Annotated in this window: 57 protein-coding genes and 1 tRNA gene (2 of these 58 cut by a window edge); 22 read left to right on the forward strand and 36 right to left on the reverse strand. The window is 59.8% G+C overall.

Annotated features, from left to right (window positions below; all coding sequences use genetic code 11):
- The 3 genes from GRI43_RS09360 to GRI43_RS09370 all read right to left on the reverse strand — a co-directional run.
- Window positions 1–1,866, reverse strand: partial view of a DUF3604 domain-containing protein gene (locus GRI43_RS09360; protein WP_160730870.1) — the 5' portion only. Its footprint begins 75 nt before the window's first position; 1,866 of the gene's 1,941 nt are visible here — the first part of the coding sequence; the start codon lies at window positions 1,864–1,866; the stop codon falls past the left edge of the window.
- Between the two features lie 82 nt (window positions 1,867–1,948).
- A complete protein-coding gene (locus GRI43_RS09365) occupies window positions 1,949–2,548 on the reverse strand; it encodes an exopolysaccharide biosynthesis protein (RefSeq protein WP_160730871.1) in 600 nt (199 codons plus the stop codon).
- Window positions 2,549–2,624: 76 nt separating this feature from the next.
- Window positions 2,625–3,074 carry a MaoC family dehydratase gene (locus tag GRI43_RS09370; RefSeq protein ID WP_160730872.1) on the reverse strand — a complete coding sequence of 150 codons (450 nt, stop codon included), beginning with the start codon at window positions 3,072–3,074 and terminating at the stop codon, window positions 2,625–2,627.
- 123 nt (window positions 3,075–3,197) lie between these two features.
- Between GRI43_RS09370 and putA the strand changes: the two genes are divergently transcribed.
- The 4 genes from putA to GRI43_RS09390 all read left to right on the forward strand — a co-directional run bounded on the left by putA (window position 3,198) and on the right by GRI43_RS09390 (window position 8,819).
- On the forward strand, window positions 3,198–6,341 hold the full coding sequence (gene putA, locus GRI43_RS09375; RefSeq protein ID WP_160730873.1) for a bifunctional proline dehydrogenase/L-glutamate gamma-semialdehyde dehydrogenase PutA: 3,144 nt from the start codon (window positions 3,198–3,200) through the stop codon (window positions 6,339–6,341).
- Between the two features lie 42 nt (window positions 6,342–6,383).
- Window positions 6,384–6,914 (forward strand): hypothetical protein, encoded by a 531-nt coding sequence (locus tag GRI43_RS09380; RefSeq protein ID WP_160730874.1) that lies wholly within the window; start codon window positions 6,384–6,386, stop codon window positions 6,912–6,914.
- Between the two features lie 68 nt (window positions 6,915–6,982).
- Window positions 6,983–7,537 (forward strand): dCTP deaminase, encoded by a 555-nt coding sequence (gene dcd / locus GRI43_RS09385; RefSeq protein WP_160730875.1) that lies wholly within the window; start codon window positions 6,983–6,985, stop codon window positions 7,535–7,537.
- A gap of 100 nt (window positions 7,538–7,637) precedes the next feature.
- Window positions 7,638–8,819 carry a saccharopine dehydrogenase family protein gene (locus GRI43_RS09390; RefSeq protein WP_160730876.1) on the forward strand — a complete coding sequence of 394 codons (1,182 nt, stop codon included), beginning with the start codon at window positions 7,638–7,640 and terminating at the stop codon, window positions 8,817–8,819.
- A 23-nt stretch (window positions 8,820–8,842) separates the two neighbouring features.
- On the opposite strand, the gene GRI43_RS09395 is transcribed toward GRI43_RS09390, so the two are convergent.
- Both GRI43_RS09395 and GRI43_RS09400 read right to left on the reverse strand, forming a co-directional pair.
- Window positions 8,843–11,023: a TonB-dependent receptor gene (locus tag GRI43_RS09395; RefSeq protein ID WP_160730877.1), complete on the reverse strand. Its 2,181-nt coding sequence runs from the start codon at window positions 11,021–11,023 to the stop codon at window positions 8,843–8,845.
- Window positions 11,024–11,174: 151 nt separating this feature from the next.
- Window positions 11,175–11,249, reverse strand: a tRNA-Gly gene (locus GRI43_RS09400).
- A 221-nt stretch (window positions 11,250–11,470) separates the two neighbouring features.
- Here GRI43_RS09400 and GRI43_RS09405 point away from each other — a divergent pair.
- A complete protein-coding gene (locus tag GRI43_RS09405; RefSeq protein WP_160731665.1) occupies window positions 11,471–12,382 on the forward strand; it encodes a tetratricopeptide repeat protein in 912 nt (303 codons plus the stop codon).
- A gap of 4 nt (window positions 12,383–12,386) precedes the next feature.
- On the forward strand, window positions 12,387–12,998 hold the full coding sequence (locus tag GRI43_RS09410; RefSeq protein ID WP_160730878.1) for an LON peptidase substrate-binding domain-containing protein: 612 nt from the start codon (window positions 12,387–12,389) through the stop codon (window positions 12,996–12,998).
- Window positions 12,999–13,022: 24 nt separating this feature from the next.
- On the opposite strand, the gene GRI43_RS09415 is transcribed toward GRI43_RS09410, so the two are convergent.
- The 5 genes from GRI43_RS09415 to argB all read right to left on the reverse strand — a co-directional run bounded on the left by GRI43_RS09415 (window position 13,023) and on the right by argB (window position 16,678).
- Complete coding sequence (locus GRI43_RS09415; protein ID WP_160730879.1) at window positions 13,023–13,646, reverse strand: MarC family protein; 624 nt, start codon at window positions 13,644–13,646, stop codon at window positions 13,023–13,025.
- Window positions 13,647–13,662: 16 nt separating this feature from the next.
- Entirely contained in the window at window positions 13,663–14,511 is an 849-nt protein-coding gene (locus GRI43_RS09420) for a Cif family virulence factor (RefSeq protein WP_235903710.1), read from the reverse strand.
- Window positions 14,512–14,514: 3 nt separating this feature from the next.
- A complete protein-coding gene (gene folD, locus GRI43_RS09425) occupies window positions 14,515–15,408 on the reverse strand; it encodes a bifunctional methylenetetrahydrofolate dehydrogenase/methenyltetrahydrofolate cyclohydrolase FolD (RefSeq protein WP_160730880.1) in 894 nt (297 codons plus the stop codon).
- A complete protein-coding gene (locus tag GRI43_RS09430) occupies window positions 15,405–15,674 on the reverse strand; it encodes a YggT family protein (protein ID WP_235903711.1) in 270 nt (89 codons plus the stop codon). The genes folD and GRI43_RS09430 overlap by 4 nt, the downstream gene beginning before the upstream one ends.
- A gap of 104 nt (window positions 15,675–15,778) precedes the next feature.
- Window positions 15,779–16,678, reverse strand: coding sequence for an acetylglutamate kinase (argB, locus tag GRI43_RS09435; protein WP_160730882.1), 900 nt, complete (start codon window positions 16,676–16,678; stop codon window positions 15,779–15,781).
- Between the two features lie 154 nt (window positions 16,679–16,832).
- Here argB and GRI43_RS09440 point away from each other — a divergent pair, with 154 nt between their 5' ends.
- Together GRI43_RS09440 and GRI43_RS09445 are read left to right on the forward strand one after the other, a co-directional pair.
- Window positions 16,833–17,264: a thermonuclease family protein gene (locus GRI43_RS09440; RefSeq protein WP_235903712.1), complete on the forward strand. Its 432-nt coding sequence runs from the start codon at window positions 16,833–16,835 to the stop codon at window positions 17,262–17,264.
- 51 nt (window positions 17,265–17,315) lie between these two features.
- A complete protein-coding gene (locus tag GRI43_RS09445; RefSeq protein ID WP_160730883.1) occupies window positions 17,316–17,837 on the forward strand; it encodes a thermonuclease family protein in 522 nt (173 codons plus the stop codon).
- On the opposite strand, the gene GRI43_RS09450 is transcribed toward GRI43_RS09445, so the two are convergent.
- Entirely contained in the window at window positions 17,834–18,739 is a 906-nt protein-coding gene (locus tag GRI43_RS09450; protein WP_160730884.1) for a sulfotransferase domain-containing protein, read from the reverse strand. The two genes, GRI43_RS09445 and GRI43_RS09450, sit on opposite strands and share 4 nt — an antisense overlap.
- Window positions 18,740–18,838: 99 nt before the next feature.
- Here GRI43_RS09450 and GRI43_RS09455 point away from each other — a divergent pair, with 99 nt between their 5' ends.
- On the forward strand, window positions 18,839–19,483 hold the full coding sequence (locus tag GRI43_RS09455) for a hypothetical protein (protein WP_235903713.1): 645 nt from the start codon (window positions 18,839–18,841) through the stop codon (window positions 19,481–19,483).
- A 36-nt stretch (window positions 19,484–19,519) separates the two neighbouring features.
- On the opposite strand, the gene GRI43_RS09460 is transcribed toward GRI43_RS09455, so the two are convergent.
- The 3 genes from GRI43_RS09460 to GRI43_RS09470 form a co-directional block, all read right to left on the reverse strand.
- Complete coding sequence (locus tag GRI43_RS09460; RefSeq protein ID WP_160730886.1) at window positions 19,520–19,786, reverse strand: hypothetical protein; 267 nt, start codon at window positions 19,784–19,786, stop codon at window positions 19,520–19,522.
- A 103-nt stretch (window positions 19,787–19,889) separates the two neighbouring features.
- Window positions 19,890–20,384, reverse strand: coding sequence for a DUF2314 domain-containing protein (locus GRI43_RS09465; protein ID WP_160730887.1), 495 nt, complete (start codon window positions 20,382–20,384; stop codon window positions 19,890–19,892).
- A gap of 123 nt (window positions 20,385–20,507) precedes the next feature.
- Window positions 20,508–20,792: a DUF1294 domain-containing protein gene (locus GRI43_RS09470; RefSeq protein ID WP_160730888.1), complete on the reverse strand. Its 285-nt coding sequence runs from the start codon at window positions 20,790–20,792 to the stop codon at window positions 20,508–20,510.
- A 162-nt stretch (window positions 20,793–20,954) separates the two neighbouring features.
- Between GRI43_RS09470 and GRI43_RS09475 the strand changes: the two genes are divergently transcribed.
- A complete protein-coding gene (locus tag GRI43_RS09475; protein WP_160730889.1) occupies window positions 20,955–22,274 on the forward strand; it encodes a hypothetical protein in 1,320 nt (439 codons plus the stop codon).
- 87 nt (window positions 22,275–22,361) lie between these two features.
- On the opposite strand, the gene GRI43_RS09480 is transcribed toward GRI43_RS09475, so the two are convergent.
- On the reverse strand, window positions 22,362–23,423 hold the full coding sequence (locus tag GRI43_RS09480) for a ribonucleotide-diphosphate reductase subunit beta (RefSeq protein WP_160730890.1): 1,062 nt from the start codon (window positions 23,421–23,423) through the stop codon (window positions 22,362–22,364).
- 246 nt (window positions 23,424–23,669) lie between these two features.
- Here GRI43_RS09480 and GRI43_RS09485 point away from each other — a divergent pair, with 246 nt between their 5' ends.
- The gene (locus tag GRI43_RS09485; protein ID WP_160730891.1) at window positions 23,670–23,915 is read left to right on the forward strand and encodes a hypothetical protein; all 246 of its coding nucleotides are present in this window, start codon (window positions 23,670–23,672) and stop codon (window positions 23,913–23,915) included.
- A 101-nt stretch (window positions 23,916–24,016) separates the two neighbouring features.
- Here the strand turns inward: GRI43_RS09485 and GRI43_RS09490 are convergent, their stop codons facing one another.
- Window positions 24,017–24,412, reverse strand: a complete 396-nt coding sequence (locus GRI43_RS09490) for a PepSY domain-containing protein (RefSeq protein WP_160730892.1) — start codon at window positions 24,410–24,412, stop codon at window positions 24,017–24,019.
- Window positions 24,413–24,616: 204 nt separating this feature from the next.
- Here GRI43_RS09490 and GRI43_RS09495 point away from each other — a divergent pair, with 204 nt between their 5' ends.
- Window positions 24,617–24,859 carry a DUF2171 domain-containing protein gene (locus tag GRI43_RS09495; protein WP_160730893.1) on the forward strand — a complete coding sequence of 81 codons (243 nt, stop codon included), beginning with the start codon at window positions 24,617–24,619 and terminating at the stop codon, window positions 24,857–24,859.
- 116 nt (window positions 24,860–24,975) lie between these two features.
- On the opposite strand, the gene GRI43_RS09500 is transcribed toward GRI43_RS09495, so the two are convergent.
- The 3 genes from GRI43_RS09500 to GRI43_RS09510 are packed head-to-tail and all read right to left on the reverse strand — an operon-like array spanning window position 24,976 to window position 26,846.
- Window positions 24,976–25,146: a hypothetical protein gene (locus tag GRI43_RS09500; RefSeq protein ID WP_160730894.1), complete on the reverse strand. Its 171-nt coding sequence runs from the start codon at window positions 25,144–25,146 to the stop codon at window positions 24,976–24,978.
- Between the two features lie 5 nt (window positions 25,147–25,151).
- Complete coding sequence (locus GRI43_RS09505) at window positions 25,152–26,510, reverse strand: GntP family permease (RefSeq protein WP_160730895.1); 1,359 nt, start codon at window positions 26,508–26,510, stop codon at window positions 25,152–25,154.
- A gap of 54 nt (window positions 26,511–26,564) precedes the next feature.
- Window positions 26,565–26,846 carry a putative periplasmic lipoprotein gene (locus GRI43_RS09510; protein ID WP_160730896.1) on the reverse strand — a complete coding sequence of 94 codons (282 nt, stop codon included), beginning with the start codon at window positions 26,844–26,846 and terminating at the stop codon, window positions 26,565–26,567.
- Window positions 26,847–26,987: 141 nt separating this feature from the next.
- On the opposite strand from GRI43_RS09510, the gene GRI43_RS09515 reads away from it, so the two are divergent.
- Entirely contained in the window at window positions 26,988–27,542 is a 555-nt protein-coding gene (locus GRI43_RS09515; RefSeq protein ID WP_160730897.1) for a DUF4440 domain-containing protein, read from the forward strand.
- An 87-nt stretch (window positions 27,543–27,629) separates the two neighbouring features.
- On the opposite strand, the gene GRI43_RS09520 is transcribed toward GRI43_RS09515, so the two are convergent.
- From GRI43_RS09520 to GRI43_RS09530, 3 genes are all read right to left on the reverse strand, one after another.
- Window positions 27,630–29,690 carry a ribonucleoside-diphosphate reductase subunit alpha gene (locus GRI43_RS09520; protein WP_160730898.1) on the reverse strand — a complete coding sequence of 687 codons (2,061 nt, stop codon included), beginning with the start codon at window positions 29,688–29,690 and terminating at the stop codon, window positions 27,630–27,632.
- 600 nt (window positions 29,691–30,290) lie between these two features.
- Window positions 30,291–31,229 (reverse strand): alpha/beta fold hydrolase, encoded by a 939-nt coding sequence (locus GRI43_RS09525; RefSeq protein WP_235903714.1) that lies wholly within the window; start codon window positions 31,227–31,229, stop codon window positions 30,291–30,293.
- 138 nt (window positions 31,230–31,367) lie between these two features.
- Entirely contained in the window at window positions 31,368–32,024 is a 657-nt protein-coding gene (locus GRI43_RS09530; protein ID WP_160730899.1) for an energy transducer TonB family protein, read from the reverse strand.
- Between the two features lie 188 nt (window positions 32,025–32,212).
- On the opposite strand from GRI43_RS09530, the gene GRI43_RS09535 reads away from it, so the two are divergent.
- Window positions 32,213–32,776 (forward strand): RNA polymerase sigma factor, encoded by a 564-nt coding sequence (locus GRI43_RS09535; protein WP_160730900.1) that lies wholly within the window; start codon window positions 32,213–32,215, stop codon window positions 32,774–32,776.
- The gene (locus GRI43_RS09540; protein ID WP_160730901.1) at window positions 32,773–33,141 is read left to right on the forward strand and encodes a DUF6768 family protein; all 369 of its coding nucleotides are present in this window, start codon (window positions 32,773–32,775) and stop codon (window positions 33,139–33,141) included. Before GRI43_RS09535 ends, GRI43_RS09540 begins: the two co-directional genes overlap by 4 nt.
- Before the next feature lie 53 nt (window positions 33,142–33,194).
- Here the strand turns inward: GRI43_RS09540 and GRI43_RS09545 are convergent, their stop codons facing one another.
- From GRI43_RS09545 to GRI43_RS09565, 5 genes are all read right to left on the reverse strand, one after another.
- Window positions 33,195–34,076: an OmpA family protein gene (locus GRI43_RS09545; protein WP_160730902.1), complete on the reverse strand. Its 882-nt coding sequence runs from the start codon at window positions 34,074–34,076 to the stop codon at window positions 33,195–33,197.
- A 347-nt stretch (window positions 34,077–34,423) separates the two neighbouring features.
- Window positions 34,424–35,365: a TraB/GumN family protein gene (locus GRI43_RS09550; RefSeq protein ID WP_235903715.1), complete on the reverse strand. Its 942-nt coding sequence runs from the start codon at window positions 35,363–35,365 to the stop codon at window positions 34,424–34,426.
- Window positions 35,366–35,367: 2 nt separating this feature from the next.
- Window positions 35,368–36,951 (reverse strand): L-aspartate oxidase, encoded by a 1,584-nt coding sequence (gene nadB / locus GRI43_RS09555; protein WP_160731670.1) that lies wholly within the window; start codon window positions 36,949–36,951, stop codon window positions 35,368–35,370.
- 34 nt (window positions 36,952–36,985) lie between these two features.
- On the reverse strand, window positions 36,986–37,288 hold the full coding sequence (locus GRI43_RS09560; RefSeq protein WP_235903716.1) for a putative quinol monooxygenase: 303 nt from the start codon (window positions 37,286–37,288) through the stop codon (window positions 36,986–36,988).
- The gene (locus GRI43_RS09565; protein ID WP_160730903.1) at window positions 37,285–38,232 is read right to left on the reverse strand and encodes an ABC transporter ATP-binding protein; all 948 of its coding nucleotides are present in this window, start codon (window positions 38,230–38,232) and stop codon (window positions 37,285–37,287) included. Before GRI43_RS09565 ends, GRI43_RS09560 begins: the two co-directional genes overlap by 4 nt.
- A gap of 88 nt (window positions 38,233–38,320) precedes the next feature.
- Here GRI43_RS09565 and GRI43_RS09570 point away from each other — a divergent pair, with 88 nt between their 5' ends.
- From GRI43_RS09570 to GRI43_RS09590, 5 genes are all read left to right on the forward strand, one after another.
- Window positions 38,321–38,581 (forward strand): zinc-finger domain-containing protein, encoded by a 261-nt coding sequence (locus GRI43_RS09570; protein WP_160730904.1) that lies wholly within the window; start codon window positions 38,321–38,323, stop codon window positions 38,579–38,581.
- Window positions 38,581–39,084, forward strand: a complete 504-nt coding sequence (locus GRI43_RS09575; protein WP_160730905.1) for a hypothetical protein — start codon at window positions 38,581–38,583, stop codon at window positions 39,082–39,084. The genes GRI43_RS09570 and GRI43_RS09575 overlap by 1 nt, the downstream gene beginning before the upstream one ends.
- A 44-nt stretch (window positions 39,085–39,128) precedes the next feature.
- Entirely contained in the window at window positions 39,129–40,550 is a 1,422-nt protein-coding gene (tldD, locus tag GRI43_RS09580; RefSeq protein WP_160730906.1) for a metalloprotease TldD, read from the forward strand.
- Window positions 40,551–40,673: 123 nt separating this feature from the next.
- Entirely contained in the window at window positions 40,674–41,048 is a 375-nt protein-coding gene (locus GRI43_RS09585) for a hypothetical protein (protein WP_160730907.1), read from the forward strand.
- Between the two features lie 13 nt (window positions 41,049–41,061).
- Window positions 41,062–41,469, forward strand: a complete 408-nt coding sequence (locus GRI43_RS09590) for a hypothetical protein (RefSeq protein ID WP_160730908.1) — start codon at window positions 41,062–41,064, stop codon at window positions 41,467–41,469.
- Between the two features lie 55 nt (window positions 41,470–41,524).
- Here the strand turns inward: GRI43_RS09590 and GRI43_RS09595 are convergent, their stop codons facing one another.
- The 3 genes from GRI43_RS09595 to GRI43_RS09605 are packed head-to-tail and all read right to left on the reverse strand — an operon-like array spanning window position 41,525 to window position 44,068.
- Entirely contained in the window at window positions 41,525–42,499 is a 975-nt protein-coding gene (locus tag GRI43_RS09595; protein ID WP_160730909.1) for an NAD(P)H-dependent flavin oxidoreductase, read from the reverse strand.
- 55 nt (window positions 42,500–42,554) lie between these two features.
- Window positions 42,555–43,283: a sulfotransferase family protein gene (locus GRI43_RS09600; protein ID WP_160730910.1), complete on the reverse strand. Its 729-nt coding sequence runs from the start codon at window positions 43,281–43,283 to the stop codon at window positions 42,555–42,557.
- Window positions 43,280–44,068, reverse strand: a complete 789-nt coding sequence (locus GRI43_RS09605; protein ID WP_160730911.1) for an FkbM family methyltransferase — start codon at window positions 44,066–44,068, stop codon at window positions 43,280–43,282. The genes GRI43_RS09600 and GRI43_RS09605 overlap by 4 nt, the downstream gene beginning before the upstream one ends.
- Window positions 44,069–44,259: 191 nt before the next feature.
- On the opposite strand from GRI43_RS09605, the gene GRI43_RS09610 reads away from it, so the two are divergent.
- Window positions 44,260–45,222, forward strand: a complete 963-nt coding sequence (locus GRI43_RS09610) for an oxidoreductase (protein ID WP_160730912.1) — start codon at window positions 44,260–44,262, stop codon at window positions 45,220–45,222.
- On the opposite strand, the gene GRI43_RS09615 is transcribed toward GRI43_RS09610, so the two are convergent.
- The 6 genes from GRI43_RS09615 to GRI43_RS09640 form a co-directional block, all read right to left on the reverse strand.
- Entirely contained in the window at window positions 45,219–45,881 is a 663-nt protein-coding gene (locus tag GRI43_RS09615; RefSeq protein ID WP_160730913.1) for an endonuclease III domain-containing protein, read from the reverse strand. The genes GRI43_RS09610 and GRI43_RS09615 overlap by 4 nt on opposite strands.
- A 6-nt stretch (window positions 45,882–45,887) precedes the next feature.
- Window positions 45,888–46,601 (reverse strand): endonuclease III domain-containing protein, encoded by a 714-nt coding sequence (locus GRI43_RS09620; protein ID WP_160730914.1) that lies wholly within the window; start codon window positions 46,599–46,601, stop codon window positions 45,888–45,890.
- Between the two features lie 554 nt (window positions 46,602–47,155).
- Window positions 47,156–48,730, reverse strand: a complete 1,575-nt coding sequence (gene guaA / locus GRI43_RS09625) for a glutamine-hydrolyzing GMP synthase (RefSeq protein ID WP_160730915.1) — start codon at window positions 48,728–48,730, stop codon at window positions 47,156–47,158.
- 504 nt (window positions 48,731–49,234) lie between these two features.
- Complete coding sequence (locus GRI43_RS09630) at window positions 49,235–50,788, reverse strand: class I adenylate-forming enzyme family protein (protein ID WP_235903718.1); 1,554 nt, start codon at window positions 50,786–50,788, stop codon at window positions 49,235–49,237.
- A 30-nt stretch (window positions 50,789–50,818) separates the two neighbouring features.
- On the reverse strand, window positions 50,819–52,201 hold the full coding sequence (locus GRI43_RS09635; RefSeq protein WP_160731672.1) for an L-serine ammonia-lyase: 1,383 nt from the start codon (window positions 52,199–52,201) through the stop codon (window positions 50,819–50,821).
- Between the two features lie 69 nt (window positions 52,202–52,270).
- Window positions 52,271–52,972: a ZIP family metal transporter gene (locus GRI43_RS09640; RefSeq protein ID WP_160730916.1), complete on the reverse strand. Its 702-nt coding sequence runs from the start codon at window positions 52,970–52,972 to the stop codon at window positions 52,271–52,273.
- Between the two features lie 98 nt (window positions 52,973–53,070).
- Between GRI43_RS09640 and gyrB the strand changes: the two genes are divergently transcribed.
- Window positions 53,071–55,329, forward strand: the 5' portion of a protein-coding gene (gyrB, locus tag GRI43_RS09645) for a DNA topoisomerase (ATP-hydrolyzing) subunit B (RefSeq protein ID WP_202391691.1). 273 nt of this gene lie beyond the right edge of the window; 2,259 of the gene's 2,532 nt are visible here — the first part of the coding sequence; its start codon is at window positions 53,071–53,073; the stop codon falls past the right edge of the window.

Genomic DNA, 55,329 nt, shown 5'->3' on the forward strand with positions numbered 1-55,329 from the left:
CTGAGCCACGGCATCACGAAGCGCGTCTTCGCTCAGCTTGAAACCGAATTTCACTGCATCGAACAAGGTCCAGCGCGGGGTCGGAATTTCCAGCACGCGAACGTAATAGAATGCTCGCTGCCCCTTGGTGTAATCGGGGTCGGTCCACACGGTTTGCAATTCAGGCGCGCCAATGTCGTTGGTGTAGCTGGCGGTGGCCAGATCGACAGTGTTGCCAACCGCAGGGACCTTGCCGGCGACAGAGCGCCTGGTATCCTGATCCGACCACGCAACATCATAGACCTTTTCGCGCAAGGTGCCGTTACCATCGGTCCAGCCTTTGACGATTTGCACTCTGTCGAGATGCGCGCCGTCAGGGTCCTTGAGCGCCGAGACGATGAATTGCGGCGCCGTCCCGTTGTCGCTCAGTTCCCCGCCCATTGGCACACCGGCGGCATAGGCACCGGAAACCCAGTCAGACGCAAAATCGGTGCCGCTGAAATTGAACCCGCCGAAGAACCGCACGGTCATGCGCGGTCCGGTTGTCGCGTAAACCTCGCGCCGCATCATCGCGTCGAAGATCTCTGCACGGGTATTGGCCCGCGCCCAGACCGCTGCATATCCGCCAGCCAGGTAATTCCAACCGAAGCGGCCCTGACGCGTGCCGAGATTCTGCGATTCATTCGCACGCTTGGCATTCGGTTCGTTGCCTGTGTGCTTGCCGAAGAAATTGTCCTCGTCCGCAGTGGCGAGCGACGTATGGCTGTCAGTCGAGCCGATCATGCCGAACTTGTACGGGTTCGCGCCGGTCTGCTGTTCGATCGAGAGGCCGCGTTTCAGCGCCTCGCGCAGGTACTCGCCGGCGAACTGGGAATCCTCCTTCGCTGCGGTGAGAGGCAAATTGCCAAGTTCCCACCCGATATCGCCAAAACCGGCAAACTCGTCATTCGGTGAGAGGAACGGATGGCTTTCGCTGTCTCCCTTGATCTGGGTCGCTTCGACCACCGGTTCGCGCATCGCCCGGCGGCGCGCGTATTCGGCTGTCATCGGACCACCATCGGCCTGTGTCAGTTCGAACATCATGCCATTCGAAAGGTTCGAATTGTGCGGGATCGCCAGCACCCGGCCGCCGGTCGCTTTCTCGTAGGCATCCATGTAGTCGAACAAACCTTCGATATTTCCATCGATGCCCGGGAATGGCAGCGTTTTCGAGGTCTTGTCATAGCCATCGCGGTACATCACCACGCGGTGCAGATTGTTGCCGCCCGGCATCAGGGTCCATTCGTATCCGGCAATCGGGGTGAACTTGCCCGGTTGGTAATATTTGTCGAGCGTCGCAAGATGGCTCTGCCAGATATTGCGGGTGTTTTTTTCCTGTGTTTCCGGATCGCGCAACGCCTCTGGCAGGGTGCCGTCGGATGCGGCGGTGATCAGTTCGGCAATGGCCATCTGCGACTGTTCCGGCGATTCGTGCATCATGTCGTGCCAGCGCTTTAACGTCGGGTCCTGGATCAGCATTCGCGGCGCATCATACAGCCTGCGAGTGGCACCAAGACCGTCACTATGATCAGCGATAACCAGGAAATCGAGCGGGCGGGCCAGTTGCGCCTCTATTCCGGTAGTCGACATGACTTTGTCGCCGCGCGCAAATTGCAGCGCCGCTTCAGGGCCGAGACGCGTACCGAAACCGAAAGCATCAATCGAATTGTCGGTGTGGAGATGGGTGTCGCCCCATAGCACCTGCTGCGGATACTCGGCCACAGTAACAGCCGCTTCGGCCTCTGCCGCCTTTGCTGCACCGCGTTCAGGGTTTTCGCCCAGGAAGAACCACCAGACCGCAGCGCCTGCCGCGATCACCGCCAATGCGATGCCGAGTATCTTTTTCATGAATATCCTCCCCCGCCGCGGTTTTCCGCGGTCAGGCGGGGAAGATGCCAGACCTGACGCAATCGTCAAGCCGCGCGGCCTGCTATCCGCTGCCACCTGAACCCAGGCTCGTGGCGACCAGATAGACGGACCCGCTCGACAGGCACCCGGCAAGCAGGACCAGCAAGCCGTCATGGGCAATGATCGCGAGACCCAGCGCAGCGATCCCGAGCATGGGCAGCGAGCTGGCAAACGGGACTACTTCAAGCGGCGGGACCATGGCGCACAAGGCAATGATTACGCAGCCGATTACCCGCAACATCACCCCTTTCGAAAGGCTGCGCAGCCTTTCATGCAGCACCCCGTCGATATGCCCGGCAACGTTCTTCAGCTTCTCGCCCGCCCATTGGACATGCGACGCCTTGATAGAACGTTTCTCGATGAATTCTGGCAGCCAGATATGCTCTCTGGCGAACACCATCTGTAAAGCGATCAAGGCGATAATTGCCGCAATGACAGTCGGAACGGCAGGAATGCCGCCTAGCGGTGACAGCTCCAGCAGCGGCAGAAAGAACAGCAGCGGGCCAAAGCTGCGATAGCCGAATTCGTCCAGCACATCGCCAATGGAGACTTCGTCGGCCCCCTCTACAACGTCTTCAAGCCCTTCGGCCACGTCCTCTATGCTGTGCGGGTCTTCGGCCATGTATCTCCTTGCACCGAATACTACGCACCAAGGGCGCGATTGCTCCCCGCACCCCTGCCCGTACTTCTTACCCGCGCTATGAAGACCGCTTGAGCAGCGCCGAACGCAGGCAGCGGCAAACCACTTCGCCGCGCTGGTTGATTGCTTCGTGCGTGAAAGTGACGATCCCCGCATCTGGGCGCGAGCGGGACTCGCGCAGCTCGGTCACTTCGCTGCTCGCGCGCAGCGTGTCGCCGATGAATACAGGCTTTGGCATTACCAGCTTGTCATACCCCAGATTGGCCACCAGCGTACCCAGCGTGGTGTCACCAACCGACAGGCCGACCATCAGCGAAAACGTGAAGGTCCCGTTGACCAGAATCTGGCCGAACTCGCTTTGCTTCGCCGCCTCCACATCAAGGTGCAGTGGCTGCGGATTGTGGGTCATGGTGGTGAACAGCAGATTGTCGGTTTCCGTAACGGTCCGGCGAATTTCGTGATCGATCCGGTCGCCAATCGTCCACTCGTCAAAATACCGTCCGGCCATTGTAATGCTCCTGCAATTTGTCTTTCGCGCCTCATGCGGCACGCTACCCCTTGAATGCAACCGCCATGGGGTCCAGATCGACAGCCAGTATCCAAAATCAAGCAACACAGAATTGAGCCGCCTATGACCAAACCCGCTCCGCTGGACCGTTCCAACTTCCGCCATGCCTACCGGCAGGAAGAGGATGCCTGCGTGATCGAGCGGATGAAGCAGGCGGCCCCTGCTTCGAAACTGCACCAGCAATCCGCCGATCTCGCGGTCCAGCTGATCGAGGGTGCGCGCCGCCGCAAGGCGAGCGGGATCGACGCGTTCTTGCACCAGTTCGGACTCGACACCGAAGAAGGTATCGCGCTGATGTGCCTGGCAGAGGCGCTGCTGCGGGTGCCCGACAGCGCCACCGCCGACATGCTGATCCGTGACAAGATCGGCGACATCGACTGGGGCGAACATCTCGGTGAAAGCTCCTCCACCTTCGTCAACGCCGCGACATTCTCGCTGATGCTGACGGGCGAGGTTCTGGAACGGCCCGAAGACCACCAGAAGGGGATGCGCACTACCCTGAAACGTACCGTAGGCCGCCTGGGCGAGCCGGTGATCCGCAAAGCCACCTTGCAGGCGATGCGAATTCTGGGCGGGCAGTTCGTTTTCGGTCGGACGATCAAGGAAGCGCTGAAGCGTGCCGCACCTGAACGGCGCGAAGGGCTGACCCACAGTTTCGACATGCTGGGCGAAGCGGCCATGACCTATGCCGATGCGGAACGGTACCGCCTCGCATACGAGAACGCGATCGAGCGGCTGGCTGGCGAAACCGATGGGCGAATTTCCACTTCGCCGGGCATCTCCGTCAAGCTTTCAGCGCTTTATCCGAAATATTTTTACACCCATGGCGCCGAAGCCAAGGCCGCTCTGGTCCCGGTCCTGAAAGACCTCGCGATCAAGGCGCGTGAGGCGAACATGCATTTCACAATCGACGCGGAAGAAGCCGAGCGGCTTGAGCTGTCGATGGACATTATCGAGACGCTGGCCGGCGACGACGACATTTTCCGCAAGGCCGACGGCACCAGCTGGGGCGGGTTCGGCATGGCCGTGCAAGCCTATCAGAAACGCGCAGCACCGCTGTGCGACTGGATCGTGAAACTGGCCCGGCGCCACGACCGGCGCCTGATGGTTCGCCTCGTCAAAGGGGCGTATTGGGATACCGAGATCAAGGTGTCGCAGGTTGGCGGGTACAAAGACTACCCCGTTTTCACCCGCAAGGTTGCGACCGACGTTTCCTATCTCGCCTGCGCCGCAAAATTGCTTGAGGCAGGCGATGCAATCTATCCGGCCTTCGCAACCCACAACGCCTATACCGTTGGCGCGATCAAGGCGCTGGCCGGCAGCACGAGCCACGAAAGCGAATTCGAGTTCCAGCGCCTGCACGGCATGGGCGAAGATATCTACGGCGAACTGGCAAAGGCGGAAGGCAACAGGCGTACCCCGGTGCGCATCTATGCACCGGTCGGCAGTCACAAGGACCTGCTCGCCTACCTCGTTCGCCGCCTGCTTGAAAACGGTGCCAATTCGTCATTCGTGAACCGGATGGCCGATGCCGAGATTCCGGCGGCCGAACTGGCGACCGATCCGGTTTCCGACATGGCTGCGCTCGATCCCAAGCGGAATCCGGCAATCCCGCTGCCGTGCGATATTTTCCCGGATCGGATCAACAGCGCCGGCGTCGACATAACCGACCCTTTGGTTCGCGAACCCCTGATGGCACGGCTGAAACAGCTGGAATCGGTGCATTGGCATGCCCAGCCTACATTCTGTTCGGACGATCCGGATTTCCAGGCGGAAATCGCCCCGATCAACAAACCGCACGATCTGACCAGCGAGGTCGGCACGCGCCGGGACAGCCTGCCCGAAGAAATCGATGCAGCTATCGCGCAGGCCTCTGCCATCCAGCCGGGGTGGAATGCGCTGGGCGGTGAAAAACGTGCGGTCCTGCTGGAGGCGGCAGCCGATCTTTTCGAACAGCACACAGACGAATTCCTGTCGCTGTGCCAGCGCGAGGCGGGCAAATCGCTGATGGATGCCGTTCTCGAACTGCGTGAAGCAGTCGATTTCCTCCGCTATTACGCAGGCGAAGCGCGGGCGATGTTCTCCGAACCTTTCATCCTGCCCGGGCCAACCGGAGAGGAAAACCGCCTGAGCATGGCGGGACGCGGTGTCTTCGCCACGATCAGTCCGTGGAATTTCCCGCTGGCAATCTTTATCGGCCCGGCGGCTGCCGCACTGGCTGCCGGCAACACTGTGGTCGCCAAGCCTGCCGAGCAGACCCCGCTTATCGCGGCGCTGGCCGTGAAGCTGTGCCACGAGGCAGGGATTCCTGATGCGGTGTTCCAATTGCTGCCGGGCGCGGGCGATGTCGGTGAACTGATCACATCCGACCCGCGGCTTGCTGGTGTCGCTTTCACCGGATCGACCGAAACCGCCAAGGCGATCAACCGCTCTCTCGCTGCACGAGAAGGCCCGATCGCGACATTCATCGCGGAAACCGGTGGGCAGAATGCGATGATCGTCGACAGTTCCGCTCTGCCCGAACAGGTTACCCGCGATGTGGTCGCCAGCGCGTTCCAGAGCGCAGGCCAGCGCTGCTCTGCCTTGCGGATGCTGTATTTGCAGGACGATATTTACGACGAGACACTGGAAATGATCATCGGCGCATTCGAGGCGCTGGAGATTGGCGATCCCGTGCGGCTTGCAACCGATGTCGGTCCGGTAATCGATCCTGATGCGAAGGCCGCGCTAGAACGCCACATCGCCCGGCGCAAAAAGGCCGGTCGCAAGGTTTGGCGGCGCAAACTGCCCAAGGGTACCGGCGCCGGATGCTTTGTCGCGCCGACGATTATCGAACTCGATTCGATCCTGGATCTGAAGCGCGAAAACTTCGGTCCGGTGCTTCACGTTGCGCGCTTCAAGGCAGAGCATCTGGGGGACGTGGTCGAAGAGATCAACACGACCGGTTATGGCCTGACGCTGGGCCTGCACAGCCGCATCGAAGACACGCGCCGGTTTGTCGAGGCGCGCGCGCGGGTCGGCAATTTCTACGTCAATCGGAACCAGATCGGCGCGGTGGTGGAAAGCCAGCCTTTCGGCGGCGAAGGCTTGTCGGGCACCGGACCGAAAGCGGGCGGACCGCATTATGTCGCACGGTTTGCGACAGAACGCGTTGTTTGCATCGACACGACTGCAGCCGGCGGCAATGCCAGTTTGCTGGCAAGCTAAAGGACTGTTTTCATGACACTGGAAAGGGTTTAGGAAGCGCGCATGTTGCGTTTCCTGACCCTGATCCTGTCGCTCGTCGCCGCCAGTTGGTCGCTCCCCGCCTCGGCTCAAGTGAAGATGAGCTTTCACAGCTTCAACGGCTCAGTCCTGTTCGGGCGCTATCCGCACACCTTCGTCGTTCTGGAGGGAACGCTGGAGCAAAGCGGACAAAGAATCAGCGAGAATTTCGGCTTCACTGCGAAGACCGTATCGACAGCGATCCTGTCCGGCCCGGTTGAACATGACATTCTGGTCGAGACACCGAAGTACATCAAGAAAACCAACCGCCACTTCACCGTCACGCTGAGCGACAGTGAATACCGCAAGGTCAAGGCAGAGCTGGCGAAATGGCGTGATGCGCCGGGCAAATATTACGACCTCGACACGCGCAATTGCATCCATTTCGTCGGTGCACTGGCGAAGATCGCCGGACTGCGCGTCGAATTTCCCGACAAAATGCTGCGCCGCCCCAAGAAGTGGCTCAATTATATAACCGGGCTCAACCCCTCGCTTGGCGCCAAGCCGGTCGGCTGATGTTCGGTAGCGGGGAAAAAACCGCGCCATAGCTTGCCGCACGCGCCGCACTCGGGAATCACTCACTCATGGCGATTCTCAGCGATAAATGGATTCGGACGCAGGCCCAAGAAAAGGGCATGATTGAACCGTTCGTGGAAGCACAGCGGCGCGATGGCTGCATCTCGTACGGGCTAAGCTCCTACGGGTACGATGCGCGCGTCGCGCCCGAATTCAAGATATTCACCAATGTCGACAGCGCGATTGTCGATCCGAAGAACTTCGACGGGAAAAGCCTGGTCGACCGCGAGACTGATGTCTGCATCATCCCGCCCAATTCGTTCGCGCTTGCCCGCACCGTCGAATATTTCCGGGTGCCCGATGATGTGCTGGTCATTTGCCTTGGCAAGAGCACCTATGCCCGCTGCGGCATCATTGTGAACGTCACCCCGCTGGAGCCGGGCTGGGAAGGCCATGTGACGCTGGAGTTTTCGAACACCACGCCGCTGCCAGCTAAGATTTACGCCAATGAAGGTGCCTGCCAGTTCCTGTTCCTGAAGGGCAACGAGCCATGCGAGACCAGCTATGCTGACCGCGCCGGAAAATATATGGGCCAGCGCGGGGTCACCCTGCCGAAACTATAGGGCGTGATTTTCTCGCCCTATTCCGGAACCCGCAGTGACGCTGCGTCTTTGACTCTCTGAACCCGGGCGCGCATTCATGCGCCTGAAAAGGAGAGTTTGCATGAGCAAGGCTGATCGTGAATTTGATATCGTCGTCTACGGCGCAACCGGATATACCGGGCGGCTGGTCGCCGAGTATCTGGTGAATCATTACGGCGGGCGGGACGATGCCCCCAAATGGGCCATGGCAGGCCGAAACCAGTCAAAGCTGGAGGATGTTCGCGACCTGATCGGTGCGCCGAAAGACACCCCGCTGATCGTCGCTGACGCATCCGACCCCGACAGCCTGACAGACATGTGCAAACGCACGAAGGTGGTGCTGACCACCGTCGGCCCATACCAGCTTTACGGCAATGAACTGGTCGAAACATGCGCCCGCGAAGGCACCGATTATGCCGATCTGTGCGGCGAGCCGGGCTGGATGCGCGAACAGATCGACAAGAACCACGAACTCGCCAAGGCGAGCGGCGCGCGGATCTGTTTCTCGTCCGGTTTCGATTCGATCCCGTTCGATCTCGGCGTGTTCATGCTGCAGAAGGAAGCAAAGGCAAAATTCGGCAAGCCCGCACCGCGCGTCAAAGGCCGGGTGCGCGCCATGGCCGGCACGTTCAGCGGCGGAACGGCAGCAAGCCTGACAGCGACGATGAAGTCGGTCGCCAAAAACCCCAAGCTTATATCTGTTCTGCAAAGCCCGTTCGGCCTGACACCGGGGTTCGAAGGTCCCGATCAGCCGATGGGACTGATCCCGGAATATGACAAGAAGCTGGGCAAATGGGCCGCGCCATTCATCATGGCGACGATCAACACGAAGAATGTGCACCGCACGAATTTCCTGCTCGGCCACCCTTATGGGGAAGATTTCAAGTACGACGAGATGATGCTGACCAGCGCCGGTGAAATCGGTGAAAAGGCAGCGAAAGCGGCGACTGAAATGTTGAAGAATCCCTTCGGCGCAAAGCCGCCAAAGCCGGGCGAAGGCCCGACCAAGGAAGAGCGCGAAAACGGGTTCTACGATGTGCTGTTTGTCGGTGAAATGCCCGATGGCGAAACCATCGAATACGGCGTGAAAGGCAAATACGATCCCGGCTATGGCTCCACCAGCCGGATGCTGACCGAGACGGGCATTGCCCTGCTATCGTGCAGCGCGGAAGGCGGCATCGGAACACCGGGATCGTTCCTGGGCGAAGACCTGGTGAAACGTCTCGAAGACAATGCCGAAATCAGCTTCGCACTGGAAAGCTGATTTCGGCTGCGCGTGCGGGCCGGCTAGAGGCTGGCCCGCACGCTTAGTTTGAAGTTCCTGCCGGTCAGCGGCACGAAATCCTTGGTGAAGCTGGCGTGCCGCCGTCCATCGGTGTCGAAGATATTGTCCGCCTGAAGCAGCACGGTAATCCGGTTCTGCTCGCCAAACGGGCGCCATGCGATGGACGCATTGACCAGCGCGAAACTGTCGGTTGCGGTTTCAAACGGGGCAAGCCGATCCTGCTTGTCATACCACTGCACTTCGCCGCGGATGTCGAATCGATCTGTCTGCGCTTCCAATGCTCCCAGTAGGCTCAGCGGCGGGATTCGCGGCAGCGGCGTACCGTCGGACAATTCAGCGCGGATGTAATCACCGCGCAGGTCCGCGATCAGCGAAAATGGCCCACTGTCGATAATCGGATAGCTCAATTCGCCTTCGACCCCGAAATAGCGGGCGTCGCTTTGCAGGTACTGGAACACCGGCAGGTCATCTTCCTCTGCCCCGGTACCGGATAGATAGATGTAATCATCGAACCAGTTCTGGAACACGGCGATATTGACGCTGGCTTGACCAATGCGGCCCCGCACAAATGCCTCGGCCCCCCAGGCCTTTTCCGTGCTCAGTTGCGTGTCGCCGATTTCGAAAGCCTGCGTCGCGATATGCGGCCCGTTGGAGAAAAGCTCCTCTGCCGATGGCGCACGTTCGGCGCGCGATCCGGTGATGCCAAAACGCAGGCCATTTTCTGTTTCATAGGCCAGCGAGAGTGCGCCTGAAACTGCATCGAATTTCCGGTCAACTCCAACGATCTGCGACCGTACATTTGTAGTTTCGTAGCGCCCGGCACCTTCCAGCTGGAACGGCCCCAGTCCCACTTCCTGCAAGGCGAAAACGGCAAACTGATCGGTGTCATTGTCGGGCACGTACGCTTCGGCGCCCTCTGCGCGGAAATCGCGGAAATAATATTGCGCACCGATCGTGCCCTTCCAGGTGCCGCGGGTATTCTGCACAAGTTCGGCGCGCGCTTCCACGCCCGTAACATCGAACACCGTCCCTACTTCATCGCCTTCGAATTCAGTGTGTGTGTAATCGCTGAAACCGGCCCGCGTACGCAGTTCGGAAAACAGCCCGTCACCCATGTCGAGCGAGCCGCGCAAATCTGCCCGGTACTGGCGCATATCGATCGAGACGGGGACATCGCCCTCCTCCTCTTCAGCGGCACCGGCCTCGCCAGCACCTTCTTCTTCGCCGTGGTGATGACCGGCACCGGGCCGCCCGGGCACGCCGTAACTCGTGTCGTAAACCCCAAGCGCAATACCAAGGCTGCTATCGCCCTTGAAGAAAGCCGCACCGACATCCGCGCTCCAGGTTTCCGTCGCGCTGTTGGGCAAGGTGCCCTTCTGCAAAGCTGCCTCGCGAAGCTCCTCAGCCTCTTCGATTTCGCCCTCCGCCTCTTCAGCAGCTGCATCCTGAAGCAGGTCCGCGCGCAAGTCATCCGCAACCACGAAGCCCGGGATCGAGACATCATCGGTATTCCGGTACGAACCGTTTACGTGAAACACCACGCTGTCGCCCACCGGCACGTCGATCGAACCGCCTGCTTCATAAAGGTTCGCCGCCGTGTTTGCGGAAACCAGAGCGTCGATGTGGATCGGTTCGTTGACTCGGCGCTGCGGTATCCGTTTGTCGATAACATTGACTGCACCGCCAATCGCCTGGCTGCCGTAAAGCATCACGGCTGGGCCGCGCAGCACCTCGATACGTTCTGCGGTTAGCGGGTCGATCGTGACGGCATGATCGGCCGATGTGTTGGACACGTCGATCGCGCCGATACCGTCGACCAGAACCTTCACCCGCTCACCGGAAAAGCCGCGCAAGACAGGTCGCGAAGCACCCGGTGAAAAGCTGGTGGCCGAAACGCCGGGCAGTTTTTCGAGGACGTCGCCAACCTGACCGGCAAGGTTACGCTGCAATTCGACACCTTCAACAACCGATGTCCCGGCAAGCACGTCAAGCTGCGTGACACCGACTGCGCTGACCACGATTTCGCCGGCTGCGTTCAGCCGGCGGTCGTGAACATCGTCGTCCAGTTCTTCCTGCACAGCAGCAGTGTCCTGCGCCGTAGCCATCTGGGGAAAGAGGACTGCCGCAACAGGGATGAAGGCGGCGCCAGCGAGGAGCCGCGAAATATGGGAATGATACAACATATCGCGCTCCTAGCAGCGAGTTAGATCGGCGCAAGTGCTAAAACTGACGAATGTGGTTTTTCGTGCGACGAACCGCATGGCGCGTAGAATCTGCCGCACAGGACGCCGTCCGGCCCGAACGGCGCAGCATATCTTCCTGCGATTTTAGAAATGGAGCGGGCGAGGCGATTCGAACGCCCGACCCCAACCTTGGCAAGGTTGTGCTCTACCCCTGAGCTACGCCCGCTCACTAGACGCATCCGGAAAAATCCGGCCCCCGGACTGGCGAAATTCGCTCTGTCCCGGTGGGGAAGCGGGCAGTTAGCAGCGGTTTGATGTGCCAGCAAGTGTAAAATTGCAGCGAAGCGAAGGAATTTTCGCTGCGCCTGTTTCACCCTTCAAATATCCGGTAGAAAGACCACCTATGGTTCATACCAAGGCATTGAAAAGGAAATTCGCGTGGCAAGCATGGGCTTGAATATCGAGGAGCAAAAAGCAGTCGAGCGGTTCAAGACCGAAGTGGTCGAACCCTCCATGACCAAGCTGGTGATCCTCGACTTCTGGGCCGAGTGGTGCGGCCCGTGCAAGGCGCTCGCGCCGATGCTCGAGAAGGTCGCTGCAGAATACGCCGACAAGGGCGTGATTCTGGTGAAGGTGAACGTGGACGAGGAGCAATTCATTGCCAGCCAGTTCCAGGTGCAGTCGATCCCCACCGTCTATGCGATGTTCCAGGGCCAGCCTGTCGCTGACCTGACGCAGGCACGCAGCGAAAGCCAGCTCAAGCAGGTGCTCGACCAATTGATCGAGAAACTGCCGCTCGACCCAGCGGGCGGTGCTGGCGGGCAGCCGCAGCAGGATGTCGGGCAATTCATCGAAATGGCCGAGCAGGTTCTGGCCGAAGGCGATGCAGAACGGGCTGGCGGCGTTTTCATGCAGGTTGTCCAGATGGCGCCCGACAACGCAGCCGCACATGGCGGGCTGATTCGCGCGCTGGTGGCCGGCGGACGCACCGAAGAAGCACAGAGCATCGCAGACGCGCTGGAGCCGGCACTGAAAGAAGACGCCGCAATTCAGCAGGCGCTTTCCGCGCTGGAGCTGGCCTCAACAAAGGTCGATGACGGCGAATTGCAGGCGCTGCGCGCTGCCGCATCCGAAAACCCCGCCGACATGGACAAGCAGTTCGCGTTTGCCGAAGGGGCATTTGCCGCTGGCGAACGGGACGAGGCAGCCGATACCCTGCTGACCATGGTCGAGGCCGACCGCGAATGGAACGAGGGTGCCGCACGGGCCAAACTGCTGCAGATATTCGAGGCAGTCGGTCTGGAGGACCCTTGGGTTGTCACGACCCGCCGCCGTCTTTCCAAAATCCTGTTCGGGTGAGCCTATGAGCAAGCGCCTCTCCATCTTCCCGCTGACAGGCGCAATCCTGTTTCCCGGCTTGCAAATGCCCCTGCACATTTTCGAGCCGCGCTACCGCGCTCTGGTGAGCGACGCGTTGGCGCGTGACCGGCGCATTGCGATGATTCAGCCCAAGGGCCCGGCCCAGGGCGCACCGCTGTTCGATATCGGTTGTGTCGGGCGGATCGGCGATGTCGAGGCCATGGATGACGGGCGTTACAACATCGTTCTGGAAGGTGAGAGCCGGTTCCGGATCGTTCGCGAGCTCGACGTCACCACCATGTTCCGTCAGGTCGAGGCAGAATTGATCGACGAGCCGGAAGAAGAGTTCTTAAGCAGCATCGAGCGTGCAAGCTTTGAACGCGAAGCCAAGCGATTTGCCGATGCACAGGGCTACAGCGTGGACTGGGAATCGGTAACCCGGCTCGATGATATTTCACTGATCGACGGCGTATCGCAGATCGCCCCGTTCGATCCGGCATCCAAACAGGCCCTGCTGGAGGCACCCGACCTCAGGTCCCGTTGTGAAACCCTGATTCAGCTGATGCAGTTCTATGGCCGCCGCGACGGCGATGACGAGATCATCACGCTGCAATAGGCTGTCTGGCCCGAGGGCCATGGCCTAGAACCCGAAGCTGCCCTTCAAGCCGTCAATCACATATTGCGCGGCAAGCGCGGCCAGCAATACGCCCAGCAAGCGGGTAATCACCGCCTCCACCCGGTCGCCCAGCAGCCGGATAAGCGGGCCCGCAGCGATCAGCGCAAGCATGGTCAGCAGCAATACCGCGCCCAGCGCGCCCAGCACGACCAGCGTTTCCGCGTCTCCTTCCGCCTCGTTGGTGAGCAGCATGATCGCGGCAATCGCGCCGGGTCCGGCCAGCATGGGCATAGCCATCGGGAACACCGAAACGTCTTCCACCTCCGGCGTCGCGGCAACCTTGTCAGCCCGTTCCTCGCGCCGCTGGGTGCGTTTCTCAAACACCATCTCGAACGCGATCCAGAACAGCATGAAACCGCCTGCAATGCGGAAACTGTCCAGTTCGATATGCAGCGCGGCCAGCAATTGTTCGCCGAACAGCGCAAAAATCAGCAGAATAATCGCCGCGATAACGCAGGCCCGGATCGCCATCGACCGCGCCTGGGCCGGGGTCGCGCCTTTTGTCAGCCCGGCATAGATCGGCGCACAGCCGGGCGGGTCGATAACCACGAACAGCGTGATGAAGGCAGAGATGAATAGCTCGGTCATATCTCTCGTTCGCTCTTTATTCGGAAGCCTGCTGCGGTGAAGCCCCGCCCAATTCCTGCGTCAAGGCGACTTCCCAGCTTCCGCCGGAAAGGTAATCGGCAATCACCCGGCGCGATTTGCCCGGTTCGTGTTCCCAGCGCCAGCGCAGAGTACCATCCTTGGCCAGCGTTGCCGCGCTTTGCACATCGAGAGCAACGGCATAGTCCGGCGCTGAAGGCACGGCTTCACCGCGTTTCGGGCAGTCAGCAACAAAGCCTTCGACCGCGTCGAATGCGCTGACAACGATATCGTCTTCACCCGCCGGCTCCAGCACGGCGCGCGCCGGTGGCTGCGGATCGTCCAGCACGCCCGCATCATAGGTCCAGCGGTATTCGCCGTCCTTCTGGCGTTCCCACACAGTGACGAAATTGCCGACCTTGTTCTCAGCATCGCGGAAGCGGCCCTGGCTCACGGCGAGCAACCCGTCGCAGCTCATCCACACAGCACGGGGGTTCCACCGCACGGCAATTTCCGGGTCTGCCCGGCCAGCCAGCCAAGCTTGCGCGGCGGCGGGTCCGTCGGGCAGGTGAATCACTGCATCAGGGGCGGCGAATTCGCGGAAAGCAGTCCACTGCCCGTTTTCTTTTGCGGCGCGGGCAAAGGCGAGTTCAGCCGCGACCACCCTGCTGGGCTGGGCAGCGCCCGGCGCACCGGCGACAGCGCGCTGGAAATGATCGCGCGCCATAGGGCGCGGACCGGACGGGGCGCACGCAGACAGCGTGACTGCGGCCGCTGTGACTGTGAGGATTTGCAGGTTCCTGAGCATGGATGGCCCATAGCCATTCAGCGCCAGCTTGTCGAAGGAATGAATGAGCCTGCCGCCCAAGGGTCAAAGCCCCTCCGGCGGCTCCATTCCTTCATTGCGATGCGCGGCAACCAGCGTGTTGCGCAGCAGCACGGCAATGGTCATCGGTCCGACACCGCCGGGTACAGGTGTGATTGCCCCGGCAACTTCACTGGCCTCGCCAAAATCGACATCGCCGACCAGCCTGCCCTTGTCGCTGCCGGGTTCCGGCGGCAGGCGGTTGATACCCACATCGATTACCGTGGCACCGTCTTTCAGCCAATCCTTCTTGACCATTTCGGGCCGGCCGACTGCGGCAACAACGATGTCGGCGCGGCGAACCACAGCTGGCAAATCCTTGGTCCGGCTGTGCGCAATCGTCACGGTCGCATTCGCATCCAGCAGCAATTGCGCCATCGGCTTGCCCACAATGTTCGAGCGACCGATAACGACCGCCTCAAGACCGGAAAGATCGCCCAAGCGGTCGGTCAGCAGCATGATGCAGCCAAGCGGTGTGCACGGCACAAAGCCGGTTTGGCCGACGGACAAGCGGCCTGCATTGATCACGTGAAACCCGTCGACATCCTTGTCCGGGCTGATAGCCGAGATGATCGCCTGCTCATCGAGATGTGCAGGCAGGGGCAGCTGGACCAGTATTCCATCGACTGCCGGATCGTTGTTGAGCTGTTCGACCAGCGCCAACAAATCAGCCTCGGTCGTATCCGCGGGCAGGCGGTGTTCGAAACTTTCCATGTTGGCGGCCAGGGTCGCCTTGCCCTTGGAGCGGACATAGACGTTGCTGGCCGGATCCTCGCCGACCAGCACCACGGCCAGTCCCGCCTTACGTCCTGCCTGCGATTCGAAATCGGCAGCGATCGCGCCTACGCGTTCGCGCAGATTGGCAGCAAACGCCTTCCCGTCGATCCGTGTCGCGGTCATGAATAGGCAACGTTCGAAAGCACGATCATCAGCGCGTTGAGCAGCAGGATCAGCACCAGCGGGGAGAAATCGATCGTGCCGGTTTGCGGCAGGATCCGCCGTATCGGCGACAGAACCGGTTCCAGCAGAGAATTGATCGAATTGTAAATCTGCACCACGAACTGGTTGCTGTGATTGATCACGTTGAACGCGAACAGCAGGCCGATGACGAACTGGACGATGACGAGCATCACCAGCACGTTGATCAGCATTCCAAGGATTTGCATGAAGGCGATCATATTGGGTCTTTCAAGCGAGAGGCGGTTGCAGACGCCTTACGCGATCCGAAGGGGGTGTATCAACACCCTAAGACGCGGCTTTCGACGAGCATCTAACCTGCGCTGATCAGCGTACCCGCACCGCGGCTGGTGAAGAATTCCAGCAGCATTGCGTGGGGCACGCGGCCATCCAGCACGACCGCCGCATCGCACCCGGACTCCACCGCCTGAACGCAGGTTTCCAGTTTGGGAATCATCCCGCCGCTGATTGTCCCGTCTTCGCGAAGGCGAGCGATATCGGCAGGTTTGAGATCGGTCAGCAGCCGCTTCTCCTTGTCCAGAACCCCGGCAACATCGGTCAGCAGGAACAGGCGCGCTGCGCCAAGTGCCGCCGCGATTGCGCCAGCCATGGTGTCCGCGTTGATATTGTAGGTGTGACCATCTTCGCCTGCGCCGATGGGGGCAATGATCGGGATCATCCCCGCCGCCACCGCCGTGTCGATAATCGTCGTGTCGACTTCAGAAGGTTCACCGACGAAACCGAGGTCGATGACCCGCTCGATATTGCTTTCCGGGTCGCGTGCGGTCCGTTGCACCTTGCGGGCAGTTACCAAGCCGCCATCCTTGCCGGAAATGCCGATCGCCTTGCCGCCGGCCTTGGCGATCCAGCCGACCAGTTCTTTATTGATCGCGCCAGACAGAACCATTTCAGCAATCTCTGCAGTGGCCTTGTCGGTCACCCGCAGCCCGTCGATAAATTCGCTTTCGACGCCCAGCTTCTTCAGCATGGCCCCGATCTGCGGCCCGCCGCCATGCACGACCACAGGGTTGATCCCGACCGCTTTAAGCAACACGATATCATCGGCAAATTCCCGCGCGGCCTTGGGATCGCCCATCGCATGGCCGCCATATTTGACCACGAAAGTACGCCCGGCATAGCGCTGGAAATAGGGTAGCGCCTCGATCAGCGTTTCCGCCTTGCTCAGGGTAATGGTGTTCTCGCTCGCGCTCATCGCACAATCCTTGCCGCAGGCCGCCACCGGCCGTTCCCCGCTGCGCTTAGCGGTTGACCGGCCCAAGGGAAAGAACCTGCCGCGCGGCCAGGCCCACGTATTTCTGCTTAGGCATTAAGCCTGAATTGGCTGCCACGCCTGTGAAGCGCACACAATGGCCATGCTTCGGATCCTGTTCTTCGCGCTATTGATGGCGGCCCCGGCCGAGGCAAATTGCCAGATCAAGGGCGGCGATGCGGTGGAGGCGACGTTTGAGAAATGCGGCAGTGCGAAGCGCGTAACCTGCATCGTCGATGGCGATACGTTCTGGCATAACGGAACGAAGGTTCGGATCGCGGATGTGAACACGCCGGAAACTTCCCGCCCGTCATGCCCCCGCGAACGGGAGCTGGGGAACCGGGCAACGGCAAGGATGCAGACGCTCCTGAACGACGGGCCGTTCCAGCTGGTCCGCGCGGACCGCGATGAAGATCGCTATGGCCGCAAGCTGCGCGTTGCCATGCGCGGCGGGAAGTCGCTGGGCGGTATTCTGGTCAGAGAAGGGCTGGCAGAAAGCTGGACCGGGCGCCGCAAGAACTGGTGTTGATCACCGCCCGTTTGCCCTTCCAGCCTGACGAACAATCTGGAACAAGGCCGCATGGCCAAGCCCCTCCGATTTGATACAGGCCGCACAAGGCCCAAACGCAGGCAGACGCATGCACGGTTTTGGCGGCGGATACCGGCATGGCTGGTCATCGCGATCGCTGCCGGGGCAATTGGCTGGTTCGTGCGCCAGCCGGGTAACGGTGAAATCTGGGTCCAGCAGAATACCGCGTTCACGCTGTGCGAAAACCGCTCGTCATCCGCCTGCGTGATCGACGGCGACACCATCATGATCGGCAAGCGCAAAATCCGGATGAGCGGGTACAACGCACCCGAACTTGCCGGAGAATGCAGCGCGGAAAAAACACTGGCTCTCAAATCTCGCGCGGCGCTTTTACAGTGGCTTAACGCCGGTCCGTTCCTGATGGGTGGCGGCGATGAGCCGCCGTATGACAAATACGGCCGGGAATTGCGGGAATTCCGGCGCGGCAATGATTGGCTTGCCGATTGGATGATCCGCCGGGACCTTGCCCAGCAAAGCGGCTGGGGCTTTGCGCGCGGCGGTTGGTGCAGTTAACCGGTCAGATCGGCGGCCATTTCAGCGTAGTTCGCGTGCCCGGTCACCGGTGTAACCAGCCTTGCCCACTCGGCATCCAGTTGTTCTGAAATTATTTGCGGGAGCGCCCGGCGCTCTGCATCCTCCGCCCGGACCTTGGCGGAATCGCTGTTCGCTGGCAGGCCCGCTTTTTCCTCGCTCATTTCGCGCATCATCGGATCCGCAAACGGTCCGGCATTGGCAACCATAAACTCGCGCGATGTCCGGGCCTCGACCAGGTCCACCGCTGCCTCGTCTGCATCAATGCTGCAATGTTCAGCCAGCCTGCCGATCGCCCCGCGCTTGTCTGCGATCACGCTGCGGTAGTCCATGATCAGCGTGTCCTCCTCATCCCGCCGCGGCCACCAGCTGAGCAGATGTCTGAAGTAATTCAACCCGCTCGGCCCGCCCATCAGCCATACCGGCATGAATTCCTCCAGCTCAATCGTGCCAGGCTCGAAAAACCACCCGCTGAAGAAATGGTACATCGACACGAAAGCCTCCTTTGGATCGCGCAGCGTCACGACATAGCGCGCGCCCTCCGGAAGACTTTCATAGTCGAGGTGACTCTTGAAACCGCGCGGCTCCGCAACCTGTTCTGCGTTGACATCGATGCCGAGCGCCGGTGCCGTTTCGATCCATGGCACGACGCGGCTGATATCGTCGAAATCCATATCCCCGCCAAGTCTTGCCGTTCGCAGCTGATGGAACATTTGCTGCATCATCGTGGTGCCGCATTTGCCGTACGGCGTGATGATCACGTCGCTGGGGCGAACAGCGAGCGGTACAGATGAGGCGAGCAATTGCTCGCTGGGTGCGAGATTACCCATGACCTGCGCCAGTTCCTCGATCGAATGCGCCCGGCGCGGTGTGCCTGTGTCCATTGCCCGTATCTCCCTCAGCAGGAAGGTGACGCAAGCCGGGCAGCGGCGCAAGCGGTCAAACTGTTTGCCTTCTGCCGGGGCGCCTGCAACACCATGCCCATGAACAAACGATCACTGCTGTCCGCTCTGCCCCTTTTCATTTTGTCGGCCTGCAATTCATCTGCCGATCCGGCCCCTGCACCCGGGGAAGATTTCTGGGCTGCGCTGTCTTCGCATTGCGGCAACGCCTATCAGGGCGGCCTCGTTAGCGATGACGCGGCCGATGCCGACATGCAGGGCGCAGCCATGATTATGCACGTGCGCGAATGCAGCGAAGACCGGATCGCGGTGCCGTTTCATATCCAGGGTGCCGACGGTAAATGGGACCGGTCGCGCACCTGGGTTTTTACCCGCACGGACAATGGTTACCGTCTGAAGCACGACCACCGGCACGAAGACGGCGAGCCTGATGCTGTGACCATTTATGGCGGCGAGACCGCGGCCGCCGTAGAGGGCGTTGCGCAGGCTTTCCCGGTCGATCAGGAAAGCATCGAGCTGTTCAAACGCGAAGGGCTCGACGTATCGGTCACCAATGTCTGGCGGGTGCGGGTCGATCCGGCCGGCCAAGATGATGCGATCTATGCTTACAAGCTGACTCGCCGGGCTGCGAAAGGCGCGCCGGCTGATCGCGATTTCATGGTCGAATTCGACCTGACCCAGCCAGTCCCCGCGCCGCCGGCACCGTGGGGCTTCGAGGACAGCTGAGTACTGCTGGCAGCTGCCAGCCGGTTTGCCTGCGGGTTAGCCTGCCGGCGGAACTTCGGCTTCTGGCGCTTCGCTTTCCTGCGCTTTAACCTCGCCGCCGGGGACCATGGTCATTTCGGTTTCCGGAATGTCCACCTCGACCGCAGCCGGATCCTGTTCCGTGACGATCAGTTCGCCTCCGCTCAGATCTTCCGCATCGGCCTCATAGGTTTTTTCTTCCTGCTCGGCGCAAGCCGCAAGCGCCATCGCGGCAAGTGCGGGAATGGCAGCTTTGGCAAGGCGGGAAAATGTGACGGTGTTCATGTGTGTTCTCCTGTCAGAAACGGCTTGGCTTGTGTTTGCGGCCGAGTGTTGCACTGCATATCGGCAGCGGCAAGTGCGGCAATCCCCTACTCTCTCTTGGCCCTTACTGGCCCCAGCCAAGGCTGCTCTTGATACTAGCGACGGTCTCAGCGTCCATCTGCCCGAACAGCGCCGCGGTCGTGCGGTGCCCATGGGCAATTCCGCGATCATCATAATAGGCCCAGTCGCTAACATCGGAGAGGTTCACCCGCACCGTATCGCCCAGCGCGAACTTCTCGTTATAGGGATTGTTCGACAGCGTACCGACCAGCACATCGCCTTCGCGGCGGACATTCTCGACCCAGATATGCTCCCACCCTTCGAGCGGGAATTTGAACACGATATACTCATAACCGGCGGGCGGATTTTCCAGCACGGCGAGCCATTCGGGCAAGGTCGCCTGCGCCTCCGCAATCGCGGCGTTCATCACCGGATCGCTTTCCTCCACCATTTCCATCGGATCGGCGTCTTCGTTTTGCGCCAATGCCGGGGACAGTGGCAGCGCCATGGAAAGGGCGAGCGCCGGCACAAGCGCGGCAATTTTGCTGAGGCTTTTCATGACGCGAAGACTAGCAGCGCCAAACCGGTTGGCAAGATGGCGGAGCAGAGTGCGGACGAACATAGCGGCGGCGTGCCCTGATGCCTGAAGGCCGGTGCCTGAAGGCCAATAGCTGAATACAATTCAGTAAGTCAGCACGGCGATGAACACACCAACGCAAAGCTGCACCGCCGCGGCCATGTGAAGCTGATGGCTGAACGGCTGTTTTCGTGTCTTGTGCCGGAACAGCGCACGCGCAGCATAAGCGGCTGGCGTGCCGCCCATCCCGGCTAGGATAAGCAATTCCGCCTCCGGTGTCCGCCGCCACCCATGTTCAGCGCGCATCTTGTCGAAACCGAAAACCAGAAAGGTGATGAGGTTGATGAGAATAAGGTAGTAGATGACGATTTCGGCGATAATCAGGGTCATGGTGTCATTTTTCAGTGCAGCGTCGCTCGCTGGGAATATTGCAAACAGAATAAGCGAATATTCTGGGCACCGTAAGAACTAAACGATTGGTAAAATCGGTTTCGTTATTGCACTTGGATTGTTTGATCGTATTGTCGCTACCGATCAAAGAGGGAACACTGGATGAGCGAACTGCCGCAGAGCGTAACGAGCGGGGATCGTGCGCGATTATTTCCCATACTTTCGGATCGGTCGATCGAAGGGAGGACGCTTTCGATTTTTCTTGCCACGCTAACTTCGGTTCGTCCGTTTGCAGAACGATTGCTCGGTCAAATTGGTCGCCGGGTCGGCGTAAATGCGAAAATACACGCGTTTACCGAAGTGCGATTCAAGAACCTCGATGAAGGTTCGCACGATCGGCCGGATGGACTTCTGATTCTCAATACCGGTCGCAAACAATGGACCGCTTTGGTGGAGGCGAAGGTTCGCAAAAATCATATCGAAAGTGATCAACTCAATCGGTATCTCAAGATCGCAAAAGCGAACAAGATCGACGCTGTAATCACCATTTCAAACCAGTTTTCGCTGGCACCACATCACCATCCCGTTTCGATATCCACGCCGAAAAATGTCGAACTCTTTCATATGTCGTGGATGCGTGTGCTGACCGAGGCATTCCTACTATTGAACGAGGGAGTAGAAGACGAGGAGCAAGCGTTCATTCTGAACGAATTCAAGCGCTTCATCTCCCATGACAGTGCTGGCGTAGAGAGCTTTACGCAGATGCCGCCATCGTGGTCGAACGTTGCCGATACGATCCAAGCTAATGGAAACGTACTTGCTGGCCCTGCGAAAGAAGTTGTGCAAGCTTGGCATCAAGAGAGCCAAGACTTGAGCCTGATTTTTTCAAGGCAAATTGATGCAGGCGTAATCCAGAAGCTAAGCCGTGCTCAGATCAATAATCCGAGTGCCAGAGTGGCTGATGATGTCGAAGAGTTACGGACTCTGAACACCCTCTCTCTTGAATTGATTGTTCCCGATTCTGCTGCGCCGGTCAAAGTGTGTGCTGATTTCGGACGTCGAACCATTTCAATCAGTATGACTTTGGCAGCACCTGGAGACAAAAAGCGGAATGCGGCCAGAGTAAATTGGCTGCTACGTCAATTGCCAAAGGAGGACAGCGCCGGGCTCCATGTCAGGGTGCAATGGCCTGCTACTTCGCCGTGGACACAGATGCCTTTGTCTGAAGCCGCGGAGAACAGCGAACCTTTATATGCTGAGAAGGGGAACATGGTTGCGGTGGGCTTCGAAATCGTGCGGTTGATTGATATGGGAAACCGATTTGGACAGCGCCAAACGTTCATCAAAGAGCTGGAGGATGCTGTTCCCGATTTTTGGGTGCGTGTAGGACAAAACCTTCAACCGTGGATCAAGCCTGCACCACGGATTCGGGAAGAAAGGTCGGAGCCAGAAGCAGTTAGCCCGTCTGCCTTGTCAGATTGAAAAACTTAAAGCGTAGATGCTTGTCATATCTGTAGCTTGCGGTTTGCCGGGGCCAACCGCAAGCTCCCAGTTAAGAACCAGCCCAGTTTACTCCGCCGCGACAGTCCCTTCACCATTATCTTCGAACAGGCCCGGGCCGTTGTCTTCGGCTTCTTCCTCGTTCGCGGCCTTGGCTTTTTTGCGGTTGTCGAAGCTGGACCAGACATCCTGCCAATTGCCCTTTGTCGCGCCCTTTGAGTATTCGGTTGCGCGGGTTTCGAAGAAGTTAGCGTGCTCCACACCGTTGAGCAGCGGGGCGAGCCATGGCAGCGGGTGGTCTTCCACCATGTAGATCGGCTGGAAGCCCAGCTGGCCCAGTCGCCAGTCCGCGATGTAGCGGATGTACTTCTTGATTTCTTTCGGCGTCATGCCCGGAACCGGACCGTCTTCAAAAGCAAGGTCGATGAATGCGTCTTCCAGGCGAACGGTTTTCTGGCAGGCATCGATGATGTCTTCCTTCACCGCCTTCGTCAGGCAATCGCGTTCGTTGCAGAATGCGTGGAATAGGCGGGTGATACCTTCGCAGTGCAAGCTTTCATCGCGAACCGACCAGCTGACGATCTGCCCCATGCCCTTCATCTTGTTGAAGCGCGGGAAGTTCATCAGCATGGCGAACGACGCGAACAGCTGCAGCCCTTCGGTAAAGCCGCCGAACATCGCCAGCGTGCGGGCGATATCCTCGTCGCTGTCGACGCCGAATTCCTGCAGGTAATCGTGCTTGTTCTTCATTTCCTCGTATTCGAGGAACATGCCGTATTCGCTTTCCGGCATCCCGATGGTGTCGAGCAGGTGCGAATAGGCAGCGATGTGGACCGTTTCCATGTTGGAAAACGCGGCCAGCATCATCTTGACTTCGGTAGGCTTGAACACACGGCCATATTTTTCGTGGTAGCAATCCTGCACCTCGACGTCGGCCTGGGTGAAGAAACGGAAGATCTGCGTCAGCAGGTTCCGTTCGTGATTGCTCAGGTTCTGCGCCCAGTCACGGCAGTCTTCACCCAGAGGAACCTCTTCCGGCATCCAGTGGATTTGCTGCTGGCGTTTCCAGAAATCATAGGCCCACGGATACTCGAACGGCTTGTAGGTCTTTCTGGCTTCGGTCAACGACATCTTGTGGCTCCATCGGGCTGTGAACAGCTACCTGTTGTAGGTTGATTGTGTTGTACAGAATCAGAAACGGGAATCGAGAGCAAGTGCAAAGATTGCACGTGGATAAATTACCCGAAATTCTGCTTGCACCATGGCTATGCGGCGCAAGTCCATGAGTCGCCCGCCTGCATTGTGTTCCAACAAAAATTTCGGAACCGCGCGGCGGCTTTCTCCATTGATTATGTAACGATCAAACGGAGACATTCAATGGCAAGTGCCGACAGCAACACCGCACCCCGAAACCGCAACGATGAAGGTGGCACGGGCGCAGACACTCAGATGGGCTATGGCAATTCGCGCAATCAGGACGGCCAGATGGAACAGGACATCGCGCTGTCGCAAGTCCCCCCGATGCAGGGTGACCAGCATATTGTGGGCGAAACATCTGATCGGCCCGACCTTAGCGTGAAGGCAGCGGCGAACAGACCACTATACGAGGGCGATCGCGGCTGAGGCCGTTTTCCCCTTTCGCGGGCTCAGTTCCGCACCCTGGGCGCCTCCTCCCTTACGGGACGGAGGCGCTTTTTGTTTTCGGGTCGGCCTGGCCGGGCGGATTACTTCCAGAACCAGCGGTTCTTCGCGCCGCGCCGCTTCCGGTCGCTCCACATGCGGATATACATCCACAGGCCCGAGACGGTGAAGAACATCAGCGCCAGACCGGATAGCATGACGATAATCTCGCCCCAGATACCCCCTTCGCTGCCCGAGTGCAGATGGTGGAAAAGCCCGAGATAGGGGCGCAGCGGGTTGTCAGTTTCCACGCTCGGCGGGCGGCAGCGCCATCCCTCCGGACATTCGAAGCCGGGTGGCGGCGCAGCAGCGGCCACCGCCTCTGCAGTGGGTTCGCCCGATGGCCACCAGACCGCAGCGTAATGAAGCAGGCCGGTGACCGCGACCCAGATCATGATCACGCCAAAAAAGACCGACAACCAGCGATGCCACTTGCGCATAGAAACTCCCGAATCCCTGTTGGTTAAATGCAATTGGTTCGCATTAACAACAACGGTTGAGGGCGCAAGCGCAAAACTGTCGCGAAATGTCACGTGTTTCGGCGATCCGGCGAATGAGGCGTTCTGTGGCTGCGGTGAGCCGAGGAACGAAGCCGCGAGCAGCCCGTTAGTATAGTATAAGTAAATGAAAACGAAAGGGAATTCATGTTTGAAAAGCTACGGATCAAGGAACATATGGAAGTCGCAAATTCGGAAGGACTGCATGTCGGCACGGTCGACGCGGTACAGGACGATGCGATCAAGCTGACCAAATCGGACAGCGGCGATCAAATGCACCACTTCCTCTCTCTCGACGATGTCGAGAAGATCGATGACAACCGGATCTACCTGAAGGAAAGCGCACGCATTCCCGACGGTCTCGGAACACGGGCAACTGAAACCGCATAATTGCGGGATGACAAGCCGCCGGTAACGGCAGGCTGATCAGACCCCGGCGCTTGCTCCCGCATCAGCGGTAGAGCGCGCCGGGGTTTTTTGTGCTCTGCGCCGGTGCACAGCCCCGGTCAGGTGAGCTTGTCGTAAAGCATATTACCGACATAGGCGGCCAGTCCGAACGCCGCGACCGCGAACCCGCGGCCGATATCGCGCCGCTTGCTGCCAACGCCGCCCCAGAACACGTATCCCAATATCAGCAAGACCAGCAGAGACGCGGCAAGAAAGACCAGTTCAGCCACCGAAGTCAGACCATCATCGCCAGTGCAGTGGTCAGCAAGGTCGCGACTACCGGGACAATCACCGTCACCACACCAACATCTTTATAGGCCTGTTTGTGCGTAAGCTGCGTAATCGTGAGCATGGCGATAACCGCGCCGCAGTGCGGCAGGGAGTCGAACCCGCCGCTTGCCATGGCAACCAGGCGGTGGAGGATTTCCGGTGGCACACCCATGGCCAGATAGGAATCGGCCATTGTCGCCATGAATATCTGCAACCCGCCCGACGAAGAACCGGTGATGCCCGATACCGTGCTAGCCGCAGCAAACATGGAAACCAGCGGCGGTACATCCAGCCCTACTACGGCTTGGGTAAAACTGGCGAACCCGCCCGTCTGCGCCACCACACCGCCAAAACCGATTACTGCCGATGTCGCCATCAGCGGCATGATCGCGTCCTGCGTGCCCAGCCCCATGCTGTGCAAGGGCGCGCGGCGTACTGCCGGGAACAGCACAATCGCAGCGATGCTCGCGAGGATCAGCGCGATGGAAGGCCACAGGATCGGCTGCGAATTGGCGAAGGCGAGCAATTCGCTGCCACTTCCGATGTCCGCCATGGTCAGCAGCCGCGGCGTCAGGATCGTCCCGATCACCAACGCGAGCGGCAAGATCGCCACCGCCCAGTGAGGCACGTCTTTCTCGATTGCCGCAAAATCCGGGATAACGTCGCGCGGACCGGGTTCGAACCCCTCGCCGTTGGCGCGGGCCTTCTTCCGCTCGCGTTCCAGATAGAACATGCCGAGCGCGAACATGACCGCCCCTCCGAACAGTCCGAGCCAGGCGGCGGCGAACAGGTCAGTCCCCAGCTTCAGCGTCGGGATCACGTTATGGATCGATGGCGTACCGGGCAAAGCGGTAAGCGTGAATGTTCCCGCCCCCAGCGCCAGTGCGCCGCAGAACAGGCGCTTGGGAATGTCCGCCTCTTTCAGCAGTCTCAGGCCGAGCGGATACATGGCGAAAATCACAACGAACACCACCACCCCGCCATAAGTCAGGAGTGCGCATGCCAGCACGGTGATCCACAGCGCCCGGTGCGCGCCCAGCCGGCGGACCAGCGCCATCGCGATGCTGGTTGCGGCATGGCTTTCCCCCATGATGCGCCCGAACACGGCCCCTGCAGCAAACAGCATGAAGAACCGTCCGGCGAAAGTGAACGCGCCCAGATCGCCGAAGGTGTAGGACTGGGTAAGGCTTTCAGCAAACGGCAAACCGTTGGAAACGATCACCAGCAAAGCACAAAGGACAGATGCGAAAATGATGTTCACGTCTCGCAGTGCGAGAAAAATCAGCAGCCCCATTCCGGCGAGCAGCCCGAGTACCCCAATCATTGCGCCTGTCCTCGTCCCTGCCCGGTCTGGATGCCGGTTTATCTGAGCCTGATGCTAGCCGCGGCTCTTCTTCGAACCGAAGAACGACCCGCCGCCCAGCACCGTTATGCCAAGGAAGAAGCCGAAATCATACCACCCCCCGCGATTGGGCACGGCATAAACCGCAATGTCCGGGTTGAAGAGCGACCCGATGAACGACCACGGGAAGATAAACCCGTGCCACAGCCCCCACCAGAAGCCGGGCGATCCGGCTTCTTTCGCCACGCCCGCATCGATCTGCGACGCGCAGGCCGAGAGAAAAAGAGTGATGGCAAGAACTGGCAAAATACGGCGCATTATAAACTCCCAGGGAAGCTCCCGCCGGGATTGTAACGCGCGCAAGCCCGGCGGAGCAACAAGCAAGTCAGGCGCGCTGCAGAGCCTTTGACATACAGCATATGCACTGTATTACTACAGCAAATCACACAGGGAGTTCCCATGCTATCAATTCTCGCTGCGGCCACGTTGCAGGCGTCTTCGCCCTCTGCCTCGGCAAGCGCTCACGCGTTTCCGGAAGAAACCGAAATGCACGAGCGGATCCGCAAGGCCGATGCCCAGCTGTTCTGGGCGTTTTTCGAAGGGTGCGATCCGGCCTTGCAGGCGGAGGTGATCCATCCCGATTTCCGGATGGTGCACGATCTTGAAGGTTTGGCGATTCCAAACAGGGATTTCATGCTGGAACAGGCCAGCGAACGCTGCGAGGCGCGCAAGCCGGGTGGTTCGAGTGAGGGGTACAGCAACCGGCGACTTCTGGTTCCCGGCAGCCGAATTATCAGACGGATGGGCCAATGGGGCGCGCTGGAACAGGGCCAGCACACATTCCACGAATGGCGCGCTGACAAGGATGGTGACAGCGGCGAATGGGAAATGACCGGCGGCGCGCGCTATATGCACGTGTGGCAATGGATGCCCGAAGAAAGGCGCTTCAGGCTGCTAGAATCGCTCAGCTACGATCACGGTGCTACGCAGCCTTATCCGCCGGACTTGGACTGACGCAATCCATGAGCCGCAAAAGAAACGGCACCGGCGGGATAATCCTGCCGGTGCCGATTTACTTAGAGTTATCGCCGTAAAGCTGGCTTACTGACAGCTCAGACATTCCTCATAATCGGTTTGCTCGGCACCAGCCATCAACTCGATCTTTGCGGCGTCGACGGTGTTGTCCGCTTCCACCCCGCCGGCAAAGCCAGCGCGCTGGACTGACTTCGACCGCAAGTAATAGAGCGACTTGATGCCCTGTTCCCACGCGCGGAAGTGCAGCATCATCAGATCCCATTTATCCACGTCTGCCGGGATGAACAGGTTCAGGCTCTGCGCCTGATCGATGAACGGCGCACGGTCAGCCGCATATTCGAGCAGATAACGCTGATCGACTTCGAAGCTGGTCTTGAACACGGCCTTTTCTTCGTCGCTCAGGAAATCGAGGTGCTGGACGCTGCCGCCCATTTCCAAGATCGAATTCCACACATTGGTCGAATCCTTGCTCTTTTCGCGCAGCAGCTTTTCCAGATACGGGTTCTTCACGATGAAGCTGCCCGACAGGGTTTTGTGCGTGTAGATGTTGGCCGGGATCGGTTCGATGCACGCGCTGGTGCCGCCGCAGATGATGCTGATCGACGCGGTCGGTGCGATCGCCATCTTGCAGCTGAACCGCTCCATCGCGCCCATTTCTTCTGCGTCGGGGCACGGGCCGCGTTCATGCGCGAGGACCATGCTGGCTTCTTCTGCCTTGCCCGAAATGTGTTTGAACATCTTCAGGTTCCAGACCTTCGCCATCGAGCTTTCGAGGCCGATATTCTTTGCCTGGAGGAAAGAGTGGAAGCCCATGACGCCCAGGCCGACGCTGCGTTCACGCATCGCCGAATACTTGGCGCGAGCCATTTCGTCGGGTGCGCGGTCGATATAATCCTGCAGGACGTTGTCGAGCATGCGCATGACGTCTTCGATGAACGATTTTTCTCCGTTCCACTCATCCCATTTTTCAAGGTTGAGCGATGACAGGCAGCAAACCGCTGTACGATCATTGCCGAGGTGATCGATACCGGTTGGCAAAGTGATTTCGCTGCACAGGTTCGATGTAGAGACCTTCAGGCCCAGTTCGCGGTGATGCTTTGGCATCATGCGGTTCACGGTGTCGCTGAACACAATGTACGGCTCACCCGTGGCGAGGCGGGTTTCGACCAGTTTCTGGAACAGCGAGCGCGCATCGACATCGCCGCGAACTTCGCCGGTTTTGGGCGATTTCAGTTCGAAACGGTCGCCATTGCGGACCGCTTCCATGAATTCGTCGGTCAGCAGCACGCCGTGGTGCAGGTTGAGCGCCTTGCGGTTGAAGTCACCCGACGGTTTGCGGATTTCGAGGAATTCCTCGATTTCAGGGTGCGACACATCGAGATAGCACGCGGCCGATCCACGGCGCAGGCTGCCCTGCGAAATCGCGAGGGTGAGCGAATCCATCACCCGGACAAACGGGATGATGCCGCTGGTCTTGCCGTTCAGGCCAACCGGTTCGCCGATGCCGCGAACATTGCCCCAATAGGTGCCGATGCCGCCGCCTTTCGAAGCCAGCCAGACATTTTCGTTCCAGGTGCCGACAATCCCGTCGAGGCTGTCCGACACGGAATTGAGGTAACAGGAAATCGGCAGACCGCGCGATGTGCCGCCATTCGACAGCACCGGCGTTGCAGGCATGAACCAGAGGTTTGAGATATAGTCATAGAGACGCTGGGCGTGCTCCTGATCGTCGGCATAGGCATCGGCCACACGCGCAAACAGATCCTGGAATTTTTCACCGGGCAGCAGGTAACGGTCGATCAGCGTTTCCTTGCCGAACTCGGTCAGCTTTTCATCGCGCGATTCGTCGGTCACGATGGTGAAGCGGCGATCATTGACTTTCTTGCTGTCGTCCACTGGCTTCGCAGCGGCCTTCATCGCTTCGCCCAAGGCGCCGGCCATGGCTTCGCTGGCCTTTTCCGCGACCAGTTCGTCGCTGCCTCTGTCACTCGCTTCCATTGTCACTGCTTTCGCTTCGGGGCCTTTATCAGCCGTCTTCTTGGTGGGTGCGGCTGCCGGCTGGCTGCCCGTGTTTTCGCTATCCTGCTCAAGCCCCATGGCCGCGTCATCCCCAGTTCTGAATTCCATATTTTTCCCGCCCCGTCCTCAGTTCGAACAACGGTAGTGCGATACCGATGTTCCTAATCCGTTCGATTCGGCGGGAAGCATCCCACCTAGCATTTTTTCACTGGCGAACGGCGAATTACTTATCCCCGATCTACCCACAGCCAGCCCTTTTCTCACCTTGCCCCAGACCGAATCATACCTTGCCCACGCCCTGTGGCGTGTAGCCGTAAATCACTAGGTCTAGTAGGTGCCCCCGAGGCCCGACACCCAAATAGTGAATCAGACGCCGATTTGAAGCAAGAGGGTAAATTGTGATTAACCAAGCTTTCGAACACAATATGTGGGGTGTGTTAGTCTGCTAAAACGCAGCGACGCGCCGGAAAAGCTTGGCTGGCGCGATACGCAAGCCCAAAAATGAATCCGTGAAAAAATATTTCGCGGGAAAAGCCTGTGTCAGGGCTTTGAATCAATCGACTCGTGCAGCGCAATTTTCGGTCTTGTTCGGGCCGCTCCGCGCAACCTGTCCGCGCTGCCGCCGGACGCAGTTTTCATGCGTCCTTGAAGGAGGGTCGCAACCAGGGCCGCAAGCGTGGCCGGAAATCGCCGAACGCCATGCGCTGATCAGCTGGCAGATGCTTTGGCGTGTCCCGCGATCTCGTCTGCGATTGCTTCAACCAGTTCCATCGGCAGGTCATGCCCCCATCCCGGGAAGGTGCGGATGGCCGCGCCGGGGATGCTTGCGGCTGTATCCCGACCGCCTTCGACCGGAACCAGCGGATCATCCTCGCCGTGCAGAACGAGTGTGGGCACAGTTACATCCTTGAGCATGGGCCGCCTGTCGCCGTCTGCGACAATGGCAGACAAATGCCGGGTCGGCCCCTCCGGATAGACGCTGCGGCGGACGCTTTCGCGCACCCGGTCACGCAATTTTTCTTCCGGCGCAGGGTATCCCGGGCTGCCGATCGTACGCGACAGTTTGACCCCGTGATTAACCAGCGCTTCCTCTTCCATGCTCGCGGGCCGGGTCACGAGAACCTTCATCGCTTCCTTCTTCGCCGCCGGTAGTTTGGGGTTGCCGGTGGTCGAGAAGATCGACGTCAGCGACAGCGCCTTGTCCGAATGCCTCGCAGCAACGTGCTGGGCGATCATCCCGCCCATGCTTGCACCCACGATATGCGCGCGCTCAATTTCCAGTGCGTCCAGCAATCCGGCACCGTCATCAGCCATGTCGGCCAGAGTGTAAGGCACCTTGGGGGTGATACCCAGCTTGCTGAGGATGGTGAGTTTGATCAGCCCCGGAGCCTTCACCCCGTCGAACTTGTGGCTCAGGCCGATGTCGCGATTGTCATACCGTATGACGCGAAAGCCGCGGTCGACCAAGGCTTCTACCAGCTCGATCGGCCATAGGGTCAGCTGCGCGCCGAACCCCATGATAAGCAGCATTGGCGGGTGCGAAGGGTCGCCGTGATCTTCATATTCGATGGTAATCCCGTTGGCGGTCGCCTGTGCCATAACTTGCCTTGCCCCTGATTGCTGCGTTTCCCACGCTTGCGGTGTCATTGCGGTACATGACCCACTTGCCCGCCATCGGCAAGATTGGACGAGCGCGGCGGCCAATTGGAAAACGCCGCCCGAAGACCGGAGCGGCGCATTCCATCGCTATGATGCGCGGGCATCAACGGCAATCTATTGGCCCGGTCAGCTGCCGAGCGAGATCACGGCCCGTTCCGCCGGGCTGCTCGCCAGACGTACCTTTTCCGATTGCCTCAGCTGCGCGAAATATTTGGCCTTTTCTTCAGGACCAGTGGCGAAAATGATGTTTGCCTGGAATTTGGCCTTGGCCGCGCCTGCGACAGGCACTTCATCCAGACCGCTCATCCGCCGCACCGCCCACGCTGCTGTGCGGTCGATCAATGGGACGCCTGAACTGCGATAGATTTCCACATTCGCAGGGCGGCCATTTTCCCCCTGATCGAAGCGGATCTGAACAATTCCGCGCGGCGCACCCAGTTTTTGCAGCCTTGTCGTGACCTCCAATTGCCGGTCGAGTCGGTGATTGGTTTTGGCGACCCATTGCTGCAGCGCGGTGCGAGATGAGACGATGATATCTTGGTCCTCTGCCGCGATGACAGGGGTGGTTGCGGTTACCGCCAGACCGGCGGCCAATACGGCTTTCGTGAATATTTGCATTGGATCATCCTTCTTGATGTGGATGATCGGCCAGGACAGACCAGCAAGCGGAGCACAGTCCCGAATTTTACTCGTGCCGCTGCATCGTTGGTCGATCGTGTCGGCAATGATCCGGCTGATCACTACCTCCACGATCAAAAATGCGCCTTTGGCAGAATATTTCAACTAGGCAGCGGCAAACGTCATATACTTCTAGATGAATGCCATTCATGGGCCGATGAATTGTGCAGCGAGACAGGCTCCGCGCAAATCCACCCCCCCTCGCGGCGGCGACTCAGCATATTTTTTGTGCCGCCAAATGAACCGTCCGGCGTGTTACATGCACCTATCAGGCAGAAACCGGGGTGTGATTGATGGGTTCAGCAACTGCCAGACTGAATAGAGAGCGGGCGCTGGACGAGTATCTGGTCGCATCGGCGAAACTAGGCGAACGCGCCGCGATGGAGCAGCTGGCCCGCCGATGGCATCCAAAACTGGTCGCTCACGCCTGGCGCCTGACTGGTGAGCGCGAAATGGCCCGCGAGGCGGCGCAGAACGCATGGCGAGAGATCCTGCGGGGAATACGCGGTCTTCAAGACGACCGGGCCTTCGCCGCATGGGCATACCGTATCGTCTCTCGATCCTGCGCCCGCGAAATTGGTAGCGCAGTGCGCGAAAGGGACCTGAAAGCTGCCGTAGCCGCCGAGCCGCACGACCTGTGTGCGGCCCCGGACGAGCCAGCCCAAACCGAGCCGCTGAGGCAGGCCATCAGGCAGTTACCCGCGGGGGAACGTGCCGCAATTGCGCTCTATCATTTCGAAGACATGCGCGTTGCCGAGGTTGCCGTTGCCCTCGCCATTCCGGCCGGGACGGTAAAAACGCGATTGATGAATGCGCGCCGCAAATTGCGTGCGATACTGGAAGGAGACACGCCGTGACCGACAAACTCGAGATGATGATCGATGAGGCCCTGAACGCCGAAGAGCGAGACCTGCTGCGCAGCGTCGGTGCAGAGCCAGGCTATCTCAAACAGGTGTGGGGCGTTTTCGGGGGAGAGATCGGCTGGGTCAGCTGGCTGCTCATGCTGTTCCAGATTCTGATGTTTGCAGCATCAGTCTATGCCGCGATCCGGTTTTTCAACGCAGCCGATACGCTGGAGGCGCTGCGCTGGGGATTGCCGTCTGCGACGCTCCTCATCCTCGCGGCGCAAACCAAAATGCTGATGTGGCCGACGCTGCAGGCAAACCGTGTGATCCGGGAAGTGAAGCGGCTGGAACTGCAGCTGGCCCGACGCGAAAATTAAGCCTGCTTCTCGGAGAATGATCGGGGGCGGGAAATGGCCCGCCCCCGATAAAGTCAGATCCCGTCGACGCTTTTGCTGACGAGAATATTCACCGCCACGCGGCGATTTTGCGATTTGCCATACGCCGTGTCGTTCGGCGCAGCGGGATCGGCTTCTGCCATGCCGGTCGGGGTCAGCATTCGGTAGGGTTTCCAGCCGCAGGCCTGCTGAAGGTAATTGACCACCCGGCCAGCGCGTTTTTCGCTCAGCTGCTGGTTGAATTCCTGGCTGCCCGTAGAATCGGTGTATCCAACGACCAGCATCAGCGCATTGTCCATCCCATCCGCTTCTGCGGCGGTGGCGCAAAGATTGGCTTTGTCCTGCGGCGAAAGCGATGCCATGCCGGTGTCGAAATAGACGTTGGTGGTGCCCTTCACGTTATACTGATCGATATCGCCCAAGCGGCCGCGTAGCGCCTCCGTTGCAGCAGTCTGTTCAGCAAAACCCTGAACGGTTCCGTTGCGGATCATCGACGCAGTCTTGAGATCCTTGTTCTTCAGCTGGATCTTGCTGGCGACCAGCCCGCGGCCCCATTGGACCGTGTCGATTTCGACCGGCAGGCCGTTGAGAAGATCGTTTTCGCCGAGCGAAGTCCGGCCCAGGCCAAGGAAGCCGCCGCTCGCCTTGATCTCCGTCGCTTCGCCGACCATCACAGCAACACGTTGCCCGCCAGAGGTCATGACCTCGACGCGGTTGTCGCTGCGGGCAGTGATGAATCCTTCGACTTCAGGGCCTTCCTCGAGGCCGGAAAGATCGGCTGGCGGGGTGCCATAGACCGTGGTCAGAACGTCGCTGTCACCTGCGGCTATATCCTGCGCGAACAGAGCGCCAGATGTCGGCAGGACGAGCGCGGCACAGAGCAGCGCAATCTTCGGGCTTGTTGTCTTGATACTCATAATTCTACTCCTTCAAAGGTGTCAGCTGGCACTGTATGTCCGCCGCAATTCCCTGCTGCCCCCTGTTGGATCAGCCAGCTGAAAAAGCCCCCTTTGTCTGTCAGCGTCACATCAGTGCGACGCATGGATGCCGTGACTGGTAGCGCCAACCTCGCTGGCAAATGAACGGTTCCGGGGGTCCTGTGCCATTTGCGGCTGATCGGTGGGCGAGATGCGATGAACCGTGATAATCCGCCGTGCTGCAGATAGCAGGTGCGAAGCCAACGCGCGCGAACCGCTCCCCTTTACGCCGCAAAGCGTGCGCCGCGCTGCGATTCTTCTACCGGCTGCGGTGCAGGTCGGCAGCGTCACTCGCGCCAGGCAGGGCCATCGACGCTAAAGCCGTCCTTCACAAGGGTGTCGAGAACACCGCCCTCTTCTGCCAGCATGCGGAGCGGGACGACCGCCAATGTCACGCCTTCGCTTCCAGCAGCCTCGCCGATCGCAGCGAGCCATTGGCCGCGAAGCTCGGTCGCCACTTCCGCATCGGTCCATGGCCAGCAGCGGCTGAGAGCGATTTCCAGCGGGTTGTTCATCACTGCCGGGATATCGGATGCCCGCCAGTCCAATCCGCGCTGTTCGACCAGATCGGGCCCTTGCTCGGCGGCCGCCATCGCAGCATCGAGGCATGGGAGATGCGATTCCGGCGGGGCTTCTGACAAGCTGTCTAGCAAGTCTTCGCCTCGAACGGTTCCGACGGGTTCGCTGGGCACATCCGCGCGCCGCGCCGCTTTCTTGACCACATCGGATGCGTCCTTGCCCGTGTCGCGGGTCAGCCCGACCCTGCGTGAAAGCAGGTCGAAAGACGTGATCAGGAAGCTTTTGCGGGAGTAGTCCTGATCGTAGCGTTTCTCCAACGCAGCCAGACGCGCGCGGCGATCTTCATCCAGATAATCGCTTGCTACGGTGCCCTTTGGCAGTTTGGTCATTTTGCCGCCCGCAAACAGCAGCCGGAATATGTCGCCGGGCGAGATTTTCGGCTTGATGCCAAGGGTCACGCGCTGCGCCCGCCGGGTCGCCAGTTCGAGCCGGTCTGGATACCACGGCGTCGACTTGGGCACTTCGCGAATTTCGCCGACCAGAATCACGGTGCCGCGATCGGTTTCGGCAATCCACATCGGCGCGCCTGAACGCTGCGCGGTGACGACGATCTCGTTCAAGGTTTCGCCATCTTGCGGCGGCGCGTCCTGCGCAGCAGCCGGTACTGACACACCGAGCGCGAGCGCTGCCAGATAGCGAAGACTCCCCATCTTCAGGGCACCAAGACCGTATCACGCGCCACATCGGCGGTTTCGGGATAATCGAGCGTGTAATGCAGTCCGCGGCTTTCGTGGCGGGCCAGCGCGGAGCGGACGATCAGTTCTGCCGATTGCAACAGATTGCGCAATTCGATCAGGTCGGTGGTGACGCGGAAAGAACCGTAATAGTCTTCCACTTCCTTGCCCAGCATCTCGATCCGGTTGCGCGCCCGCTCCAGCCTCTTTGTGGTGCGGACAATACCGACATAGTTCCACATGAAGCGGCGAATTTCCGTCCAGTTCTGTTTGACGACGACCTCTTCATCGGAATCGGTCACGCGGCTTTCATCCCATTCCTTGATCGCGGGCACTTCCAGCAGTTCATCCCACCGGCCCAGAATGTCGCGCGCCGCCGCTTCGCCAAAGACGAAGCATTCCAGCAGGCTGTTGGATGCCAGCCGGTTTGCGCCGTGTAGCCCGCTTTCGGTTACTTCCCCAGCGGCCCACAGACCCGGCAGATCGGTCCGCGCATCAAGGCCGACCAAGACCCCGCCGCAGGTGTAATGCTGCGCCGGGACAACCGGAATCGGTTCGCGCGTCATATCGATGCCGAGGCCGGTCAGCTTTTCATGGATCGTCGGGAAATGTTCCTTCACGAACTCGGGCGGCTGGTGGCTGATATCGAGATGCACATAATCAAGGCCGTAGCGTTTGATCTGATCGTCGATTGCCCGCGCCACGACATCGCGCGGGGCCAGTTCCATCCGTTCCGGATCGTAATCTGCCATGAACCGGTGGCCCGTTTCAGGATGCAGCAGATGCCCGCCTTCGCCGCGAACAGCCTCGGTGATCAGGAAATTCTTGACCTCGAGATTGTACAGGCAGGTCGGGTGGAACTGCATCATTTCCATGTTGGAAACCCGCGCCCCCGCGCGCCAGGCCATCGCTATCCCGTCGCCTGTTGCGCCGCGCGGAGCGGTCGAAAACTGATACACACGCCCGGCACCGCCGGCGGCAAGGATCGTGGCCCGCGCGGTGTGGGCTTCCACCTCACCGGTTTTCTGGTTCAGCGCATAGGCACCCCAGACACGGCCCGCCCCGGAATAATCCTGTTCATGGCGGCCCGTAATCAGATCGACACAGGCGCGGCCCGGCAACATGGTAATGTTGGGATTGGCATTTGCGGCGTTGAGCAGCGCCTCTTGCACGGCCCAGCCAGTCGCATCGTCGACGTGCACAATCCGGCGGTGCGAATGGCCGCCCTCTCGCGTCAGATGGAGGTCGCCTGAATCCTCGTTGAAAGGCACGCCAAGTTCGATCAGCCGCTCGATGCTGCGCGGCGCGCGCTCGATAACAAACTCTACTGTTTCACGCCGGTTAAGCCCGGCCCCGGCAACCATCGTGTCACGGATATGATTGTCGAATGTATCGCCTGCATCCAGCACTGCCGCGATACCGCCCTGCGCCCAGGCGGTGGACCCGCCATCCAGCCCGCCCTTGGCCAGAACCAGCACCTTCTTGTGTTCGGCCAGCGCAAGCGCCGCGGTAAGACCGGCTGCACCGGACCCGATGATGAGGACGTCATAATTTGTCGGCATATTGCTCATTGGGCCTTGTCTCTTAACTCGTCTCTCAAAGCTTCTGCGCCTTACCAGCTTCGATCAGCTGCAGATCGCGGTCGTGGATGCCGAAGCGGTCCCAATTGGCGCGCCATTCAGCCAGATGGTCCGAGGCGAAATGTTCATCCAGTGCCTCCCTGTCGCGCCACGCCTCCATTACATGGACGAGACCGGGCTCCAGCACGTCTTCGGAATAGGAGTAGGCCGCGCAGCCTTCCTCTTCCAAACTGGCCTCGATCATCTCGCGCATTGCATATCGCGCTTCGCTTACGTTTTCGGGCGGCATTCTGACTGTTCCGATGACGAGCAACATCATGCGCCGCCTTCCTGCACGCTGGTCAGACTGACGAACACATCTTCAAGGTCCGCCTCGCGGGTTGTCACATCTTCAATCGTGAAGCCCTGTTCCTGCACCAGAGCCAGCACCTGCCCCGCAGTTGCCTCGTCCTTGTGATAGGTAATTTCGAAGGTTTTCTCTCCGGTCAATTCGCACTTGCCGAACAGCGGATGCTCGGGCGCCTTGCTGATTTCCCCCTCGACAGTGACGGCAACGATTTTCTCGCGCGCCATATCGACCATTTCGCGGGTCGGCTTGTTGGCGATCAGTTCACCGTGGTTGATGATCGCCACCCGGTCGCAAAGCTGCTCTGCTTCCTCCAGATAGTGAGTGGTCAAGACGACTGTGACACCGTCATCGTTGAGCTGGGTGACCAGTTCCCACAGCAGGCGGCGCAGTTCCACGTCCACGCCCGCCGTTGGCTCGTCAAGAACCAGGATCGGCGGCGAATGGACCATCGCCTTGGCGATAAGCAGGCGGCGCTTCATGCCGCCTGACAGCGTCCGCGCATAGGCATCGCGTTTGTCAGCAAGGTGCACTGCCCTGAGCAATTCCTCCGACCGGCGCAGACTTTTCGCGATGCCGTAAAAACCGGCCTGGTTTTCCAGCACTTCATACGGAGTGAAAAAAGGATCGAACACGATTTCCTGCGGGACAATGCCGATCGCGCGCTTCGCGTTGCGGCGCTGCTCATCAATGTCGAAACCCCAGATGCTGGCCGTTCCGCTGGTCTTCGTGACCAACCCCGCGAGGATGTTGATCAGAGTCGACTTGCCCGCCCCATTGGGCCCGAGCAAACCGAAAATCCCGCCTTGCGGCACATCGAAACTGACCCCTTTCAGCGCCAGCTTGCCTTCCTGCCCCTTGTCTCCGGCATAGCGTTTGACGACATCACGGATCTGAATTGCAGTTGGCTCGCTCATGCCAGAAGCCCTAATCATGCGCGGGCGCATCCGCAAAGCCTAACTGCAATATTGCCATGCTGCCCGTGACAGCTTATCGGCGTGCGCTATGAACATTCCGCCGCCAGAAGTGATCAAGGTCGATACGCGCCGCGTCGCGTGCGATGGTGCAACCGACATTCGTGGGGGCGACAATTTCCGCCCCGCCGCGCTCGGCCATCCGAAAATCTATCTTGAGATTGACGAGCATGGCTATGTCGATTGCGGATATTGCGACCGCCGTTTCGTGCTGGAAGGCGGCCCGGCTGATGGCGCCGACCAGGCAAGCCTGCCGGATATTTCGGAAGGCGCCGATCCGGGCCACCGCTGATGCAAGGCCGCTTACCGGCACTCGCGATCACTCTCTTGATGCCAGCCGGTTTGATGCTGGCTGGCGCGCCTGCTTACGCCGCAAACAGCAAATGCAGCGCAATCACAGCCATGGCCGCCGCGACCCAGAATTCGCTGGCCGGTCTTTCACTGGTGGTTGCCCGCGATGGCACTCTTGAAGTGAGACACCGCGGGAATGAGAGCTACATTAGCCGCGCTGCCAATTGCGAAATTGACGGCCCGGGTAGAGGTTTCGAATTGTCCTGCAACTGGATGTTCGAAAGCGAACGCGAGGCGGACGGATATTACCGGATGCTCAAACAGCGTCTGGAAACCTGCCTGTCCACCCAGCTTAGCAGTGCGGTCTATTCCGCCGGCCTTCCCGACGTAAAAATCCTGAAGCGGGATAAGCTGACCCTGCCCGGCGATGGCGACGACCCTGATGAAACGGACCTGGTATTAAGCCTGCGCAGTTATAGCCGGGATCCGGTACCCCTCACTTAACGCATAGGGCTATCCATTAGCCGATAGCGCCCTATGTTGGGCATATGACAATTTCCGATCCCCGCACCCTGCTGTATGGCAACAGCCTGACGCCGGACGAGGCGCAGCGCATAACATCCGACATTTTATCGCGTTGCGATGACGGTGAACTGTATTTGCAGCACAGCGCCAGCGAAGCCTTCACTTTCGACGATGGACGGCTGAAAACCGCTGATTATTCGCGCGATTCCGGATTTGGCCTGCGCGGTGTGTCGGGCGAAATGACCGGCTTTGCCCATGCCAACGAAATCAGTGCGGGCGCCGTCCGCCGCGCGGGCGAGACGCTGCAATTGCTCGACCCTGCAACCGGCACCACAAGCCCGATGCCGCGCCGCAGCAATCAGCGGCTCTATACCGATGCCAGCCCGCTTGACGCAGTATCCTTTGCGGAGAAAGTCGCGCTGCTGGAAAGAATCGACCAGGCGGCCCGCGCCCGCGACCCGCGCGTTTCGCAGGTCACGGCGTCGCTGGCGGCCAGCTGGAGCGTGGTCGAAATCGTGCGTGCTGACGGTTTCCGCGCATTGGATATCCGCCCGCTGGTGCGGCTGAACGTGTCGATTGTCGCCGAAGCGAACGGGCGGCGGGAACGCGGCAGCTATGGGTCTGGCGGGCGCTATCTCTATGACCGCTTGCTGACAGAAGATTCATGGAACCACGCCGTCGACGAGGCGGTCCGTCAGGCGATGGTCAATCTCGACAGCGTCGATGCCCCGGCGGGCGAAATGCCGGTGCTGCTGGCCCCTGGCTGGCCCGGGATCATCCTGCACGAGGCCGTTGGTCACGGGCTGGAAGGCGACTTCAACCGCAAGGGTACCAGCGCGTTTTCAGGCCGCGTCGGGCAGCGGGTGGCCGCGCCCGGCGTGACAATAGTGGATGACGGCAGCATCGCCGACCGCCGCGGTTCGCTGAGCATCGATGATGAAGGCACGCCAACCGAAGAAACCGTTCTGATCGAAGATGGTATCCTGAAAGGATACATGCAGGACAGGCTCAACGCGCGCCTGATGGGAGTTGCGCCGACCGGAAATGGCCGCAGGGAAAGCTACCAGCACGCGCCGATGCCGCGAATGACCAACACTTTCATGCGCGGCGGCAAGGATGACCCGGCAGAGCTGCTTTCGCGCATGAAGAAGGGAATCTTCGCCAAGAGCTTTGGCGGCGGGCAGGTCGATATCGTGTCCGGCCGCTTCACCTTCTCTTGCACCGAAGCCTATCTGGTCGAAGACGGCAAAATCGGCGCCCCAATCAAGGGGGCCACGTTGATCGGTGACGGTCCGAACGTACTGACCAAGGTGGAAGGCATCGGAAACGACATGTCGCTCGATGACGGTATTGGTACCTGCGGCAAAGGCGGCCAGAGCGTTCCGGCAGGCGTGGGCCAACCGACATTGCTGGTTGGCGGCCTTACAGTTGGCGGCACTGCTTAGGGCTGAGCGGTAATTGGCCGGAGTCAGGCGGTGTTCATTGCAACACGATATAATGGCACCATCATGAAAACCGTTTCCACACGATTCGCAAAGTTGGCAGCAATTGCTGCAGCACTTTCTTGCTTGCCTGCAGTTTCTGCAGCCGAAGACAGCCCCAAACAGGACCGCGGAGAAGCTGAACTCGCAAAGGTTCTCGAAGGGCGCGTAGCTGGCGAACCCGTCAAATGCCTCCACCAATCGCAACGCGACCGGTTGCAGGTAATTAGCGGGACGGCACTCGTTTTCCGCGACGGCAAGACGATTTACGTCAATCGTACCAGCTCGCCCCGGTTCATCAGCAATTTCGATTTGCCGGTGTTCAAACCGTTCGGTTCGAACCTGTGCAAGCTGGACCAGGTGGAATTTCGTGACCGAACCATGATGATGCCCGGCCCGGTCGTGACACTTACGGAGTTTATCCCATACACCAAGGTGGAAGAGCCGGATAATGGCGACTGAACGGAAAAAGAGCATGAGAGCATTCAAAACCATCATCGCCGCCGCCGCGATTGCCGCCGCTGGCACTTCGGTCGCGGCATTGGCTGATGATCACGCGGAACCGACCAAGGGCGAGGCAAAGCTGGCCAAGATGCTCGAAGGACGTGTCGCGGGTGAGCCCGAAAGCTGCATTCCGACTTTCCCGCGTGTGCGCCTGACTGTCATTGATGGTACCGCGCTGGTCTATAAGCGCGGCAATACGCTGTGGGTGAACATACCCTCAAACGCGAAATACATTGATGACCGGGATACGCTTGTAACTCGCAACACCAACACACGGCTCTGCAAGACAGACATTATGAGGACCGTCGATTCGCGATCCGGTCATCCGCGCGGCACGATCAATCTGACCGACTTCATCCCATACCGAAAAGCGGATTGAAGACAGCCGCGATTGCGGCACGGGGCCGGGCGCATTGCCCAGCCCCGCCCTCGCTTTAGTCTTGTGAAATTGCGTTCATGCGCTGACGGATTTCTTCTGCTTCGGCCATGATCCGGTCGATCAGTTCCTGGCATGTCGGGATATCGTTGATCAGTCCGGCAACCATGCCGCAGCTCCACGCCCCCTTGTCCATTTCGCCTTCCATCATGATTGATGGATAGACACCGGCAACCTGTTCGATGATGTCTTCAAACTTCAGGTCGTCGCCCATTTCCTTTTCGATCCGCAGCAATTCTTCGACCGCATCGTTTTTCATCACTCGTTCGGTGTTGCGAAGCGGGCGCATCACCAGCCGCGTATCGAGTTCGGACGCGGCGACAATGGCTGCCTTCACATTATCGTGAACCGGCGCTTCCTTGGTCGCGATAAAGCGGGTGCCCATATTCATGCCCGATGCGCCAAGCGCGATCGATGCCATCAATGAACGGCCATCGGCCATGCCGCCCGATGATACGAACGGGATTTCCAGCTCGTCCGCCGCGCGCGGCAGCAGGATGAAGTTCGGCACATCGTCCTCACCCGGATGCCCCCCGCATTCGAACCCGTCGACGGAAACTGCATCGCAGCCGATCGACTGGGCTTTCAGCGCATGGCGCACGCTGGTGCATTTGTGGATCACCTTTACGCCTGCTTCCTTGAAGAAAGGCAGCACTTGCGCCGGATTGTTACCTGCGGTTTCGACCGCCTTGACCCCGCCTTCGATAATCGCGCGGACATAGCCGGGATAATCGGGCGCGTTGACCGTGGGCAGGAATGTCAGGTTCACGCCGAATGGCTTGTCCGTCATGTCGCGGCAGCGCGCAATCTCGTTGGCAAGGTCCGCCGGTGTTTTCTGCGTCAGGCCAGTGATGATGCCAAGCCCGCCTGCATTCGAAACAGCCGCCGCCATTTCAGCGAAGCCGACATAATGCATGCCGCCCTGGATAATCGGGTGCTTGATTCCGAACATTTCGGTGATGGCGGTTTTCATGGCAATTCCTCCCATTTCTGATTTTGTCCGGTTGCAGAGCAGTGCGCTGCCCGAGTCAATGGCAATCCTTCAACCGGTAGCCAAATCTCTCTATCTCGAACTGAAAATTGTCTTCCATCATCTGCACCGAGCCGGGAGCAGATGCGAACAGCTCCCTGACAGAGGCTGTTTTCGGGCGGTGCCCCGATTTGGCGCTGAGGCTGGCGAATATCGTGCCCAGTCCCGCGAGTTCCGGCAACCGCGTTTCCAACGCAGCAATATCATCGCCGATATTCTCATAGCGCAGATACACGTCGATGCAGTTTTCGCCGCCAATCCGGTAATGCCTGTCATTCGCGCGCAGATATCTCAGGTCGCGGTCCAGATAGGCGCCGAAATCCTCACCCGGTTTGCGCCGCCAGAAATAGGCGGAAACAGCGCGGTCGAACGGGCTGCGAACGATCGAAACCTTGAGCGACCTGTTCCAGATTTCTTCCCCCAGACGCTGTTTGACCTGCGCCGCGGGCAAGTGGTTGCGGAACCGTTTGGGCAGTTGCCGCCGGGAATAGGCAAACTGCCATTCGGACCGCGGCAGAAACGGCAGGCGGTACCATGGATAGGCATAGTTTTGAGGCGACGTGTACCCGCGTTCCCGCCGCGTTAGCTCGTCTGCGCGGCTTACCTTGCCATAAGGCGTAATAATGTCGCGCGGCCCGGCAAAACTCGACAGGGCGATTTCAAAAGATGTTCCGGCAACCTTGTGCGGTTTCAGGAATATCAGCGCCGGTTCGTGAAGCAGGATCACAGCGCTTGATCCCCGGGGGGCGGCAGCAGGACTGCCATCGAATTGCATTCATGCTGCGGGCCAATGCGATCGAGCCGTTCTATCGGCGCGCCGGGAATCCGGTGATCGCACCAGTACAGGCGGTAACCCTGCGCCAGAAACGGTTCGACCAGATCGGCATTGGTGGTGTGATACCGTGCAAGTTTGTCCGGTCTGTCGAACTCAAGCAGCAACACCGCTTGCCGCCGGATCAAGGAACTGCTCGCCCCCGGCAAAAACGCAGCCTGATGCCCCTCGGTATCGATTTTCAGAATTTCGGCGGTGTCCTTGCGCTCAGGCAACAGAATGTCGTCCAGTGTGCAAGTGCGAAATTCAGTGCCGGTTTCGGACCGGGTAAAACGATGCCCGGCCTGCGCGAAGCGGTGTGATCCTCGGGTATTATCCAGCATCACCTCTTGAACCTGTGCGCCGTCCAGCTTGTTGGCCTTCAGAGTCTTTCGAATGAAATCTGCAGCCTCGGCCTCCGGCTCGATAGCGACGATTTCTGCACCCGCGAACAACGCACCTGCAATCGCGGTGAAGTATCCGAACAAGGCGCCAATGTCGTAAAAGCGGACCTTCCGCCCTGCCAATTCGCCGGAAAGCCATACCAGCCAGTCGACCATTCGCGGTTCGTGCAACCATCCGTCACCAATTGTTTCTTCGAACCATGCGGTGGGCTGCAACTTGCGGCCAGTATGGACCTGCGGGAAAGTGACCACCTTCCCGGCAAAGCGCAGTTCGTCATGGAAGACAAACCTTTCCACCCGCGCGCTGGCGGCTACGTTCGGAAATTGTGCAAGATCCGGAGTCACGCCGCCGCTTTGCCCGAACTGGCCCGGTTTCACCAGACTGGATGGTGGCTGTGATTCTTTGGGCAGGAGGATTTGTACCCAGCGGGTTGATTTCGCCGCCGCGCGGGCGGATCATGTCCGGGTTGCTGAGCAAAGGAAATGTCATGGTGTCCGAACAGAAGCCCCTATCGTCACCCTTCGGGTATCGGTCCACCGCGATGGAAGTCGCAGACGGCATCGACTTGTCCGGCATGAACATCATCGTGACCGGGGGCTATTCGGGTATCGGGACAGAAACCGTGCGCGCATTGGTCAGCGGCGGCGCGCAGGTAATTGTCGGTGCGCGCCGGCCTGACGTGGCACGCGAAGTGCTGGCCGAAATGGGCGAGAACATCACCATCCTTCCGCTCGATCTGTCGGACCCGGATTCGATCAACGGTTTCGCAGATCTTGTTGGCGGGCAGATGGACGGGGTGGATATCCTGATCAACAATGCAGCGATCATGGCCTGCCCCCTGGCACGCGATGCGCGCGGCTATGAAAGCCAGTTCGCGACCAATCATCTCGGCCATTTCCAATTGACCGCGCGTCTCTGGCCGCTGCTGGCGGCAGCAGGCGGTGCGCGCGTAGTGGTGCTTTCGTCGATCGGGCACCGCCTCAACGGGCTGGATCTCGACGATCCCAATTTCGAGACCCGCGAATACGACAAATGGCTCGCTTATGGTCAGGCGAAATCGGCCAATGCGCTGTTTGCGTTGCAGCTCGACAAATTTGGTGAGCCGCACGGAGTGCGCGCATTCGCGGTTCATCCCGGCGGTATCGCCACGCCCTTGCAGCGCCATCTGACGATGGAAGAACAGCGGGCAATGGGCTGGTATGACGAAGAGGGCAACGTCCACGAGGCGTTCAAATCGGTAGAGGAAGGGGCGGCAACCAGCGTGTGGTGCGCGGTATCGCCTCTGCTTGAGGGCATGGGCGGCGTCTATTGCGAGAATTGCGACATCGCTGCGCCTGCTGGCGATGATGTGCCAATGGGCGGCGTGCATCCGCATGTACGCGACGAAGCCCTGGCCCAGGCGCTGTGGGACAAGTCCGAGGAAATGACCGGGGTCATTTTTCGCCCCTAACCGCTCTGCCTGTCAGCATAGTACAGGCAAAGATCGCTGACCGGGCAGGTTTCGCATTTCGGCGCACGGGAAGTGCAAATCCGTTTACCGAATTGAATCAGCCAGAAATGCCCGTCTCGCAGTGCCCATTCCGGGGAACGTTGCTCCAATTGCTGCGCGGTCCTGTCCGCGGTTTTTGCTTCGGTCAGACCGATCCGGTTGCAGACGCGGTGGACATGGGTGTCGACCGCGATCACGTCTTTGCCGAAGGTGAAACTGAGGACAATGTCGGCACATTTGCGGCCGATGCCCGGCAGCGACAGCAGACCTTCGCGCGTGTCCGGCACCGCTGCGCCATGCTCCCCGATCAACGCCTCGCAAAAGGCGCGAATGTTGCGCGTCTTGTTGTTGTAAAGCCCGCATGGCTTGATCGCCGCAGCAATGTCTCGGTCATCCAGTTCAAGCATCGCGTGCGGGTTGGTCGCCAGTGAAAACAGCGCGCGGCTGGCCTTGGCCGTATTGCGGTCCAGCGACTGGGCAGAAAGCATACAGGAGATGCACGAACGAAACGCATCCGGCTGCCCCTTTGGCCCCTTGGCGTTTTTCGTGCGGCCCGGCATCGCCTTTGCCAGGCGCCGGTAAACCGCGTCCACCTGTGATGTATCGAGCAATTCGGCCATGCCGTTTCAGCGAGCGAGAGGCGTTCCGGTTCCTGTTTCGCAGTCGCTGCGAACTGGGCATTCGGCGCATTGCGGCTGGCGCGGCCGGCAGAATGTCTGGCCGAGTTTTTTCAGCAGCAAATGATGTTCGTCAATGTCGGCGGCCGACCATTCATCGGGCACGACCGGCATCAACGCGTCATAGGTTCTGGCAGTGTCGGCCTTTGCCGGGACAATTCCCATACGCTGCATGATCCGGCGGTGATGCCCGTCGATCACCATCACCTTGCGCGCGAAACTGCTGGCATTCATCACCCCTGCGCTGTTCTTGCGCGCAACACCGGGCAGCCGTTCGAGCCACGCCATCGCGTCTTCAAGGTCGAGATTGGACAGGTGGCGCAGGTCAACAGAACCCCTTTCCGCAATGATCGCGCCCAGACAATCCTTGAGCCGCTGCGCCGCAACTTTCGGAAAAGTCTGCCGCTTCAGCCGCGCCTCCAGATCCTTCACCGGCACCGCCGCCACCGCTTCCCACGAACCGTATTCGGCCAGCAATCCATCGGTGGAGGCATTGGATGCCGCCGTCTTGGTCTGCGCGCCGATCACTCCGTGCACCAGCACCCATTCAGGCGCACGGCGTTTGCCGTCAGGCCGGACGATGCGGCCGAAACGCGCGATCAACGCGGCTTGAATGCGCCGCAAGGTTTCAGTGCGCGGATCGGGGCCCAGCGGGAGTTGCATATATGCTAGAGGCTATCGCCGCCGGCCGGGAGGATGCCCAGACGCCACCTTGTCCACTTTGAAGGTAGCGGCGGGATTGAATGATTTGGTCCGCAGTCACCATCATTTACAATCCAACTTGTGCGTCCCGATAGGCTGCGATCAGCGAACAGGTGATGATTTTGCGCCTTGATCGCATTGCAGGCTGCATGCGCCGATTGGGCGACCAGCGGCCTCGGATCGGATCCCATACGTTCGAGTGCCGGTAGAACTTCGGGCTTGAGAGAATAGGCAAGCAATCCGCAGGCACGGTACCTTACCATATACGACCGATCTTCGGTCGCAGCCAATCCGAGTTCGACTGCTTCATCCGCGATCCGCGCATAGCGTGTTGCGTAGTAAACCAGAGCAGTTCGCCCTTGCCATGTTCTGAAATGAGGGAAAGCCTGCCGCATAAATCGCACCACGCCAAACCCGAGAGGTCGCAACTTGGCCCAAGCCAGATCCTGCTGTTCACTGGCTGCGGTATCAAGCCGCGCGACAGCTTCAGAGACCTGCTCTTCCCGCTTCAAAAATCACTCCCACTCGATCGTTCCCGGCGGTTTGCTGGTGTAGTCGTAAACCACGCGGTTGATGCCCTGCACTTCGTTGACGATGCGGGTGGCGCACCCGGTCAGGAAGCTGGCGTCGAAGGGATAGACATCTGCCGTCATACCGTCGGTGCTGGTCACCGCGCGCAGGCCGCAGACGCTGTCATAGGTGCGGGCATCGCCCATCACGCCGACGGTCTTGACCGGCAGCAGCACGGCAAATGCCTGCCAGATGGCGTCATACAATCCGGCGTTGCGGATTTCCTCGAGATAGATCGCGTCCGCTTTGCGCAAGATGTCGCAGCGTTCCTTGGTCACTTCGCCGGGAATGCGGATCGCAAGGCCCGGGCCGGGGAACGGGTGACGGCCAACGAAGACATCGGGCAAGCCCAGTTCGCGGCCCAGATCGCGGACTTCATCCTTGAACAATTCGCGCAAGGGTTCGACCAGTTGCATGTTCATGCGTTCGGGCAGGCCGCCGACATTGTGGTGGCTCTTGATCGTAACCGACGGGCCGCCGGTGAAGGACACACTTTCGATCACATCGGGATAGAGTGTACCCTGCGCGAGGAAATCTGCGCCGCCGACTTTCTTCGCCTCCGCTTCGAACAGGTCGATGAATGCGCCGCCGATGAATTTGCGTTTTTTCTCAGGGTCGGTTTCACCCTTCAGCCCGCCCAGGAATTGTTCTTCGGCGTCCACGTGGACCAGCGAGATATTGTAGTGGTCGCGGAACAGGGTCACGACCTGTTCTGCCTCGTTCATGCGCATCAATCCGTGATCGACGAAAACGCAGGTCAGCTGGTCGCCGATGGCCTCGTGGATCAGCACTGCTGCAACTGCCGAATCGACGCCGCCGGACAGGCCGCAGATGACCTTGCCGTCACCCACCTGCGCGCGGATTTCCTCAATCTTGGTCTTGCGGAATTCGGCCATCGTCCAGTCACCGGCCAGACCGCACACATGGCGCACGAAATTGGCGAGCAGCTTTGCACCGTCGGGCGTGTGGACGACTTCGGGGTGGAACTGGGTGCCGTAAAACTTGCGCTTTTCATCGGCGATAACCGCGAACGGCGCGCCGTCGCTGGTGGCAACGATTTCAAATCCTGGTGCAAACTGGGTGACCTTGTCGCCGTGGCTCATCCATACCTGATGCCGCTCGCCTACTTTCCAGAGGCCATCGAACAGGGCGCACTCTTTTGTCACGGTCAAATAAGCGCGGCCAAACTCGCCGCCTTCACCCGATTCGTGACCGCGCCGGACCTCGCCGCCCAGCTGGTGGCTCATGACCTGCTGCCCGTAGCAAATCCCAAGGATCGGGACGCCGGCCTCGAACAGGATTTCCGGCGCACGGGGCGATCCTTCGTCGGGGACGCCTGCGGGCGAACCTGACAGGATGATGCCTTTGGGCTTCATCCGCTTGAACGCCTCTTCCGCCATGCTGAACGGGGCGATTTCCGAATAGACACCAGCCTCGCGAACGCGCCGCGCAATAAGCTGGGTCACCTGGCTGCCGAAATCGACGATGAGGATGGAATCGGGGAGATGTGCTTGGTCCATGGCGCGTGGCGATAAGACGGCGCGGGGAAGCTGGCAAGCGCCCGCGAGCGATCCTGCACGGACCATGTGGCCTGTTTCAGGGGCGCACGACATGCCAGCCAGGCCGAAGGCAAGCGGCGCCGGTGGATGAACGCGCAGTGGCAGTCACGCTTTGGCCAATCGCAAGGACAACGAGACCCCACAGCCAAGTTGCAAAAAACGCAACATTGCTACACCTTTTCTCATTTGTGTAAAGTTAGGCGCAACATTATTACAAGGGTCGAACCGGCGGTCAGGTCCTCCTCTCCCTTATACTGCCCCCGGTGACGACAGGACATCCAGGCGCACTCCTCCTCCCTCGCGTCGGATCTTCTGGCTCTCGTCGAAGCTGCCCGCGAGTGCAGCAGGATGCCCGGCCAACCGGCCCGCCATCCAACCGGCGAAAGCGATCAGAGACGCGGCTGCCTTTCAGTCCCCCTTAAAACTTTAGGCAGCCGCGTCTCCCAACGCTCCCGCAAGCACACGTCAGTCGGGCAAGCCAATCCGCTCTGCCTCTGCCCGCAATTCTGTTTTCAGCAGCTTGCCGATGTGGCTGCGGGGCATTTCATCGATTGCATGCAATTGAGCCAGACGCTGGGTCTTGCCCAGCCGTGCATTGACCGCTTGCTGCACTGCCGCGGGTTCTGCTTCCCCTTCCATCACAACGAAGCCGACCGGGGTTTCTCCCCATTTGCGGCTTGGGACGCCGATCACGGCAGCCTCTTTCACGCCCTCTTCCTTGAGCAGCTCGTTTTCCAGATCGACCGGATAGATATTGAAACCGCCGGAAATGATCATGTCCTTCTCGCGCCCGACGAGTTCGACGAAACCGTCTTCGTCGACCCGGCCGATGTCGCCCATCCGCATCCACCATTCGCCGGTGTCCGGATCGATCCACTGTGCCTCCGATGTCTTGTCAGGGCGGTTCTTGTAACCGCTCATCATCGCCGGGCCGCGTCCGATCAGCTCGCCTGCTTCACCCGGGGGCAGCAGCCGGCCCTGCTTGTCCATCACCTTCAGCTGGCTGCCCGGTGCCGGCTGACCCACAGTATGCAGCTTGTCGGGATGCTCATGCGCTTGCAGCAGGCAGACAACGCCGCCTTCGGTCATCGAATAAATCTCGATCAACCCGCCAGGCATTCGTTTTAGCACTTTCGCTTTCAGCTCGGCAGAAAACGGCGCGGAGGTGCAGTATTTGATCTGCAGGCTGGACAGGTCGAAATCGTCAAAGGCGGGCTCATCCATCAGCCGTTGATACTGAACCGGGACCAGCATGGTGGTGGTTACACGGTCACGCTGGGCAAGCTCGAGCCACTTCTTCGTGCCGAATTTACCCATGATCGTCACCGTGCCGCCAGCCAGCAAGGCAGAAAGAAATGCGACCATGGTGGTGTTTGAATAAAGCGGTGTCGATGTCAGCGAACGCACCTCGCGGTTTGCCGCGAGATAGGATGCTGCGGTTGCTGCGAACTGCCGCCAGCGCATCAGGTGCGAATGCACGATCCCTTTGGGAATGCCGGTGGTCCCGCTGGAATAGATGATGTTAAAAGGCTCTTCTCCGCGCGGAACGAAAGGCGATGCCTTCGCGCCTTCCTGCCCCATCCATGCGTCCAGCTCCTCGTCCAGAACGATCCGGTCGAGGCCAGCCATGAAATCATCACCCAGTTCGGTCAGCTTGGCCCGGTCGATGAACAGATGCCGTGCGCCAGAATCCTTTGCCATGCCTTCAAGCTGCTGCGGGCTGGCGCTGGTCGTCAGCGGGGCCGCCACACCGCCGGCGAGGACTGCGGCGAGGAACACCAGACCGTAGTTGACAGTCGAAGTGCCAAGGATGGCGACCGATTGCCCCTGCTGCAGGCCGGTTTCCTGGAGGCGCGATGCGATACGCTCTATCCGGTCCACCATTTCGCGCCAATTCAGTTCGACATCATCGTCGCGCATCGCGGGTTTGTCTGGCTGAATATCAGCCCAAAGCCGGAAGATTTCCCGGTAAGTACCGTAAGGCGCGCTGAGTTTCTCGAGCATGTTTTCCTGAGTCATGTCCGGACCCTAACCGGACCGCTCAGGCAATCAACATTCGATTACGTTTACCGCCAGTCCGCCCTGACTGGTTTCCTTGTACTTGGTCGACATGTCGAGGCCGGTCTGGCGCATCGTTTCGATAACCTGGTCAAGCGAAACGAGGGTCATTTCATCGCGGTGCAAGGCCAGCCGCGCGGCGTTCACCGCCTTGACTGCGCCGATCGCATTGCGTTCGATGCAGGGGACCTGCACCAGCCCGCCCACCGGGTCGCAGGTCAGGCCAAGATTGTGTTCCATCCCGATTTCGGCGGCGCTGGCGATCTGCGTTGGCGATCCGCCCCACAATGCAGCGAGCCCGCCCGCTGCCATCGAACAGGCAACACCGACTTCGCCCTGACAGCCCATCTCTGCACCCGAAATCGAGGCGCGCTGTTTGTAAAGCAGCCCGATCGCGCCAGCAGTCAGCAGGAATTTACGCCTGCTGTCACGGCACGCACGGTCTTCGGCATCAAGGCAGTAGAACCGCATGACCGCAGGCAGGATGCCCGCTGCGCCATTGGTGGGCGCGGTCACCACCTTGCCCCCGGCGGCGTTTTCTTCGTTCACTGCCATCGCGAAACAATTGAGCCAATCGAACAATTGTTCGCGTTCGTTCGATTGCGGCGCGCCGTCCAGCTTCGCCCACAATTCAGGCGCACGCCGGCGCACATTCAATCCGCCGGGCAGGATACCGGTCTGCTGCAGGCCGCGCGCAATGCAATCGTCCATTGCCTGCGCAATATTGTCGATGCCCGAGCACGTTTTCGCGCGGGGCCGCATCGCGTCCTCATTGGCCAGCACAATTTCGTGGATCGGCAATTCATGCTCGGCAGACAGGGCCAGCAATTCAGCCGCCGATCCGAAAGCAAACGGCACTGCACTGCCAACGGTAATGCGGTCGTTTTTCGGCGGGTTTTTCAGCTGCCTTTCGGTCGCGATGAAGCCGCCGCCGGTCGAATAATAGGTCCGGTCCGAAAGCAGCTCCCCTTGGCGGTCGAACGCGCGCAAGCGCATCCCGTTGGGGTGCAGCGCAGGCACGATGTGTCCGGCCAAATCCACATCGGCACGGCTGTCGAAGCCGATATCGCGCTTCCCACAAAGCGGCAGGATGCTTTCATTTTCCAGGCGTGCCATCTGCGCTTCGGCCACGGCCGGATCGAAAGTCTCCGGCTTGTGCCCCATCAGCCCCAGGATCGCAGCTCTGGGTGTACCGTGACCCACCCCGGTCAGCGCCAATGAGCCTTGCAATTCGATATGCACACGTTCGGCACGGTCCAGCTTGCCCGACCGCTTCAGCGCCTTCAGAAACATGGCAGATATGCGCATCGGGCCGACCGTATGCGAACTGGAGGGGCCAATCCCGATCCGGAAAATATCGAGCACAGAAAGCATGCCGTCTTCGTTGCGCCGGTGCTTGCCCTGCGTCAACCGGTTTCATTTGAAACCAGCTGCACGGGTATCTTACTTGCCCAGCTGCCCCAGTCCGAATGCCACCATCACGCCAAGCGCCGTCGCCACCCCGACCCAGTGCCATTTTTCGCGGTATGCCTTTGGGAATACCTCCATTGCCAGGCTGGCAACAACGGCCCCTGCAGCAAAGCAGCGCAAACCCGACAGCCAGTCTTCGGACACTCCCGACAGCAGCACGTTGCCGCCGATCGCTGCTGCGGCGAGCACAACCGCAGCCATGGCCCACATTCCGAACGTGGCCACGTTTGACCGGCCGCTCTTCTGCATTTCCTTTGCTCCGCCCGCTGCCTCTGGCAGGTTGGAGAGCAGGATCGAGCCGGCAAGCGCAGCGGTTTCCATCGGCCCCGCACCGATCAAGGCAACGCCGAGCGCAAGGTTTTCGGGTATCCCGTCTGCGACAATTGCGGCCAGCAGCCCGCCGCCTGATTCGTTCGCAACATATGTGTCCAGGCAATATTCGATCAGGGCAAACAGCGATGCGCCCGCCATCAGGCCAACCGCGCCGATCCACAGCGGGCTTCGTTCGAGCGAAGGCTCGATCAGCTCGCTCGTTACCGATAGCAGCAAGGCTCCGCCCGCAAGCGCCACAAGGAAGCTTTCGGTCCTCCGGCCGAGCCTGCCATAGACACCCCAGGCCGCACCGATCAGCAACGCGCCGGTCACCACCCCGACCACCAGAAGTGTCATCATCATGGTGTTGTTATTCCGGGCAATCCCAGGATCGGTCAATAGGCTGTGGAAGGATGCCTTCGGACCTTCCTATAACCCTCGGCAACGCCTATATATCAAGGATGAGCGAAACACCTGAAACTCCCAAGAACATGCCCCCCGAAAAAGTCGTCCAGATGGGCGAATACGGGGCCGATTCCATCAAGGTGCTGAAAGGCCTCGACGCGGTCCGCAAACGGCCCGGCATGTATATCGGCGATACAGATGACGGCAGCGGCCTGCATCACATGGTGTTCGAAGTTTCAGACAACGCAATCGACGAGGCGCTGGCCGGTCACTGCGACCTTGTTCTGATCGAACTGAACCCCGATGGATCGGTTTCGGTCGAAGATAACGGCCGCGGCATCCCGGTCGACATGCACAAGGGCGAAGGCGTTTCGGCGGCAGAAGTTATCATGACCCAGCTGCACGCCGGCGGTAAGTTCGAAAACACCAATGACGACAACGCCTACAAGGTGTCCGGCGGCCTCCACGGGGTTGGCGTATCGGTCGTGAACGCATTGTCGGAATGGCTCGAACTGGTGATCTGGCGTGACGGCAAGGAGCACTGGATGCGCTTCGAGCACGGCGACGCTGTCAATTCGCTGGAAGTTCGCGGCGATGCCCCGCCGGTTGACAGCAATGGCGACAAGAACGGCCTGAAGAAGGGCACGCGCGTCACATTCATGGCCAGCGAAGACACGTTCAAGAACGTGACCACCTACGATTTCGACAAGCTCGAACATCGCTACCGCGAACTCGCGTTCCTCAATTCGGGCGTACGCATCCTGATCCGTGACAGGCGCGGTGAAGAGCCGTTGGAACATGACCTGTTCTATGAAGGCGGGATTGCCGCATTTGTAGGCTTCCTCGACCGGAACAAGCACGCGCTCATTCCGGAACCGATCGCCATTTCGGCTGAAAAAGACGGCATCGGCATCGATGTCGCGCTGGAATGGAACGACAGCTATTATGAAAACGTCCTGTGTTTCACCAACAACATCCCGCAGCGCGACGGCGGAACCCACCTTGCCGCGTTCCGAACTGCGCTGACCCGGACGCTCAACAATTACGCCGCCAGTTCGGGCATGCTCAAGAAGGAGAAAGTCACGCTTTCGGGTGAAGACATGCGCGAAGGCCTGACCGCGATTGTTTCAGTCAAGCTACCCGATCCCAAATTCTCCAGCCAGACCAAGGACAAGCTCGTCAGCAGCGAAGTTCGCGGCCCGCTGGAAGGGTTGATGGGCGACAAGATGACCGAATGGCTGGAAGAAAATCCTGCCAATGCAAAAATCATCATCCAGAAAATCATCGACGCTGCCGCTGCCCGCGAAGCTGCGAAAAAGGCACGCGAACTGACCCGCCGCAAGGGCGCGATGGATATCGCCTCGCTGCCCGGCAAGCTGGCCGATTGTCAGGAACGCGATCCGGCAAAGTCCGAACTGTTCCTGGTTGAGGGCGATTCCGCAGGTGGCAGTGCCAAGCAGGGGCGTGACCGGCATTACCAGGCGATCCTGCCGCTGAAGGGTAAAATCCTGAACGTCGAACGCGCACGTTTCGACCGGATCATTTCGTCGAAGGAAGTCGGCACGCTGATCCAGGCGATGGGCACCGGGATCCGCGATGAATTCAACATCGAAAAGCTGCGCTATCACAAGGTCGTGATCATGACCGACGCTGACGTCGACGGTGCGCATATCCGGACCCTGCTGCTGACTTTCTTCCACCGCCAGATGCCGGAGATCATCAAGAATGGTCACCTGTTCATCGCCCAACCGCCGCTGTTCAAGGTCAGCAAGGGGCGCAGCGAAGTGTACCTTAAAGATCAGGCCGCGATGGATCGCTATCTGGTCGCAGGCGGGCTGCAAGGCCGCATTCTGGAAAGCGAAAGCGGTGCGCGAGCCGGGACCGAGCTAGAAGCGCTCGTGGAACATGCGCTGCGCATTCGCAACCTGATGGCGTTTGTACCGAACAAGTATGATTACGGCATGATCGAAGCCTTGGCACTGGCCGGCGCGCTTGCTCCAGATATCAACCGCGAGACGCGGCAGGCTGCGCTCGAAGATGCGGCCCGGCGGCTGCAAATGGGCGATACAGAGGCAAGATGGTCGGCGCAGCTTCGCGAGGATGGCAGCATTCGTCTCGACCGCCTGTGGCGCGGCGTCACCGATGTGCACGAAGTCGAAGCTGCCTTCGTTGAAAGCGCGGAGGCACGCAAACTGCATCGCCTCGCGAGCGAAAACGCCGATGTCTACGAAACGCCTTCGCGCCTCGTAAAGGGCAGCGCCGACACCGACGAAGACGGCGAGGAAAGCGACGCGGTCGAGGTGAACGGTGATGAC

The organism is Pontixanthobacter luteolus, assembly GCF_009828095.1.
Taxonomy (GTDB): domain Bacteria; phylum Pseudomonadota; class Alphaproteobacteria; order Sphingomonadales; family Sphingomonadaceae; genus Pontixanthobacter; species Pontixanthobacter luteolus.

What these genes read in the sequence shown, in the direction of transcription:
- GRI43_RS09480 (WP_160730890.1), bottom strand. Translation starts at nt 23,423, where the DNA reads ATGTCGTTGACCGAAGCCAGAAAGACCTACAAGCCGTTCGAGTATCCG.
- GRI43_RS09620 (WP_160730914.1), bottom strand. Translation starts at nt 46,601, where the DNA reads ATGCAACTCCCGCTGGGCCCCGATCCGCGCACTGAAACCTTGCGGCGC.
- GRI43_RS09410 (WP_160730878.1), top strand. Translation starts at nt 12,387, where the DNA reads ATGAGCAAGCGCCTCTCCATCTTCCCGCTGACAGGCGCAATCCTGTTT.
- GRI43_RS09475 (WP_160730889.1), top strand. Translation starts at nt 20,955, where the DNA reads ATGAGCGAACTGCCGCAGAGCGTAACGAGCGGGGATCGTGCGCGATTA.
- GRI43_RS09460 (WP_160730886.1), bottom strand. Translation starts at nt 19,786, where the DNA reads ATGAACACCGTCACATTTTCCCGCCTTGCCAAAGCTGCCATTCCCGCA.
- GRI43_RS09370 (WP_160730872.1), bottom strand. Translation starts at nt 3,074, where the DNA reads ATGGCCGGACGGTATTTTGACGAGTGGACGATTGGCGACCGGATCGAT.
- GRI43_RS09365 (WP_160730871.1), bottom strand. Translation starts at nt 2,548, where the DNA reads ATGGCCGAAGACCCGCACAGCATAGAGGACGTGGCCGAAGGGCTTGAA.
- GRI43_RS09590 (WP_160730908.1), top strand. Translation starts at nt 41,062, where the DNA reads ATGAGAGCATTCAAAACCATCATCGCCGCCGCCGCGATTGCCGCCGCT.
- GRI43_RS09405 (WP_160731665.1), top strand. Translation starts at nt 11,471, where the DNA reads ATGGGCTTGAATATCGAGGAGCAAAAAGCAGTCGAGCGGTTCAAGACC.
- GRI43_RS09515 (WP_160730897.1), top strand. Translation starts at nt 26,988, where the DNA reads ATGCTATCAATTCTCGCTGCGGCCACGTTGCAGGCGTCTTCGCCCTCT.
- GRI43_RS09565 (WP_160730903.1), bottom strand. Translation starts at nt 38,232, where the DNA reads ATGAGCGAGCCAACTGCAATTCAGATCCGTGATGTCGTCAAACGCTAT.
- argB (WP_160730882.1), bottom strand. Translation starts at nt 16,678, where the DNA reads ATGAGCGCGAGCGAGAACACCATTACCCTGAGCAAGGCGGAAACGCTG.
- GRI43_RS09455 (WP_235903713.1), top strand. Translation starts at nt 18,839, where the DNA reads ATGAACAAACGATCACTGCTGTCCGCTCTGCCCCTTTTCATTTTGTCG.
- GRI43_RS09520 (WP_160730898.1), bottom strand. Translation starts at nt 29,690, where the DNA reads ATGGAATTCAGAACTGGGGATGACGCGGCCATGGGGCTTGAGCAGGAT.
- GRI43_RS09525 (WP_235903714.1), bottom strand. Translation starts at nt 31,229, where the DNA reads ATGACACCGCAAGCGTGGGAAACGCAGCAATCAGGGGCAAGGCAAGTT.
- GRI43_RS09470 (WP_160730888.1), bottom strand. Translation starts at nt 20,792, where the DNA reads ATGACCCTGATTATCGCCGAAATCGTCATCTACTACCTTATTCTCATC.
- GRI43_RS09450 (WP_160730884.1), bottom strand. Translation starts at nt 18,739, where the DNA reads ATGGACACAGGCACACCGCGCCGGGCGCATTCGATCGAGGAACTGGCG.
- GRI43_RS09380 (WP_160730874.1), top strand. Translation starts at nt 6,384, where the DNA reads ATGTTGCGTTTCCTGACCCTGATCCTGTCGCTCGTCGCCGCCAGTTGG.
- dcd (WP_160730875.1), top strand. Translation starts at nt 6,983, where the DNA reads ATGGCGATTCTCAGCGATAAATGGATTCGGACGCAGGCCCAAGAAAAG.
- GRI43_RS09495 (WP_160730893.1), top strand. Translation starts at nt 24,617, where the DNA reads ATGTTTGAAAAGCTACGGATCAAGGAACATATGGAAGTCGCAAATTCG.
- GRI43_RS09575 (WP_160730905.1), top strand. Translation starts at nt 38,581, where the DNA reads ATGCAAGGCCGCTTACCGGCACTCGCGATCACTCTCTTGATGCCAGCC.
- putA (WP_160730873.1), top strand. Translation starts at nt 3,198, where the DNA reads ATGACCAAACCCGCTCCGCTGGACCGTTCCAACTTCCGCCATGCCTAC.
- GRI43_RS09510 (WP_160730896.1), bottom strand. Translation starts at nt 26,846, where the DNA reads ATGCGCCGTATTTTGCCAGTTCTTGCCATCACTCTTTTTCTCTCGGCC.
- GRI43_RS09610 (WP_160730912.1), top strand. Translation starts at nt 44,260, where the DNA reads ATGGTGTCCGAACAGAAGCCCCTATCGTCACCCTTCGGGTATCGGTCC.
- GRI43_RS09505 (WP_160730895.1), bottom strand. Translation starts at nt 26,510, where the DNA reads ATGATTGGGGTACTCGGGCTGCTCGCCGGAATGGGGCTGCTGATTTTT.
- GRI43_RS09440 (WP_235903712.1), top strand. Translation starts at nt 16,833, where the DNA reads ATGGCCATGCTTCGGATCCTGTTCTTCGCGCTATTGATGGCGGCCCCG.
- GRI43_RS09390 (WP_160730876.1), top strand. Translation starts at nt 7,638, where the DNA reads ATGAGCAAGGCTGATCGTGAATTTGATATCGTCGTCTACGGCGCAACC.
- GRI43_RS09630 (WP_235903718.1), bottom strand. Translation starts at nt 50,788, where the DNA reads ATGACTCAGGAAAACATGCTCGAGAAACTCAGCGCGCCTTACGGTACT.
- nadB (WP_160731670.1), bottom strand. Translation starts at nt 36,951, where the DNA reads ATGCCGACAAATTATGACGTCCTCATCATCGGGTCCGGTGCAGCCGGT.
- GRI43_RS09395 (WP_160730877.1), bottom strand. Translation starts at nt 11,023, where the DNA reads ATGTTGTATCATTCCCATATTTCGCGGCTCCTCGCTGGCGCCGCCTTC.
- GRI43_RS09545 (WP_160730902.1), bottom strand. Translation starts at nt 34,076, where the DNA reads ATGAGTATCAAGACAACAAGCCCGAAGATTGCGCTGCTCTGTGCCGCG.
- GRI43_RS09550 (WP_235903715.1), bottom strand. Translation starts at nt 35,365, where the DNA reads ATGGGGAGTCTTCGCTATCTGGCAGCGCTCGCGCTCGGTGTGTCAGTA.
- GRI43_RS09535 (WP_160730900.1), top strand. Translation starts at nt 32,213, where the DNA reads ATGGGTTCAGCAACTGCCAGACTGAATAGAGAGCGGGCGCTGGACGAG.
- GRI43_RS09430 (WP_235903711.1), bottom strand. Translation starts at nt 15,674, where the DNA reads ATGCAAATCCTTGGAATGCTGATCAACGTGCTGGTGATGCTCGTCATC.
- guaA (WP_160730915.1), bottom strand. Translation starts at nt 48,730, where the DNA reads ATGGACCAAGCACATCTCCCCGATTCCATCCTCATCGTCGATTTCGGC.
- GRI43_RS09490 (WP_160730892.1), bottom strand. Translation starts at nt 24,412, where the DNA reads ATGCGCAAGTGGCATCGCTGGTTGTCGGTCTTTTTTGGCGTGATCATG.
- folD (WP_160730880.1), bottom strand. Translation starts at nt 15,408, where the DNA reads ATGACCGCGACACGGATCGACGGGAAGGCGTTTGCTGCCAATCTGCGC.
- GRI43_RS09595 (WP_160730909.1), bottom strand. Translation starts at nt 42,499, where the DNA reads ATGAAAACCGCCATCACCGAAATGTTCGGAATCAAGCACCCGATTATC.
- GRI43_RS09615 (WP_160730913.1), bottom strand. Translation starts at nt 45,881, where the DNA reads ATGGCCGAATTGCTCGATACATCACAGGTGGACGCGGTTTACCGGCGC.
- GRI43_RS09635 (WP_160731672.1), bottom strand. Translation starts at nt 52,201, where the DNA reads ATGCTTTCTGTGCTCGATATTTTCCGGATCGGGATTGGCCCCTCCAGT.
- GRI43_RS09570 (WP_160730904.1), top strand. Translation starts at nt 38,321, where the DNA reads ATGAACATTCCGCCGCCAGAAGTGATCAAGGTCGATACGCGCCGCGTC.
- tldD (WP_160730906.1), top strand. Translation starts at nt 39,129, where the DNA reads ATGACAATTTCCGATCCCCGCACCCTGCTGTATGGCAACAGCCTGACG.
- GRI43_RS09560 (WP_235903716.1), bottom strand. Translation starts at nt 37,288, where the DNA reads ATGATGTTGCTCGTCATCGGAACAGTCAGAATGCCGCCCGAAAACGTA.
- GRI43_RS09445 (WP_160730883.1), top strand. Translation starts at nt 17,316, where the DNA reads ATGGCCAAGCCCCTCCGATTTGATACAGGCCGCACAAGGCCCAAACGC.
- GRI43_RS09640 (WP_160730916.1), bottom strand. Translation starts at nt 52,972, where the DNA reads ATGATGATGACACTTCTGGTGGTCGGGGTGGTGACCGGCGCGTTGCTG.
- GRI43_RS09465 (WP_160730887.1), bottom strand. Translation starts at nt 20,384, where the DNA reads ATGAAAAGCCTCAGCAAAATTGCCGCGCTTGTGCCGGCGCTCGCCCTT.
- GRI43_RS09485 (WP_160730891.1), top strand. Translation starts at nt 23,670, where the DNA reads ATGGCAAGTGCCGACAGCAACACCGCACCCCGAAACCGCAACGATGAA.
- GRI43_RS09415 (WP_160730879.1), bottom strand. Translation starts at nt 13,646, where the DNA reads ATGACCGAGCTATTCATCTCTGCCTTCATCACGCTGTTCGTGGTTATC.